The 56,876-nt window shown below is 44.1% G+C and carries 62 protein-coding genes (2 of these 62 running past the window's edge); 38 read left to right on the top strand and 24 right to left on the bottom strand.

Annotated features, from left to right (window positions below; genetic code table 11):
• A protein-coding gene (dprA, locus tag IE164_RS09245) for a DNA-processing protein DprA (protein ID WP_189629928.1) crosses the window boundary here: on the top strand, positions 1-776 show its 3' portion. The gene continues 331 nt to the left of window position 1, outside the view; 776 of the gene's 1,107 nt are visible here — the last part of the coding sequence; the start codon falls outside the window, past its left edge; the stop codon is at positions 774-776.
• Between the two features lie 195 nt (positions 777-971).
• Positions 972-1,364: a hypothetical protein gene (locus IE164_RS09240; protein ID WP_189629927.1), complete on the top strand. Its 393-nt coding sequence runs from the start codon at positions 972-974 to the stop codon at positions 1,362-1,364.
• A gap of 47 nt (positions 1,365-1,411) precedes the next feature.
• On the opposite strand, the gene IE164_RS09235 is transcribed toward IE164_RS09240, so the two are convergent.
• The 5 genes from IE164_RS09235 to IE164_RS09215 form a co-directional block, all read right to left on the bottom strand.
• Positions 1,412-2,734 carry a serine hydrolase domain-containing protein gene (locus tag IE164_RS09235; protein ID WP_189629926.1) on the bottom strand — a complete coding sequence of 441 codons (1,323 nt, stop codon included), beginning with the start codon at positions 2,732-2,734 and terminating at the stop codon, positions 1,412-1,414.
• A gap of 20 nt (positions 2,735-2,754) precedes the next feature.
• Complete coding sequence (locus tag IE164_RS09230) at positions 2,755-3,603, bottom strand: hydroxymethylglutaryl-CoA lyase (protein ID WP_189629925.1); 849 nt, start codon at positions 3,601-3,603, stop codon at positions 2,755-2,757.
• 165 nt (positions 3,604-3,768) lie between these two features.
• Positions 3,769-4,251: a fasciclin domain-containing protein gene (locus IE164_RS09225; protein WP_373298982.1), complete on the bottom strand. Its 483-nt coding sequence runs from the start codon at positions 4,249-4,251 to the stop codon at positions 3,769-3,771.
• 208 nt (positions 4,252-4,459) lie between these two features.
• Positions 4,460-5,269 carry an anti-sigma factor gene (locus IE164_RS09220; RefSeq protein ID WP_189629923.1) on the bottom strand — a complete coding sequence of 270 codons (810 nt, stop codon included), beginning with the start codon at positions 5,267-5,269 and terminating at the stop codon, positions 4,460-4,462.
• A 6-nt stretch (positions 5,270-5,275) separates the two neighbouring features.
• Positions 5,276-5,833: an RNA polymerase sigma factor gene (locus tag IE164_RS09215; protein ID WP_189629922.1), complete on the bottom strand. Its 558-nt coding sequence runs from the start codon at positions 5,831-5,833 to the stop codon at positions 5,276-5,278.
• 75 nt (positions 5,834-5,908) lie between these two features.
• Between IE164_RS09215 and IE164_RS09210 the strand changes: the two genes are divergently transcribed.
• Positions 5,909-6,325 (top strand): acyl-CoA thioesterase, encoded by a 417-nt coding sequence (locus IE164_RS09210; protein WP_189629921.1) that lies wholly within the window; start codon positions 5,909-5,911, stop codon positions 6,323-6,325.
• Here IE164_RS09210 and IE164_RS09205 read toward each other — a convergent pair.
• The 7 genes from IE164_RS09205 to IE164_RS09175 all read right to left on the bottom strand — a co-directional run bounded on the left by IE164_RS09205 (position 6,315) and on the right by IE164_RS09175 (position 12,447).
• Entirely contained in the window at positions 6,315-7,931 is a 1,617-nt protein-coding gene (locus IE164_RS09205; RefSeq protein WP_189629920.1) for an OmpA family protein, read from the bottom strand. The two genes, IE164_RS09210 and IE164_RS09205, sit on opposite strands and share 11 nt — an antisense overlap.
• Before the next feature lie 185 nt (positions 7,932-8,116).
• A complete protein-coding gene (locus IE164_RS09200; RefSeq protein WP_189629919.1) occupies positions 8,117-9,019 on the bottom strand; it encodes a histone deacetylase family protein in 903 nt (300 codons plus the stop codon).
• Positions 9,020-9,057: 38 nt separating this feature from the next.
• On the bottom strand, positions 9,058-10,197 hold the full coding sequence (locus IE164_RS09195) for a serine hydrolase domain-containing protein (RefSeq protein WP_189629918.1): 1,140 nt from the start codon (positions 10,195-10,197) through the stop codon (positions 9,058-9,060).
• A gap of 58 nt (positions 10,198-10,255) precedes the next feature.
• On the bottom strand, positions 10,256-10,807 hold the full coding sequence (locus IE164_RS09190; RefSeq protein WP_189629917.1) for a hypothetical protein: 552 nt from the start codon (positions 10,805-10,807) through the stop codon (positions 10,256-10,258).
• A 58-nt stretch (positions 10,808-10,865) separates the two neighbouring features.
• Positions 10,866-11,387 (bottom strand): acyl-CoA thioesterase, encoded by a 522-nt coding sequence (locus IE164_RS09185; protein WP_189629916.1) that lies wholly within the window; start codon positions 11,385-11,387, stop codon positions 10,866-10,868.
• Positions 11,387-11,899: a DinB family protein gene (locus tag IE164_RS09180; protein ID WP_189629915.1), complete on the bottom strand. Its 513-nt coding sequence runs from the start codon at positions 11,897-11,899 to the stop codon at positions 11,387-11,389. Before IE164_RS09180 ends, IE164_RS09185 begins: the two co-directional genes overlap by 1 nt.
• A gap of 35 nt (positions 11,900-11,934) precedes the next feature.
• Positions 11,935-12,447, bottom strand: coding sequence for a gamma carbonic anhydrase family protein (locus IE164_RS09175; RefSeq protein WP_189629914.1), 513 nt, complete (start codon positions 12,445-12,447; stop codon positions 11,935-11,937).
• A gap of 138 nt (positions 12,448-12,585) precedes the next feature.
• Between IE164_RS09175 and IE164_RS09170 the strand changes: the two genes are divergently transcribed.
• Both IE164_RS09170 and IE164_RS09165 read left to right on the top strand, forming a co-directional pair.
• Entirely contained in the window at positions 12,586-13,335 is a 750-nt protein-coding gene (locus tag IE164_RS09170; protein ID WP_189629913.1) for a YceI family protein, read from the top strand.
• Positions 13,336-13,472: 137 nt separating this feature from the next.
• Complete coding sequence (locus IE164_RS09165) at positions 13,473-14,735, top strand: anthranilate synthase component I family protein (RefSeq protein WP_229838600.1); 1,263 nt, start codon at positions 13,473-13,475, stop codon at positions 14,733-14,735.
• Positions 14,736-14,789: 54 nt separating this feature from the next.
• On the opposite strand, the gene IE164_RS09160 is transcribed toward IE164_RS09165, so the two are convergent.
• Positions 14,790-16,358, bottom strand: coding sequence for a hypothetical protein (locus tag IE164_RS09160; RefSeq protein WP_189629912.1), 1,569 nt, complete (start codon positions 16,356-16,358; stop codon positions 14,790-14,792).
• Between the two features lie 213 nt (positions 16,359-16,571).
• Between IE164_RS09160 and miaB the strand changes: the two genes are divergently transcribed.
• From miaB to secG, 5 genes are read left to right on the top strand one after another with little or no spacing between them, the layout of a single operon-like run.
• Positions 16,572-18,041 carry a tRNA (N6-isopentenyl adenosine(37)-C2)-methylthiotransferase MiaB gene (miaB, locus tag IE164_RS09155; RefSeq protein WP_189629911.1) on the top strand — a complete coding sequence of 490 codons (1,470 nt, stop codon included), beginning with the start codon at positions 16,572-16,574 and terminating at the stop codon, positions 18,039-18,041.
• Positions 18,042-18,053: 12 nt separating this feature from the next.
• Positions 18,054-19,322, top strand: a complete 1,269-nt coding sequence (locus IE164_RS09150) for a sigma-54 interaction domain-containing protein (RefSeq protein ID WP_189629910.1) — start codon at positions 18,054-18,056, stop codon at positions 19,320-19,322.
• Complete coding sequence (gene lptE, locus IE164_RS09145) at positions 19,309-19,833, top strand: LPS assembly lipoprotein LptE (protein WP_189629909.1); 525 nt, start codon at positions 19,309-19,311, stop codon at positions 19,831-19,833. Before IE164_RS09150 ends, lptE begins: the two co-directional genes overlap by 14 nt.
• Positions 19,834-19,869: 36 nt before the next feature.
• Positions 19,870-20,688, top strand: a complete 819-nt coding sequence (locus tag IE164_RS09140) for a DUF8458 domain-containing protein (protein WP_189629908.1) — start codon at positions 19,870-19,872, stop codon at positions 20,686-20,688.
• Position 20,689: 1 nt separating this feature from the next.
• Complete coding sequence (gene secG, locus IE164_RS09135) at positions 20,690-21,061, top strand: preprotein translocase subunit SecG (protein WP_189629907.1); 372 nt, start codon at positions 20,690-20,692, stop codon at positions 21,059-21,061.
• Positions 21,062-21,133: 72 nt separating this feature from the next.
• Here the strand turns inward: secG and IE164_RS09130 are convergent, their stop codons facing one another.
• The 4 genes from IE164_RS09130 to IE164_RS09115 all read right to left on the bottom strand — a co-directional run bounded on the left by IE164_RS09130 (position 21,134) and on the right by IE164_RS09115 (position 24,834).
• Complete coding sequence (locus tag IE164_RS09130; protein WP_189629906.1) at positions 21,134-22,462, bottom strand: Gfo/Idh/MocA family protein; 1,329 nt, start codon at positions 22,460-22,462, stop codon at positions 21,134-21,136.
• A gap of 105 nt (positions 22,463-22,567) precedes the next feature.
• Complete coding sequence (locus IE164_RS09125) at positions 22,568-23,314, bottom strand: 3-keto-disaccharide hydrolase (RefSeq protein WP_189629905.1); 747 nt, start codon at positions 23,312-23,314, stop codon at positions 22,568-22,570.
• Between the two features lie 90 nt (positions 23,315-23,404).
• Complete coding sequence (locus IE164_RS09120; RefSeq protein WP_189629904.1) at positions 23,405-24,016, bottom strand: 3-keto-disaccharide hydrolase; 612 nt, start codon at positions 24,014-24,016, stop codon at positions 23,405-23,407.
• Between the two features lie 104 nt (positions 24,017-24,120).
• Complete coding sequence (locus IE164_RS09115; protein ID WP_189629903.1) at positions 24,121-24,834, bottom strand: hypothetical protein; 714 nt, start codon at positions 24,832-24,834, stop codon at positions 24,121-24,123.
• Positions 24,835-25,242: 408 nt separating this feature from the next.
• On the opposite strand from IE164_RS09115, the gene IE164_RS09110 reads away from it, so the two are divergent.
• From IE164_RS09110 to IE164_RS09040, 15 genes are all read left to right on the top strand, one after another.
• Positions 25,243-25,527, top strand: coding sequence for a co-chaperone GroES (locus tag IE164_RS09110; protein ID WP_189629902.1), 285 nt, complete (start codon positions 25,243-25,245; stop codon positions 25,525-25,527).
• A gap of 33 nt (positions 25,528-25,560) precedes the next feature.
• On the top strand, positions 25,561-27,195 hold the full coding sequence (groL, locus tag IE164_RS09105) for a chaperonin GroEL (protein ID WP_189629901.1): 1,635 nt from the start codon (positions 25,561-25,563) through the stop codon (positions 27,193-27,195).
• Positions 27,196-27,559: 364 nt separating this feature from the next.
• Positions 27,560-28,144 (top strand): Crp/Fnr family transcriptional regulator, encoded by a 585-nt coding sequence (locus IE164_RS09100; protein ID WP_189629900.1) that lies wholly within the window; start codon positions 27,560-27,562, stop codon positions 28,142-28,144.
• A gap of 99 nt (positions 28,145-28,243) precedes the next feature.
• Positions 28,244-28,597 carry a nuclear transport factor 2 family protein gene (locus tag IE164_RS09095; protein WP_189629899.1) on the top strand — a complete coding sequence of 118 codons (354 nt, stop codon included), beginning with the start codon at positions 28,244-28,246 and terminating at the stop codon, positions 28,595-28,597.
• A gap of 11 nt (positions 28,598-28,608) precedes the next feature.
• Positions 28,609-29,205, top strand: coding sequence for a YceI family protein (locus IE164_RS09090; RefSeq protein WP_189629898.1), 597 nt, complete (start codon positions 28,609-28,611; stop codon positions 29,203-29,205).
• Between the two features lie 215 nt (positions 29,206-29,420).
• Positions 29,421-29,873, top strand: a complete 453-nt coding sequence (locus tag IE164_RS09085; RefSeq protein ID WP_189629897.1) for a MarR family winged helix-turn-helix transcriptional regulator — start codon at positions 29,421-29,423, stop codon at positions 29,871-29,873.
• Positions 29,874-29,903: 30 nt separating this feature from the next.
• The gene (locus IE164_RS09080; RefSeq protein WP_189629896.1) at positions 29,904-30,575 is read left to right on the top strand and encodes a DUF8737 domain-containing protein; all 672 of its coding nucleotides are present in this window, start codon (positions 29,904-29,906) and stop codon (positions 30,573-30,575) included.
• A 7-nt stretch (positions 30,576-30,582) separates the two neighbouring features.
• The gene (locus IE164_RS09075; protein WP_189629895.1) at positions 30,583-31,758 is read left to right on the top strand and encodes a thiolase family protein; all 1,176 of its coding nucleotides are present in this window, start codon (positions 30,583-30,585) and stop codon (positions 31,756-31,758) included.
• A 6-nt stretch (positions 31,759-31,764) separates the two neighbouring features.
• Positions 31,765-32,199, top strand: coding sequence for a PaaI family thioesterase (locus IE164_RS09070; RefSeq protein WP_189629894.1), 435 nt, complete (start codon positions 31,765-31,767; stop codon positions 32,197-32,199).
• Positions 32,200-32,290: 91 nt separating this feature from the next.
• The gene (locus IE164_RS09065; protein WP_189629893.1) at positions 32,291-33,013 is read left to right on the top strand and encodes a PIG-L deacetylase family protein; all 723 of its coding nucleotides are present in this window, start codon (positions 32,291-32,293) and stop codon (positions 33,011-33,013) included.
• Between the two features lie 276 nt (positions 33,014-33,289).
• Positions 33,290-33,847 (top strand): sigma-70 family RNA polymerase sigma factor, encoded by a 558-nt coding sequence (locus IE164_RS09060; RefSeq protein ID WP_189629892.1) that lies wholly within the window; start codon positions 33,290-33,292, stop codon positions 33,845-33,847.
• A gap of 16 nt (positions 33,848-33,863) precedes the next feature.
• On the top strand, positions 33,864-34,508 hold the full coding sequence (locus IE164_RS09055) for a DUF998 domain-containing protein (protein WP_189629891.1): 645 nt from the start codon (positions 33,864-33,866) through the stop codon (positions 34,506-34,508).
• The gene (locus IE164_RS09050; protein ID WP_189629890.1) at positions 34,498-34,956 is read left to right on the top strand and encodes a RidA family protein; all 459 of its coding nucleotides are present in this window, start codon (positions 34,498-34,500) and stop codon (positions 34,954-34,956) included. Before IE164_RS09055 ends, IE164_RS09050 begins: the two co-directional genes overlap by 11 nt.
• A gap of 6 nt (positions 34,957-34,962) precedes the next feature.
• Positions 34,963-35,418, top strand: coding sequence for a DoxX family protein (locus IE164_RS09045; protein WP_189629889.1), 456 nt, complete (start codon positions 34,963-34,965; stop codon positions 35,416-35,418).
• Positions 35,415-36,269 (top strand): sigma-70 family RNA polymerase sigma factor, encoded by an 855-nt coding sequence (locus IE164_RS09040; protein ID WP_229838598.1) that lies wholly within the window; start codon positions 35,415-35,417, stop codon positions 36,267-36,269. Before IE164_RS09045 ends, IE164_RS09040 begins: the two co-directional genes overlap by 4 nt.
• A 143-nt stretch (positions 36,270-36,412) precedes the next feature.
• Here IE164_RS09040 and IE164_RS09035 read toward each other — a convergent pair whose 3' ends face one another.
• The 4 genes from IE164_RS09035 to IE164_RS09020 form a co-directional block, all read right to left on the bottom strand.
• Positions 36,413-38,668 (bottom strand): xanthine dehydrogenase family protein molybdopterin-binding subunit, encoded by a 2,256-nt coding sequence (locus tag IE164_RS09035; protein ID WP_189629887.1) that lies wholly within the window; start codon positions 38,666-38,668, stop codon positions 36,413-36,415.
• 10 nt (positions 38,669-38,678) lie between these two features.
• Positions 38,679-39,134, bottom strand: coding sequence for a (2Fe-2S)-binding protein (locus IE164_RS09030; protein ID WP_189629886.1), 456 nt, complete (start codon positions 39,132-39,134; stop codon positions 38,679-38,681).
• A gap of 222 nt (positions 39,135-39,356) precedes the next feature.
• Complete coding sequence (locus IE164_RS09025) at positions 39,357-40,253, bottom strand: helix-turn-helix domain-containing protein (protein WP_189629885.1); 897 nt, start codon at positions 40,251-40,253, stop codon at positions 39,357-39,359.
• Positions 40,254-40,302: 49 nt separating this feature from the next.
• Positions 40,303-40,497: a hypothetical protein gene (locus tag IE164_RS09020; RefSeq protein WP_189629884.1), complete on the bottom strand. Its 195-nt coding sequence runs from the start codon at positions 40,495-40,497 to the stop codon at positions 40,303-40,305.
• A 212-nt stretch (positions 40,498-40,709) separates the two neighbouring features.
• Between IE164_RS09020 and IE164_RS09015 the strand changes: the two genes are divergently transcribed.
• From IE164_RS09015 to IE164_RS08980, 8 genes are all read left to right on the top strand, one after another.
• Positions 40,710-41,171, top strand: coding sequence for a carboxymuconolactone decarboxylase family protein (locus IE164_RS09015; RefSeq protein WP_189629883.1), 462 nt, complete (start codon positions 40,710-40,712; stop codon positions 41,169-41,171).
• Positions 41,172-41,386: 215 nt separating this feature from the next.
• A complete protein-coding gene (locus tag IE164_RS09010; RefSeq protein WP_189629882.1) occupies positions 41,387-41,965 on the top strand; it encodes a hypothetical protein in 579 nt (192 codons plus the stop codon).
• A gap of 10 nt (positions 41,966-41,975) precedes the next feature.
• A complete protein-coding gene (locus IE164_RS09005; protein WP_189629881.1) occupies positions 41,976-43,412 on the top strand; it encodes a flotillin family protein in 1,437 nt (478 codons plus the stop codon).
• A 244-nt stretch (positions 43,413-43,656) separates the two neighbouring features.
• Complete coding sequence (locus tag IE164_RS09000; protein ID WP_189629880.1) at positions 43,657-44,127, top strand: GNAT family N-acetyltransferase; 471 nt, start codon at positions 43,657-43,659, stop codon at positions 44,125-44,127.
• Positions 44,128-44,172: 45 nt separating this feature from the next.
• Entirely contained in the window at positions 44,173-45,183 is a 1,011-nt protein-coding gene (locus IE164_RS08995; RefSeq protein WP_189629879.1) for a hypothetical protein, read from the top strand.
• 59 nt (positions 45,184-45,242) lie between these two features.
• Positions 45,243-46,892 carry an AMP-binding protein gene (locus IE164_RS08990; RefSeq protein ID WP_189629878.1) on the top strand — a complete coding sequence of 550 codons (1,650 nt, stop codon included), beginning with the start codon at positions 45,243-45,245 and terminating at the stop codon, positions 46,890-46,892.
• Positions 46,882-47,577, top strand: a complete 696-nt coding sequence (locus IE164_RS08985) for a GDSL-type esterase/lipase family protein (RefSeq protein WP_189629877.1) — start codon at positions 46,882-46,884, stop codon at positions 47,575-47,577. Before IE164_RS08990 ends, IE164_RS08985 begins: the two co-directional genes overlap by 11 nt.
• 128 nt (positions 47,578-47,705) lie before the next feature.
• Positions 47,706-48,881 carry a hypothetical protein gene (locus IE164_RS08980; RefSeq protein WP_189629876.1) on the top strand — a complete coding sequence of 392 codons (1,176 nt, stop codon included), beginning with the start codon at positions 47,706-47,708 and terminating at the stop codon, positions 48,879-48,881.
• Positions 48,882-48,884: 3 nt separating this feature from the next.
• On the opposite strand, the gene IE164_RS08975 is transcribed toward IE164_RS08980, so the two are convergent.
• A complete protein-coding gene (locus IE164_RS08975; RefSeq protein WP_189629875.1) occupies positions 48,885-49,505 on the bottom strand; it encodes a trimeric intracellular cation channel family protein in 621 nt (206 codons plus the stop codon).
• A 79-nt stretch (positions 49,506-49,584) separates the two neighbouring features.
• On the opposite strand from IE164_RS08975, the gene IE164_RS08970 reads away from it, so the two are divergent.
• Together IE164_RS08970 and IE164_RS08965 are read left to right on the top strand one after the other, a co-directional pair.
• Positions 49,585-50,166, top strand: a complete 582-nt coding sequence (locus IE164_RS08970) for a GNAT family N-acetyltransferase (RefSeq protein ID WP_189629874.1) — start codon at positions 49,585-49,587, stop codon at positions 50,164-50,166.
• A gap of 38 nt (positions 50,167-50,204) precedes the next feature.
• The gene (locus tag IE164_RS08965) at positions 50,205-50,774 is read left to right on the top strand and encodes a uracil-DNA glycosylase family protein (RefSeq protein ID WP_189629873.1); all 570 of its coding nucleotides are present in this window, start codon (positions 50,205-50,207) and stop codon (positions 50,772-50,774) included.
• Positions 50,775-50,848: 74 nt separating this feature from the next.
• On the opposite strand, the gene IE164_RS08960 is transcribed toward IE164_RS08965, so the two are convergent.
• On the bottom strand, positions 50,849-52,375 hold the full coding sequence (locus IE164_RS08960; protein ID WP_189629872.1) for a peptide MFS transporter: 1,527 nt from the start codon (positions 52,373-52,375) through the stop codon (positions 50,849-50,851).
• Positions 52,376-52,596: 221 nt separating this feature from the next.
• Between IE164_RS08960 and pckA the strand changes: the two genes are divergently transcribed.
• Positions 52,597-54,216, top strand: a complete 1,620-nt coding sequence (pckA, locus tag IE164_RS08955; protein ID WP_189629871.1) for a phosphoenolpyruvate carboxykinase (ATP) — start codon at positions 52,597-52,599, stop codon at positions 54,214-54,216.
• Between the two features lie 106 nt (positions 54,217-54,322).
• Here the strand turns inward: pckA and IE164_RS08950 are convergent, their stop codons facing one another.
• A complete protein-coding gene (locus IE164_RS08950) occupies positions 54,323-54,922 on the bottom strand; it encodes a hypothetical protein (RefSeq protein WP_189629870.1) in 600 nt (199 codons plus the stop codon).
• A 295-nt stretch (positions 54,923-55,217) separates the two neighbouring features.
• Between IE164_RS08950 and IE164_RS08945 the strand changes: the two genes are divergently transcribed.
• Both IE164_RS08945 and IE164_RS08940 read left to right on the top strand, forming a co-directional pair.
• On the top strand, positions 55,218-55,673 hold the full coding sequence (locus tag IE164_RS08945; RefSeq protein WP_189629869.1) for a (2Fe-2S)-binding protein: 456 nt from the start codon (positions 55,218-55,220) through the stop codon (positions 55,671-55,673).
• 18 nt (positions 55,674-55,691) lie between these two features.
• Positions 55,692-56,876 carry the 5' portion of a xanthine dehydrogenase family protein molybdopterin-binding subunit gene (locus IE164_RS08940; RefSeq protein ID WP_189629868.1) on the top strand. The gene runs 939 nt beyond the window's last position, so the window shows 1,185 of its 2,124 coding nt (coding positions 1-1,185); the start codon lies at positions 55,692-55,694; its stop codon lies beyond the right edge, outside the window.

The following is a 56,876-nucleotide window of genomic DNA, read 5'->3' as shown; positions in this document are numbered from 1 at the left end:
TCAACACTGCGCGTATTCTCGGCATTGTTGGTACTCGCAAAGCCACCAAATACGGACTGGCTCAAACCGAGCGAATTGTCGAAAATGCGAAGAGCTCTGAATCTGTAATAATTTCCGGGTTGGCCTATGGAATCGATGTAAAAAGCCATGAAGCATCACTGAAGTACAACCTGGCTACCTTTGGCGTGTTAGCTTGCGGTCTCGATACCATATACCCTACCGCCCATCGCCACATTGCCGAAAAAATGCTGGACCGAGGAGGCCTCATTAGTGAGTATCCGGTTGGCACTAAAGCCGATGCCCGGTTGTTCCCTGCCCGAAACCGTATTATTGCAGGCCTTTCCGATGCACTTATAGTGGTTGAGGCTGCTGCCAAAGGAGGCGCTCTCATTTCGGCCAATATCGCCTATAGCTATGACAAACCGGTATTTGCCGTACCTGGCGAACTAGGCAAAAGCTATTCGGAGGGTTGCAACCTGCTGATCCGAAACTTCAAAGCCTGCATTTATACGAGTTTTAAAGACATAGAAGAGAGTCTAAACTGGGACCTTGAATCGGCTACAGACTCCAAGCCTAAGGCCAGAAGCTTTGACCATTTGCCTCCGCCTCAAAAAAAGGTGCTGGATATTCTTATGAGAAATGGCCAGCAAATGCACATTGATGAACTTAGCTGGCAAAGTGAAACTCAACTAAATCAGTTGGCTTCCATTCTGTTGCAATTGGAATTCGAAGGCCTTGTAAAACCGCTCCCCGGAAAAGAATATCGATTGGTTTAGCTAAAGATTATGGAAGTTAATACTGATTGTATCTAAAGGGCTTTGATAACAATTCTTCCCTAAGATAATACTGGTTTGACTCGTACTGATTGTTTCTAATACGTGCGGACATCCTTAATCATTCTTCTTCTGGTTTCTTTAAACTCAACCTCCCTTGCTTGCAGTTGTTCTAAAGCCAAGCCTTTAAAAAAAGCCATGCTCACCGACTCCACATCTGTTTTCATAGGTACTGTTGCTTCCGTAGAAAAAATACCGGACAACGAATGGAAGGTAATCATCACTTTTCGTGTCGATGAAGATCTTTTTAACGCAGACAAGGATCTCATTGAAATCAGAACCGACAGTCAAAACACGTCTTGCTCTCTTGGGTTTGAAATTGGTCAGACCTGGTATATTTTTAGCAATGTGTTTAAAGGACAACAGAGTGCGTCCATGTGTGGCAGAAGCTTAAATCTTGACGGTATAAATATCTTCCTGCAGTTAGATGAGCTTGAAGGGTATAGAGACTTCAGGAGCAACCTCAAATACACCAGAAAAACTGTAAAAAGATTCTTCAAAGACTACAAGAAACTTTACCGGTGGTACTAGATACTTTACACAAAAGAGATATTCTTATCTCCTACTACGCTGACTGATTAGTTCCAATGGGTACCGATGGTATAGGTACCATCAGCAATTCGCAACAGCTCGTACACCAAGTTGTGAATAGAAGGTCTCACATTTAAATTGTATATCTTACTGTTGTTTCGGGTTGGAAATACTCGGTTCGATAAAAAGATAAAGAGCAAGTCGTAGTCAGGGTCGGCCCAAACCAGTGTACCAGTATAGCCCGTATGCCCATAACTGGAAGGCATGGCCCCTCTCGCCACACTACTAATTCGTTCGTTGTATTCTAACAAGGGCTTGTCAAAACCTAGTCCTCTTCGATTGCCGTTTTCCGGAAATTGTACTCTTGTAAATTCCTCTATTGTAGCAGTGCTTAAATAGGTTTTCCCCTCGTATTCTCCGCCATTCAGCAACATTTGATACACCTTGGCCAAATCGTGGGCATTACTAAACAAGCCAGCATTTCCCGATACACCCAACATCATGGCCGCACCCTCATCGTGCACTACTCCATGCAGTTGTGTTTTTCGGAAAAAAGTATCCTTCTCGGTAGGCACAATGCGTTCAGAAGGAAAGCGGTTCAATGGATTAAAACCGAGTGTTTCCGCTCCAAGAGGCTCATAGAAGTGTTTTCTCAGGTATTCATCAAATGGCTCTCCCGTAAGCCTCTCCACCAAGTCAGGAAAAAGGTAAAATACCAATCCGGAATACAGGTACTTCTTCTCTTCGCTTACTTCTGATTTTCTAATGGCCTTATATATTTTCCTTTCTTTAAAATTCTTGTGCAACCATAGGTCTGTTCCCTCCAACCGATGAGGAAAACGCCTGGAAGAGTCGGTTTTAACGGTATTCCAGCGCCACTTGCCATTCTTTCGTTGCGACTCTGACCAGTAAGGAATCCATGCCTTAAGTCCTGCCTGATGGGCCAATATTTCGCGCATGGTTAAGTCTTTCTTAGCTCCGCGAGCAATTCTTGGAAAGTAATGGCTAAACGTTTTATCTAAGTCAAACAAACCGTCATCGTAGAGTTTCATGAGCGCAAGAGTTGCTGCCGTAACTTTAGTAACCGAAGCCAGATCGTACAGATCGGTGGGTTGCACAGGCTGTAAGCTGTCATAGGTATGATATCCGAAGGTTCCCTGATAAAATATAACGCCTCCTTTGGCCAGCAGTACCTGAGCTCCCGGAAATGCCATAGAGTCTATGGCTTGAGTAATTATTCGCTCAATTTCCCTACTGAGCACTTCTCCGTTTATACCTACCTGCTCCGGGCTGCCGTAGCTTAAACCTCCCATGCTTCTATTCAGACTCTTTTGTGCAAGGCCTACACTCGCACTACAGGCGAGTATCATTATAACAAGGCTTACTTTCTTCATGACGGAAATACCTCCAGGCTTTTTATTAATGAGCGGTCGAAAGCTTCTTGATTAAAGGCGGGAGCAACCCCTCTTTCTCCGAGTGTCTCTAACAACACCTCGGTAGCGATGTTTCCCGTAAGTTCATCTTTGGCCATAGGGCAACCTCCAAAACCCTTTATGGCCGAGTCGAAGCGCTGACACCCGGACTCTAATGCAGCTATTATTTTTTCCCTGGCCGTTTGCGGAGTGGAGTGAAAATGTGCTCCAAATTCTATAGTTGGGTAGGCGGTTATACTATTTTTAAAAATACGTTTAATTACCTGTGGTTCAGCAACTCCAATGGTATCAGATAAACTAATTATTCTAATATCAAGATTGGCAAGCTTCTCTACAAAGGCCGAAACAATTTCTTCATTGAACGGCTCATTATATGGGTTACCAAAGCCCATTGATATATAGGTAACGAGTACTCTATTATGCTTAACACACAGGTTCTGAATTTCGGCCAATTGGGTCAGGGCCTCCCCTATGCTTTTGTTGGTATTGCGTTGCTGAAAGGTTTCTGAAATTGACAACGGAAATCCCAGATAACTTATGGCTTCAAAGCTAACAGCATCGGTGGCTCCTCTAAGGTTGGCCACAATGGCCAACAACTTAGAGGTAGTGCTTGACAAGTGAAGCCCTTCTAACACTTGGGCAGTATCTCGCATCTGAGGAATCGCCTTAGGAGAAACAAAGCTTCCAAAATCTATAGTGTCGAACCCCACCTTCAGCAACTCATTGATGTAGTCAGTTTTCTTCTGAGTAGGAATAAACTCATTTATTCCCTGCATGGCATCTCTCGGACATTCGATTACCTTCATATGCCAATGTTAAGCATTGCTCCCTTAGCTTCAAAACCTAAAAGTGGTTGAGGGCATAAACAAAAAGAGGCAGGTTCTTTACGCACCTGCCGCTCAACTTGCTTTCATCTTGGCTATACCGTTGACAAATGCTTCGAACTCTGCCTCTACTAAGCCCGTGAGTCTTTATTTCATACTAGGTGGTAGTATTACTTTATTGATAACGTGTACTACCCCGTTAGAAGCTTTTACATCGGCCACTACTACCTGTGCTCCGCTAATCATCACTCGGCCATTATTAATCATAACCGATACTTGTTCGCCCTGAACCGTTTTTGCCTTCTGACCATTGGACAAATCGGTAGACATCACTTTTGCTGCTACCACATGGTAGGTGAGAATGGCTATCAGTTTGTCTTTGTTTTCAGGTTTCAGCAACATTTCCAATGTGCCGTCAGGTAACGCTGCAAAGGCTTCGTTGGTTGGAGCAAATACGGTAAAAGGGCCATCCCCTTTCAGGGTCTCAACCAGACCTGCAGCCTTTACTGCAGCCACCAACGTGGAAAGATTTTCGTTGCCTGCGGCCATATCTACGATGTCTTTGGTTTGAGCTTGGGTTTGGCCTGTCATGCAGGTAAGAAACAAAAATGCACCCAGTACTACTTTCATTAATCTCTGTGTTTTCATAATTCGGATAGTTATTTGTTGTTGTTTTCTATCCCAGTTACGACCTCACTTACCTGAATGGATTTTTGTGTTTAATATTTTTTCTAAAAAATTAAACAAGAAATTTTAAATATCTAATAATCAGTCACTTAGAATTTAAAAAAATTAGTTAGGTAGAAATAGACCAGATGAATTATTGGAGCCAAAAGATTTAGCCGGCCTGTAAAAAGCCTTTCACGTAGGTTTTGTCGACAGTAGCCACCGGGCTACCCCCCTCTTTTTCGAGCGTAACAGCAAAAGCCTGCACCTTGCCTTTTACTACCTTTAACTCCTGAACAAGTTGATTATGATCAAAGATTCCGGCATCTATAGGGGGTTGACCAGGCTTAATTGCCCAAAGCTGGTACTGATGACCATGCGGTGGTTCCGGTAAATTATCTACACTAATGAAGACGGCATTAGTTTTCTTGTTCCAGAATACATTGGCATAAGACTCGGGCGAAATATCCTCTCCCTCCATCCTCACATGAATATTATCTTCATTTAGAAAGTGAGCAATGCGCAATTGGGCATACTCCAGGTTTTCCCGGGTATCGGATATTTGTTGGGCTAGCTGCTGGCTTTCTACTTTGGCTTGAGCCAGTTCTTCTCTGGCTTGCTGAAACTGTCCAAAAAAGTAAAAATTAAAGCCTAGGCTAATCAATAAAAGTATAGTGGCCGCTACGGCCCAAAGAGAAAATTTAGCCCTTTTTACAAAGCTGCGATCGTCTTCAGACAAAACTTCCCAAAATCGGTTTTGCTCACTTTCTTCTACCTCTTTCATGGCTTCATTGAGTACATCTTCATCGGGCAACGCATCTTTCATTGCCGCAAATTCATTAAGTGCTTCTCTCAATTCTTCCAGCTCTTGCTTCACTTCGGGGTGCTGACTGGCCATAGCTTCTACCTCGCGCATTTCTTGCTCGTTCAACTCACCAGCCCAATAGGCCTCCAGCACACCAGACGCTATGTATTTTTGCACATCCATTTAGATAATAGCTCTCAGTTGTTTTAAAGCCATTCTAATTCTTGTCTTTACCGTACCTAGAGGAATATTGAGTGTGTCGGAAATCTCCTGATGCGAATATCCCTCAAAAAACGACATTTTTATCAATATTTGGTAGTGATCGGACAGTTGCTCTAACAACTGCTCGGTAACCATTTTATCTATACTGTTCGAAGCATCGGCCTTGTTCTCTAAAGCCATTACTTCCAGCGCATCGCGAGAGGCTTGGGTTAACTTAAAATCTTTGGTCTTTCGCTGATCCAGGGCAGCATTTCTACTAATAGCCACCAACCAAGAGTATAGCCCTGCTTTTTGAGCATTGTACGATTGGGCATTTTGCCAAACCTTCAGCAACACCTGCTGCAACACTTCTTCAGACATGGCTCTATTCCCTACTACTCGTTGAATTACATTGAGCAGAACCACCCCATAGTGTTTAAAAATGAGCCGGACAGACTGTTTATCGCCCTCATGCAAAAGGGCCACTATCTTTTGCTCTACCGATGTTTTGGTCGGAATATCCGTAAATACCTGTTGCAAGTTGAGATGGATTTATGAAGAAAACCAAGCCCTGATAGTTTTGTTCAGTCAAAAGCGAATTCTCTATCTTGTGCCATGCTCAAAGCCCAGTTATTTGAACTTAGAATAGTCGTCAGGAGTAGCCACCTGGACGAAATGGAACACGTGAACAATGTGCAATACCTGCAGTGGGTACAAGATGTGGCTAAAGCACACTGGGAGCACAATGCTCTGAATCAGTGGTTGACTGACCATGTGTGGGTGGCTTTGAGCCATCATATTGAATACAAACGTCCGGCCTTTTTGGGAGATAGACTTCTGGTTAAAACCCATGTACACTCTTTTGAAGGCGCCAAATCTATACGTCAGGTTCGCATTTTTAATGAAGAAACCAATGCACTCCTGGTTCAATCTTCTTCCGAATGGTGCCTCTTAAAGAAGGCCTCCATGAAACCTTGTCGTATTCCTCAGGAAATGATGCTTCCGTTTTTTGGCGAAGCTTTCAACGAATAATTACAAACTCTACCCTGCGGTTAATTTCCCGACCTGTGGCACTGTCATTATCAGTAAGCGGTTGTTCACCTCCGTAGCCTACGTACTCTACACGGCCGGCCTCTATCCCTTTGTCTATCAGGTAATCACGAACTCGCTTAACGCGTTCCACGGAGAGTTCTTTGAGCAGTTTGGCGTCTCCTCTGTTATCCGTATGACCTTCTAGCCGAATGGCCATTCCCGGGTTAGACTTCATCATTTGTACAATCTGATCCAGCTGCTTCATGGCAACTTCAGGATTGGCAAAAGAAGAAGATGCTCGGTTAAACAGTACATTTTCGATTTTAACTTTCGTACCCACTTCTTCAGGCGTTAGGTAAAAGGTTTCAACTGTAGAACCACCAAACTCATTACCTACTCCCTGCACACTGGCATTGGCCACAAATGTTTCCTGGTATTTGAGAAAGCCCTCCGCTTCGATAGCTACATACACATTGGCACCCTCCTCAAGTGAGAGAACAAAGTGTTTATTTTCCGAATCTATATCGGCCGTTTTTAAAGTTATCTCTTTATCGCCATAAGTAAACTTTACCTGAGCATCTACAGGTTGTTCGGTGCGCTTGTCTAATACCTGAAAGGTCATTACCACAATGGACTTTTCTTTTTCCGGAACAATCTCCGTTTCAACTTGAGGTTCATCAACCTCGGCCTCAATCTGCTGAAAGGCTTTTTCCTCCTGACTCAACGGAAAGTTGAAAATATCTCCGTAGCCTTCGCTATTTTGGGTGCTGGAGAAAAAAGCCATTGTACCTGAGGCAGGTATGAAATAGTCTCGCTCTGTGCCTTTTGTATTAATGGCTCCTCCCAGATTGGTGGGCTTAGACCAATCTTTCCATGAACCATTGAGTCTCTTACTCATAAAAATGTCTCTACCGCCAAAGCCACCATGAGCGTTGGAACTAAAGTATAGAGTTTCATTATCGGCTGCTAAAAATGGCGACCACTCTTCTCCATAGGTGTTGATGGTATTGCCTAAATTCTCCGGCTGGCTCCACTCGCCATCGGCTTGCTTAAAAGACACATACAAATCCTCGTTTCCTTCGGACTCATAGGAACGAATGGCCATAATCAACACCGTTTCTTCGGGGTTGATGGTGGCACTTATATGCGGTGAGTCGTTTGAGAAATAGCTAATTCTCAGCCTTTCGGGAGTAGACCATTCTCCATTCTCGAGCCGCGAAACAGCTATGCCGTTGCGCATATTGCCTCCGCCATTGCCATTCGGATCAAAATAATTAAGTAAATACATACGCTGCCCATCGGCACTAAAACCCACAACTCCATTTAAACCGGGATGATTAATGGTTTTACCGGCATGTTCGGGGCGCGACCAGCCCGACTTTGTCTTTCGACTTAACCAAATATCTCCTCGGTCCAGCACTCCACCAATATTGGCCGCGTGGCCCACACGGGTAAAGTAAAGTGTCTGCCCGTCAGGGCTAAGCACCGGGCTGTGCTCATCGTAAGAGGAATTGAGGCTGTCGATTTTTAAATGATTGGGCTCTTGCGCTTTGGCCAGGAGTGAGAGAAAAGCTAACAGAAGTATATAATAACAGCGGTTTCGCATGAATTTCGTTGAGTTTCGCACGTTCAATATGCTATTGTGCAAGGATTGTTAAAAGACAGATTGCTTTAAACTTTGTTAACGCAAAGTAAATGATTTGGTGTGAATTGGCTATTGAATTATTTAAGCGATACCTCGCACAGGGTGAAAAAATACCATCACACCGGGCTATAGCCTTCAACAAAACCTTAAAAGAAAATCTCTTGAGCCAACCTGTAGGTATTGGCATGAGCTTCGACAATATGGGCAATGCGTTCGGAATACCCTCCTCCCATACTGGCCACAAGTGGCACACGCTGTTGCTTGCAGGTTTCTAGTACCAAACGGTCTCGCTGTTTACAGCCTTCGATAGTCATGACCAACCTTCCGAGCTTATCGGTAGCTAATACATCTACTCCCGATTGAAAGAAAACAAAATTGGGCTGCACCCTATCCATTAGTTCTTTCAAGTGCCTGTCGAGCAGCCTTAAATAGCTGCTGTCGTCAGTGCCATCGGGCAAATCAACATCCAGGTCTGACTGCTCCTTATGCATCGGATAGTTACGTTCTCCATGCATGCTGAAAGTAAAAACCCGAGGTTCCTCTCTAAAAATCTGAGCTGTGCCATTGCCTTGGTGTACATCCAGATCTACTACTAAAACCTGCCGTGCCAGTTGCTCGTCTAAGAGGTAATGGGCTGCAATGGCTATATCATTGAGCAGACAGAACCCTTCGCCCCTATTGGTAAAGGCATGGTGAGTACCACCTGCAATATTCATGGCCACCCCATGTTGGAGGGCAAAAAGAGCCGCCTGTACCGTACCATTCATAATGGTTACTTCTCTTTTTACCAAGGCCTCAGAGAGAGGAAAGCCCGTTTTGCGCTCTTCTTTTCGGGAAAGGCTCAGGGTTTTGAGCTTTTTCCAATAGTCGGCTTCGTGGGTGCGAAGTACCTGGGCTTCCTGCAAAGGCTGAGGAGCAAAGAGATTCTCTTCTTTGATGGTGCCTTCATAGATCAGCTGCTCGGGCAACAGGTTGTACTTTTCCATCGGAAACCGATGGTTGGGAGGCAACGAATGGGCGTAAACTTCTGACCAGGCAATTTTAAGCATACACATCACTTAAAAATCAAAAGTACGCCCAGTTGTTTTTAGTTCTGAATACTTTCCTTAACAATTGCTGTTAATCGTGGTAAGTCGCGCATAATACTTCTGTATTTGGCAGCCGAACCATTAATTTGATAGCAAATGGCAAAACCGTCTTCCACAAAGTAGAACATGTTGGTTATATAGCCCGGCATAAAGCCACTATGCCCATAAATCTTTCCATAGGGGCTGTTTCTTATGTGCACACCAAGGCCCCATTGACCACCCAATTCCGCAGCATCTCTTCCATTGAAATACTCTGGTAGTAAGTCCGGATTGAACATTTTACCTTCGTATATCTGCTTTGCCAAAATGGCCAGGTCTTGAGAGGTAATTACCAAGCCACCTCCGGCCCATTCGAATTGCCAGTTATATCGGCTTCGGCCTTGTTCATCTAAGGCAAGGCCGGGAAAAAAGGGATCGTCTTCGTTGTATCCTTGTGCCAGTCCATTGTACGTTCGCTTGTCTTGCGGTTCAACAAATTTAAGCCCTGCCTTCTTCACCACTCGATCCATGGTTTCCTGGTAAAGGGTTCTACCGGTAACGGATTCTACCACCATGGCAGCAATGATGTAATTGGTATCGGAATACGCAAAACCTTCACCAACGGAAAATAAAGGCTCATCGTCAAACACATAGGCCAGCAGTTCTTTGGGTTCCCAAACCTTATCGGCATCTTTGAGCACATCGGCCTGAAACTGCTCCTTAAACACGTAGCGGGGAATTCCACTTTCATGCCTCAACAAACTTCTCATGGTAAGATTTTGGGCATTGGGCAAGCGTTTGAACCAATCGTACCCGGCCAAGTACTGCTGAATGGGAACATCGAGCTGTATTTTACCTTCGCTCACCAGCTGCATTACCACCACTGAATAGAATACTTTACCCGTACTGCCACCAAGCATTTTGTGGGTGGGGGTCATGGCAACACCATTTTCTCTATCGGCCCAGCCTGCTGCCAGCGAAATGAGCTCATTGTTGGGCAACACCACAGCATAAGTAACACCGGGTGTTTCGTGTTGAGCGATCAGGCTATCCAGCTCTTTCTGTAAATTATTTCGGAGTTCCTTTACATTAAAATTGCTCTGCGCGTACCCCAAGGTCACACAGAGCAATGCTATGATTACAATAGTAAGCTTTCTCATTTTCAATCTTTGGCGAAAAATACGAAGCTACTCTCCTGCCGTTTTTGCTAATTATTCATTAGGCTTCATCATCGAACTGAAAGGAGTAGTGAGTCGGATCGAGCTTGAGCGTATCATCATTAAATTCTTTGATGAATTTCTCTATTACCTGAGGGGTAATTTTATCTACATGTAGCCCCACATCCAGGCCAATGCCATAGTCAATGTTTGGGTCTACATCTACATGCTCCTGAACTTTAACAGCCTCGTCTTCTTCCAGCTCGTCCATTACTTCGGTCATGTATAAGCCAATCTCCTCCTCTTCATCATTCAATGGCTCAATGTCTCCATTCTCATCTTCTTCGTAAACTATGCTTTTATAGTTCGGGAATTTTTGAGCCACCTTGTGTTCTGCCAACTCGTATATTTCACTGCTGTGCTGAAGCTTGAGGGTGTAGATAACGGCATCGTAAATCACTTCTTTGCCTTCGTATTTACCCACAAAATAAAAGTTCATGAAGTCATCGGAATTGTCTTCGGAATCGATCACCACATAGGATTGCCCCAGTTCAGCCATTTCCTTCTTTAGCTCTTCAATTTCCTGAGGGTCAAAACCTTGATTGGAATGCATAAAATCTAAATTGTTTATTAATAGTTATAGAAATAATGTAAATGTTTTTTCTTGAAAATCAAAGATTACTTTGTAGGGCCGACTTGATGTTTTTCACGCGGTCATCGAAATGTGCCGGATGATAATCGATTTGCCCATAAAGCATGGCCCTAAGATAGGCTTTTACTTCATCGGAATGCACCGTTGTGCGGCTTGTATTCATTCCCACGTATTTAAAGGTGGTCCACATGAGTGTTTTCAGATGACTTTTGTAATCGTCTGTCATCAGATATTCTACTACAATGGTATTGTCATCGAAATGGATAAGACGCGTGATTATACGCACCCACTCGCCCAAATTGGCCGGCTTAAGGTAGGCAATATGATGATTGTACACCACCCAAAAAGCTTCGTATGATTTGATCAGATCCATTATTTCCACTCCGTAGAGTTTAGGTACCTGATCTTCGCGGGCGTTGAAAAAATAATCGAAATACTTTGCGTTGTTGAGATGCCGAAGCGGATCGCAATCTTGAAACCGAATAATCATTCTCGATTCGGTTTGTTTCTGATATTCTTTGTGAGGATCGACAATAAACATTAGAGGTATCTGTTTTGGATGATGCCCCGATGATGCTCGCAATGTCCGTAAATCATGGCTGCCAGTGCTCTTACACTAACAGGATGACCGGAGGCTGTTCCTACTTTCAGGGTATCGGACTCCGGCATATCTTCGAACAAATAGAGCGTGGCCGTGCGTATGGCTACGAACTCATCGGTAAGGCTTGAAAAAGTTCTAATCTTATAAGGGCTGGCGGCCTGATACTCGTTTTCATCCATACCCGGTAAGGGTGTCTTTTCTCCTCTGGCTATGCACAGAGCCCTGTATGCAAAAATTCGTTCTACATCATTGATATGCGCCAACACCCCTTTAATGCTCCACTTTCCCGGAGCATAGGCGTACTCCGAAGTTTCTTCGGAAATGGCACTTAAGAATGAAGAAAAACCCGTAAGCTGCTCTCTGAGCAACTTCATCATATTATCGCCTTCTATCTTACTGATGTAGGTAGCATAAAACTCATTATACTCACCCACCTGGGGTTTACGAATCATGTTTGAAGATAGAAGAATTTTCGAAGATACCCGCCCTAGTCTTCTATCCAGGTGGTATACATTTTATAATTCTCAGGAGTATTCTCTATTACCTTTCTCAATCGCTCGTCTACCTCTTTCACTTTTTTTGCCGGGGTACCCGCATAAACAGAATTAGCTTCTACCACCGTATTGGCCAATACCACTGCTCCGGCTGCTACCATAGCTCCAGACTTTATCACGGCATTGTCCATAACAATGGCTCCCATACCAATAAGCACATTGTCTTCAATGGTGCATCCGTGTACAATAGCGTTGTGGCCTATGGACACATTTTTACCCATTACAGTCTTCGAAAGATTTAGAGTTCCGTGAATAACGGCTCCATCCTGCACATTGCAATTCTCTCCCATTTCTACTGAGCACACGTCTCCCCTGATCACCGCATTGAACCAAACATTGCAATGGGCTGCCATTTTAACATCACCCACCACAGTGGCATTATCCGCCATCCAACAGCTATTATCTATTTCCGGTCGCTTGCCTTTAACTCCTTTTATTAGTGCCATAAAAAATTTATATGTATATACATTGAACTTTCAGAGACTCTTATCAGTTTTGCAATCAGATTCAAAACAAACCATGAGATTATCGGTTATGATAATCGCAAAACAGAAACAAAGTTAAACTGATAATTAAAGACTAAAATGAAGATTTTCAAATCAACACTTGCACTAGCTATTTTGGCTGCTTTTACTGTAGCCTGTGGCTCAAAAAGCAGCGACACGGTAGAAACCTCTGAAGCGAAGGAAGTAGCTTCATCTACTGATGCTACCGTGGTACCTGTAAATACCGAAAAAAGTGTGATTACGTGGATTGGCAGCAAGCCTGCCGGCAAACACAATGGCACCATTGCTGTTACCGAAGGTGAGGTTTTGCTGAAAGGTCAGGAAGTTGTTGGCGGTTCTTTTACCATAGACATTAATTCTTTAGAGGTATTGGACTTGCCGTCCGACTCTGAGTGGAATGCCAAGTTGAAGGGTCACCTAATGTCTGACGACTTCTTTGATGCCGCTAATCACCCCACGGCAACCTTTGAGATTACCGGAGCCAGAGCATACGATGCCAACGCTTTGCAGGCCGATCTTGATGAGCCCGAAACAGAATATACTCCGGCATCATTGAGCGAGATTATGGTTGAAAACCCAACGCATATCATTTCCGGAAACCTTACCATGAGAGGGACTACCAAAAACATTTCTTTCCCGGCCTCAGTAAAGATTGAAAATGGTGTTGTAAAAGCCGTTGCCAACTTTAACATTGACCGCACCGAATGGGGTCTCAAGTTTAAGGAAAGAGCTTCACTGGCCGAAAAGCTAAAAGACGATTTTATTTACAATACCGTAAACGTGGGCTTTGAACTAGAAGCCGGTTCAGGTAACAATACTATGGAATAAGGTATTACTACATTCATGACCGGAGACACTCTTGAAGAGGCCTTCTTCTACGACAAGTAGACTTACAGTAGGCTCACTTTTAAGAGTGTCTCTTTTTTTATACTCCCAGCTTTGCGCATTTTTGCCAAAACTTTGGCTTGACCTACTTTATTCCATATAGAGACAGAAACCGGCAGCAATGGACTGAAGATTGCCTGCGCTGGGCCAACCAATTTGCTTATTTCTCTTACCACCAAAACAATGGCATTGCCTATCCCCATGACGGATTCAGGCATGTACTTGCTGTGGGTAGCAAGTCGGTTTTCGGAACCAAAAACAATTACTTTGAGCAACTCAGGCATTTGGCTCCCGGCCGATGGCTTTTTGGTTTTCTTGGTTATGATTTAAAGAATGAGATCGAAGACCTGCAAAGCCACAATACCGACCGGCTGGCATTTGAACCATTAGCCTTCTTTGAGCCGGAGCACCTCATTTTTTTTGAAGATGACGGATTGCGCATTGTCTCCGAGAAGCCTTCTTTAACTGAAGAAATTGCACTAACCGACAAAATCGATTCGGCCAGCATTTTTACTTCACCACAAGCTTCCATTACCAGAGAGCAATACATAGACACAGTAGACCGACTGAGACAGCACATTGAAGAGGGCGATTGTTATGAAATTAATTTCTGCCAGGAGTTTCACGGAACGGTTCAAAACTGGAATCCGGTTGACACTTACCTTAGGCTAAACACCATATCGCCCAAGCCCTTTTCCTGCCTTCAAAAGTTCAATCATCAGTTTATAGTTTGTGCTTCTCCGGAGCGTTTCCTCAAAAAAGAAGGCACAAAGATAATTTCGCAACCCATCAAAGGCACCCGGCCGCGTTCGGCCAATACAACCGAAGATCAACTACTGAAAGAACAACTGCGCACAAGTGAAAAAGAAATTGCTGAAAACATGATGATTGTAGACCTGGTGCGGAATGATTTGGCCAGAACCTCCAAACCGGGTACGGTTAAGGTCGAAGAACTTTTTGGCCTCTACTCTTTTGAGCAGGTACATCAAATGATTAGCACGGTAGTCGCTGAACTGAGATCCGATGTCGATTCCATAGATGCCATTAAGCACGCCTTTCCCATGGGCAGTATGACGGGAGCTCCCAAGGTTAAAGTAATGCAACTCATAGAGCAATACGAAAACACCAAGAGGGGTGCATTTTCAGGAGCAGCAGGCTATATTGAGCCCAACGGAGACTTTGATTTTAATGTGCTTATCAGGAGTCTGTTTGTTAATGCACAAAGTGGGGTCTATTCTTTTCAGGTAGGTAGTGCCATTACTTATGATGCCGATTCGGCCAGCGAATATGAGGAATGCCTGTTGAAAGCCAGTGCCTTACACAGAATACTGAAAGGAGAATAAAAAAAGAGGCCGCCACACTGTTTTGTAGCAAGGCCTCTTTCCGTTTCACCCCTATTAATTATTGGATCTGGAAAGTGTCACTTTCCATATTTTATTAGAAGCAGAAGACTTACCCGGACCATAAGTACCGGGGCCACCTTCAAAAGCTTCAATGCCACCAAAAAGGTAACCTAATTCAATTTCATTATTCGAAAACTCCAGGGCACCGGCATTAATCACTTCTGTTTCTCCCTGCAGAGCTTCTACAGTAGGAATATTGATCCCATTCTTAAAGAAAAAGGCCGACTCAGCTCCATAAAAATTGGTGGTCCCAAATATATTGGTACTCAGTTGAGTCTTTGTACTAGAATTACCATTTACATCGTAACTAATGCTTAGCAAAGAGTTGGTAAACTCCGAGAGAGTTTCCGGCCCTTGATAGCTACCGTTCCCAATTCCCCCTACCAAGAAGGTAATTACAGTATTGGTGTTTGGATCGTATAGTTCTATATCTACACAGGAATACACATTAAGATTGGCCTGATAGTACTTTGAATCTACAGTATAATAAGCACTCGAAGTATCCGCATTATTGGCTTTTATACCCGGGTGCACATAAATGGCATCGTTCCAGGCCAATAAATAGCTCGTGGTATCCTTATCTTTTATGACTACACTATCCGGTTTAAAAACACCACCGTAAAAAGTGAGGCCGGCATTTAGTTCATTGCCATTCTTAAACAATGCAGGTACTATTGGGCCATCTCGTCTGCGAAAAGTGGACTTATTGTCTGCAAAACTCTTGCTTATAGACGCTGCGGGTAAGTCGGAGATTGGAGCACCCAAGGCTGCTTTTAAAGAGAAAGAGTCCGTTTTAGTGATTTTCATAGGAAAAACACCGTCCAGGTACTTCTGAAAATTAGAAGCCTTATTTCCAAAATTATGCCCTCCGGCTACGTAGAGCGAATCTCCAATCATTAGCATTTCTCCTCCGGTACTTCTCAGCGTATCCGGCACTCCAAAAGCAAATATGTTCTTCCAGTCAATGCCCTCTTGCGAATCGGTGGTTATCAGGTTAATGAGAGAAGGCACATGCACCCGAGCCAATTGGTTAAAGGTTTCATAGGCACCAGAACTCTGCGTATCGTTTATGGGCGTGCCATAGCCTCCTAACACATATACATATTCGCCTTGCTGTGTTACCAAAGGGTTAGAATTTCTAAAAATGGTTTCGTTTGCCTTTAAAGCCGCCAGTAAGCCGGTTTTGGCTTTGTATCCTTGAATTTTTGCTACCATATCATCGAAAGACATTCCCTGAAGCTTATCGGTGGCCACATTATAAACCAGAATGTTTTCATTGAAAGACCAAGGCACAAATGAGGTAGAAGTGTAATTGCCATTGAGATCGTGAAGACCTCCATCATCTAAGTCCTGATTGGTACGTCCGGCAAAAAGCAACCAATTGTCACCATCTACTCCATGTACAAATGATTGCAAAGCCGGAGCATTTTGCTGAGGTTTCAAAGCCAGGCTTAGCGAGTAAGTGTACTTTGGCAACTCCACTTTCTTTTCACAAGATGAATAGGCAAGACATACCAAGGCAAAGAACACCCACGAAATGCCGCCAAATAATTTGTTTTTCATGTTAAGGTTAATTTGTTCTATGCGAAATTAGAGAGAATAAATACCCCACACAGGATACAAAATACGCGTTATGCTGCCGCGTAGAAATACGTGGTCGGCCAAGCGGAGCTCTACCCTGCCCTACTTAAATGAGCCTCAGAGTTTCCTGCCAATCTGTCACAATTCCCACCGAAAAGGATTATATTTGCGCCTCAAAACTGAGCAGGGAAAGGTATGAGCAATATCATTCAAGACATTGATATAGTCGACAGAAACAGTCAGGAAGCCATGGAAACGGTAAAAACCTCTAAAGAGGAAAATACCGGCAAAGCAAAAAAGCTCTATATAGAGAGCTATGGCTGTCAGATGAATTTTGCAGATAGTGAAATCGTTACCTCCATTATGAAGGAGAATGGGTATGATACTACTTCTGACTTTGAGAATGCCGATGTGGTCTTTCTCAATACCTGTTCCATACGTGAGAAGGCCGAACAAACCGTTCGTAACAGGCTCAATCACTTCAATGCTGTAAAGAAAAGCAAGCCCAACATGACCATTGGAGTATTGGGTTGCATGGCCGAACGATTGAAAGACAAACTGCTTGAGGAAGAAAAAATAGTAGATGTAGTGGTGGGACCCGATGCCTATCGCGACTTGCCAAAGCTTGTAGAATCGGCCGAAGACGGCCTTAAGGCAGTGAATACTTTTCTTTCGAGAGAAGAAACCTATGCCGACATCTCCCCTGTTCGTCTCAATTCAAATGGAGTTACGGCCTTCATCTCTATTATGAGAGGTTGCGACAACATGTGTTCATTTTGCGTAGTTCCCTTCACCCGCGGAAGAGAAAGAAGTCGTGATCCTCATTCTATTGTGCAAGAAGCACAAGACCTCTTCAACCAAGGCTATCGCGAAGTAACTCTTTTGGGGCAAAATGTAGATAGCTACAAATGGTCGCCCAACGAAAACAACAAAGCCTGGTTAGAAAAGAAAGAGAAAAAAGGTGAGAAAGTAGAGGTTATTAACTTTGCCAACCTTTTGGAAATGGTAGCCAAGGTTTCTCCCGACCTGAGGGTTCGATTCTCAACCTCTCACCCCAAAGACATAACAGACGAAGTTCTCTACACCATGAAAAAGTACGAGAACATCTGTAAATATATTCACCTGCCCGCTCAAAGCGGCAATACAAGAGTTCTGGAACTGATGAACCGAACTTACACCCGAGAGTGGTACATCAATCGGGTGGATGCTATTCGAAGCATATTGGGGCGAGAATGTGGCATTTCATCCGATATGATTGCCGGGTTCTGCTCAGAAACTGAAGAAGAACATCAGGACACACTTTCGCTAATGGACTACGTGAAGTACGACTTCTCCTATATGTTCTTTTACTCAGAGCGGCCGGGCACTCTAGCCGCCAAAAAATATGCAGACGATATTCCGCTGGAAACTAAAAAAAGAAGGCTTCAGGAAATTATTGCCAAACAACAAGAGCACTCTTTGGAACGTAACCAATTGGATTTGGGCAAAGTACACAAAGTGTTGATCGAGGGAACTTCGAAGCGTTCTGAAGAGCAATTGCAAGGAAGAAACACCGCCAACAAAGTGGTAATCTTTCCTAAAGGAAACCACAAAAAAGGCGAATACGTGAACGTATTGGTGAACGACTGTACTGCTGCAACACTCTTTGGTGAAGTAGTAGCCTAAACACAACTAACATTGAGTAGCAACGAATACTTGAGTATAAAACAACGGTTTGGAATAATAGGTAACAGCCCCAAGCTCAACCATGCCATACAGGTGGCAGCACAGGTGGCACCTACCGACATGACCGTGCTCATTACTGGCGAAAGTGGTAGTGGTAAAGAATCCTTCTCCAAAATCATACATCAGCTCAGTGCCCGAAAACACGGAAAATTTATTGCCATAAACTGCGGAGCAATTCCGGAAGGCACCATAGACTCTGAACTCTTTGGCCATGAAAAAGGCTCTTTTACGGGAGCCTACGAATCGAGAAAAGGCTATTTTGAGGTAACCAATGGAGGAACCATTTTTCTCGATGAAATTGGCGAAATGCCTTTGCAAACCCAAGCAAGGCTTTTACGGGTGCTGGAAAACGGAGAGTTTATTAAGGTAGGGTCTTCCAAAACTCAAAAAACCGATGTGCGTGTGGTGGCTGCAACCAACGTGAATCTGTTAGAGGCTGTTGAAAAAGGAAAATTCAGAGAAGACCTCTACTATCGCCTAAGCACAGTACCCATTTACGTTCCGCCTTTGCGAGAAAGAGGCAACGATGTAGACCTGCTGTTTAGAAAATTTGCTTCAGATTTTGCAGAAAAATACCGGGTAGAGAGCATAAAGCTTACTGAAGATGCCAAGCAGGTATTACTAAGGTATCGCTTTCCCGGAAACATTCGTCAGCTCAAGAATCTGGTTGAACAAATGTCGGCTTTAGAAATGGACCGAATCATTTCGGCCGAAACATTGCTCAAATACATTCCCCAGCAAGGCTCTAGTCTTCCAGCCATTTACAAGGGAGGTTTTTCAGAAAAATCGGAAAATCTCAATGAGAGAGACCTGCTGTATAAAGTGCTGTTCGATATGAAAAAAGACATGAACGACCTGAAAAAGCTCGTTCATGATCTGATTGAAAACGGACATGTAGACACGAGTGTAATTAAAGAAAATCCCAATCTTTTTGGCAACCTGGAAAACACTCCCTCACTGCCTCAGGAAGTTGCCCAAAAGGACTTCAGTGAACCGATCTTCATTAAGTCTACCGACAATGACGATGACACCTATGACTATGAAAACGTACACGACATTACCCATGAAGAGGACGAATCGTTGAGCATTGAGGAAAAAGAAAAGGAACTGATTATTAAGGCTTTAAGAAAAAATAACAATAAGCGAAAATACGCGGCACAAGATTTGGGCATTTCTGAGCGTACTCTCTACCGAAAGATTAAGCAATATGAAATTGACTAAGTGGCTTCTCCTGCCCCTATGCCTGTTGTTTATAGGTTGCGGCATATACTCCTTCGATGGTGCCTCTATTGATTATAGCACTACCAAAACCGTAAGCATAGCCAACTTTATTAACGAAGTAGGACAAGGCCCTCCCAACATGGCGCAAACCTTTACAGAAGGCCTCAAAGACTACTTTCAGCGCAGAACCAAACTCGAAGTAGTCAATAGCCAGGGCGACCTGCAGTTCGAAGGCAGTATTTCTGACTATCGGGTGGCACCTCAGGCCATAAGCTCTTCCGGTAGTAATACGAGAGCCGATGGTACCGGCCTCATGCGATTGTCTATAGGTGTACAGGTAGTTTTCAACAACACCAAGAAAGAAGAAGAAAGCTTTCAGCGTCTCTTTACTTTTTATGCCGATTATGATCCGGCCTCTACTACCCTAAATGCTGTTGAAGACGACTTAGTTGAAGAAATATTTGAAGCTTTATATTTCGACATTTTCCAAGCCTCGGTTGCCCAATGGTAAATTTCCTTCTATTTTCGTCATTCAACTGCGTGTAAAGTGGATCGAGAGCGCTTCAATACCTTGCTAAAAGACCCCTCAAAGGTCACCAATGCCGACATTAAAGCACTGAATGAATACCGGAAGAAATACCCGTATTTTCAGAGTCTATATGTGGTAGTGGCCAAAGCACTCAGAGACAGGCAACACCCTAAAACCGAAGCTTTCATAAAAAAGGCTGCTATCTACTCTGCCAACAGAGCCCATTTAAAAGAAATTATTGAAGGCGACTATGCTTTTAAAGAAAAAGAGGTAGTTGAACAAGAGACCGCTGCCCAAACCACGCATGCTGCGCCCTCAGCTTCTGCTCCTGCAAAAGCGGAGAGCCATGCCACCGGCAAAGAACAAAAGGCAGCACCAGCTCCTGTGCCTGAAACCACAAAGAAGCAGCCCTCTCCTGTTGTGGCTCCCGAAACCATTGAGCGAGACATTAAAGAAATAGAAGAAGCCAAAAGGCGCATTGAAGCCTTGCTTTCGGGCCGCCCCATCGATGAAGAAAATGGCGCCACTGAGAAAGCGCCCAAACAATCGAAAAGCAAACGAAAAAACCAGATTGAGCTAATCGAAAAGTTCATTCAAAACGAACCTCAGATAGATCGGCAAAAACTTGCGGACTCTGAAGGTGCCAATGGTCTGGAAGATTTGGCCAGTAAGTCTATAAGGCACAATGAGGACTTTGAAACAGAAACTTTGGCAAAACTAATGGTGAAACAAGGCAAGCGAAAACGAGCAATTGACATTTATGAAAAGCTGCGTTTGAAGTTTCCTGAAAAAAGCACTTACTTTGCCACCCAAATTGAAAAATTAAAGTCGGAATAGAATGTTTAAGTTATTCATCATCTTGGCAATCATAGTAGCAGTATTGCTAATTCTCATCGTCCTGATGCAAAACTCAAAAGGCGGTGGATTGTCAAGCCAGTTTGGTGGCGGAGGAGCCCAACAGATCATCGGTGTTAAGAAAACCACCGACATTTTGGAGAAAGCAACCTGGGTGTTTATTGTTGCACTTATTGTTTTTAGCCTCTCATCGAGTTTAATGATCGACCGGGGAGCCAGTGGCTTTACCAGCCCTAACATTGATGCCGCCCAGCAGAGCCAGGGAGGTGGTAGTGTACAGTCTGAGACTATAGCTCCTGATACTGTTTCTTCTACCATTGGCACTATCCCTACCGATACCACTGAGCAGCAGTAACTTATAGCTTAAAATACAGCGAAGCCCGAGCAGTTATGTTCGGGCTTCTTTATTTTAACCAGAAAGGGCTTCTTAAAAATTGCGATACGGAGAGTCGAGAAAGGCATTGGCAGCAGTTTCTCTAAAACGCGCCTTCTTACTATCCCAATGCAGTTTTTTATTAGGGAATCTTCCGGCTATCACTCCTAAAAGTATGGTTTCTGTGAGTCGGGCAGCATACGAAAAAGGAGCCGTGGTTTGTCCTTTACCCAGGCAGGCATCTACAAACTGATGGTAATGCTTCTTACCTTCCTGCTCATAGTTTCTCACCGGTTCTCCCACATACTTAAACTTTTCAAGGTCCAGATCTACGTATTGTCCATCTACAATATGCCGTGGCAACTGCATAAAATGAGGTAATAGCAGCTTTCCTTTTTCGCCTACAAACATGGCTCCCTGATCGGGAAGCTGATCATTATTAGGAAGTCTCAGGTCTTTGTGCGCTTTTGGTGCCCCTTCACCATCGTACCAAACCCATTTAAATTTCTTGGTAGTATAGGCCGTTCCGGGAAACTCATAGGTTACTGTATTGTGCTCTGGAAAACCAAAGCCATTGGGCTTTCTACATTTCGTTTTAATGGTTTTAGGAATATCCAATGCCAGCGCATTGTATGGTGTATCGAATATATGAACGCCCATATCGCCCAATGTTCCACAACCATAGTCTACCAGTTTACGCCAGTTTCCGGGATGATAAAAGCCCTCCTTATAAGGTCTTTCGGCAGAGGTTCCCAGCCATAGGTTCCAATCGAGTGTTGAAGGAACAGGATCACTACCTTCAGGAACAGGACCATCATAGCCCCAGTTTTTGGGAGACCAGGCTCTTACAGTTTTAACTTTTCCTATTATTCCTGAGCGAATCAACTCCGTGGCCAGCTTGTAGTCGTAAAACGAGTGCACTTGAATGCCCATTTGCGTAACCAGCCCTTTTTCGGCAGCTAGTTTGTTCATTGCCCTGGCTTCAGTTACATGGTGGGTAAGTGGTTTCTGGCAATACACGGGCTTGTTCATATTCATAGCCATCATAGAGGCGGGTGCATGAGTGTGGTCAGGAGTTGAAACCACTACTGCATCAATTCCACTGCTCATTTCGTTAAGCATCGTTCTATAGTCGCTGAAAGTTCTGGCATTTGGATGAAGCGCCTTGGCCGCTGCCAGATTATTCGCGTCTACATCGCAAAGAGCTACCACTTCTACCGATGAGTGTGAAGAAACGGCTTTGAGGTCTTCCATGCCCATTCCTCCCACTCCAATATGGGCAGTCCTTAGTTTATCTGTTTGGCCCATAGCCCATACAGAAGTGGGTAAAACCGATGCAGTTGTAAACAACGCAGCACTCTTTAAAAAATCTCTTTTATTCATAATTCTTTCTTTGAGTTGTAGGCAACAATTCTTTTCCATTCTGAGCAGAGTCGAAGAATCTGACCTACCCTTTTGCCTTGGAATGAAAAGTCCTAAAGCAGTGTATTACAATTTTCTGATCTTAATATTCTTGAACCATAGGGGGCTATCGTGGTCCTGAAGGCCGATATAGCCTGACTTAAACGATCCGTATTTGGGAGAACTTTTCCATTTACCGGCTGCTTTACGCTCATACCAATCGTCTGACCAGGGCACAAACTCAACAATCTTCTTTCCGTTGAGCCAATGTTCTACTTTTTGGGGGGTAAACAGTATTCTGGATGTGTTCCACTCCCCTGCCGGCTTCACAATTTTTTGAGTAGTATCGGGTGGGTACATGGCATAGTCGGCACCGGTTTTCTGCCATTCTTCTAAGGTGGCATTATTAATTCTTTCCCAACCTAAATCGTCTAAAAGCTGGTACTCTGGAGATATTTCCGGAGGGCCTCCCGGTTCGTTTTCTTTGAGATGATAAAAGATACCGCTGTTGCCACCCTCGGGTAGCTTCCATTCCAGGTAAAGCTCAAAATTATCGAACTCCTCAGCAGCATAAATGATGTCTTTTCCTCCCTGCCAATCTTCTTCTAGTCGTTTTTCTGTATCAAAGGTTAGAGCACCCTCTTCATCAATTGTCCATTGTGGCGGAAGCTCCTCGCCATTATAAGCCCGCCAGCCCTCTGTGCTGGTACCATCAAAAAGGTAAATCCAGCCATCATCCTGTGTATTTGATGTTTCCGCAATTTCTGTTTTGGAGCCGGAACCACAGGAAAAGACACCTGCAGCTAGTAGTACGAATAGGTAATTTCGTTTCATGTTTGGGTTAGTTCAGTTAATCGTTAATGGTTATTTGTTAATCGTTTAATGGCCAGATGCCTCGGGTTGATGCTTGAGATTTGGAGTTTGTTATTTGATTTTTTTGAGCTTTATGTTCTTCCATCTAACCTTAATTCCTCCTCCATCATGAATTTGCAGGGCAATAGAGCCTTTACCAGCCCCGATTTTCTCGTCTTTCAGGTGAACCATTTCAGTACCATTGAGCCATGAGGTAACTTCATCGCCAACCACCCTTATTTTCATGGTATTCCACTCTCCCATTTTCAGGGCGCTATCTTTTTCGGGCTCCGGCTGAATGAGCCAGCCCCTACCATAAGACTCGTAAATTCCACCCGTATTATTGCCTGGAGGAGCCACTTCTACCTGCCATCCACTCACTTTAGTTCCTTCTACAGTAGAGCGAATAAAAACTCCACTGTTACCATTGGCTTCTTGTTTGAAGTCAAGCGTCAGTTCAAAATCATTGTAGTATTCGTTGGTGGTCAGGTAACCATACTGAGCTTGAGGGCCGCTCTCACAAACCAGCTCTCCATTTTCCACATACCATAACTCTTCGCCATTATTGGTCCAACCATCCAGGTTTTCTCCGTTAAAAAGCTCAATGGTAGTGTTATGGGTTTGGCAGCTAGCGGCCACAAGACACAACAAAAAAATAGTCAGGAGATGTCTGAGTGCGGGCATAGTGTTCGCAGGATTAGTTTTAGTTGAAAAAATTGATTCTTAATCTAAAAAATTACTCGTTATAAACCGAGAACTCTATGCCCGAACGGTTCTGACCGTGCAAATCAGAGCTGATGTATGGTTTTCAGTACCAATTTCTTACTCATGGGTATCAGCGTTTCTTCCAGCGGCAAAGGAAGCCCTCCATGAATAAGGAATGTAGCCGGATTGGGTAAGGTTTTGTAGGTTTTAATGAGTCTAAGTTTTATTTGTTCAAACGTATCTCCCACCCCTCTGGCAATATTGTCGATAAACTTAAAGTATACTCCTCTCATCTGTTCATTGAACATAATGAACTTCTTTACCTGATACTGAAACACACTGGTGAGTTTAGAGTCTCCTACTTCAAGCATTACATAGCCCTCATCTTTGTACATGGGTATTATACCAATTGGGTCTATTTTGAGCTCAGACTCCACCCACTCATGCAGCTCCTTACCCTTGCCAAGGGTACGCTCCATGGTAGGAATGGCATAATCCACAATCTCCTCAATGTCTTTCAGCAAATCTTTTTCTTCATCCAATTCCTTATAAATGATTTCCAGCTTGCTAAGGTCTAACCGTGAAATTTCTTTAGGCATTTCGGAGCGAATGGTTTTCTTTTTATCCTTTAGCATTTTGGCATCCTTATAATGCTCAATAAGCTCGGTTAGAAAAGGAAAGAGTCTGGTTTTGTCAAAATTTTGTTCCACATGCTTGAGATAGGCCAATAGCACATACTTCTTATACTCAAAATCTATTAGCCCATCGGTGATCCAGTCTTTTTTTAATTGTGTCATAGATGAAAAGTTTAATACCATTACTAATAAACATCCTGCACGTTATGCTCAGCTGGTCGGCCAACAGACAAGCCTGTTTAGGTAGCAGACCTGGCCACTTAATTCTCCCCCAGAAATAAACCCGGGGATGACGTGCCAATTGGAATGTTCGTAAACCATTAATCTGACAGATTAATACGATTTATTTGACACAGAAGATAACACCTTCTGAGCAGCCTTCAAAGAGAATAAACGAGCAAAGCGTGAAAATCTGTCATATAATAACTGACAACAGGCAATGAGCAGACACAGATACTGACAGGGCTGACGCTGCTTGTCTGCCAAAAGTTCACAATCTGCAATTGGCACACAAAGTGCAATAAGGGCGACTGTAAATTTTTGAATCAAACTCTTAAACCAATAAGAAAAATGTCTAAAGTTAACATTACTCCACTAGCAGATAGAGTTCTGGTTGAGCCTGCTGCTGCTGAAGAAAAAACTGCTTCAGGTATCATCATTCCTGACACTGCAAAAGAGAAGCCTCAAAGAGGTGTTATTGTAGCAGCCGGTAACGGCAAGAAGGATGAGCCTCTTACAGTGAAAACAGGTGACACCGTGCTTTATGGCAAGTATGCCGGTACTGAAATCACTGTTGAAGGAAAAGACTACTTGATCATGAAGGAGTCTGACATTTTTGCAATCATCAATTCTTAATCTTAAAACTGAAAACCCAAAAATTATAAAGACATGGCTAAAGATTTATTCTTTCGTAATGATGCCAGAGATCGTTTGAAAAAAGGTGTTGATACTTTGGCAGACGCTGTGAAAGTAACCTTAGGTCCTAAAGGTAGAAATGTAATAATCGACAAAAAATTCGGTGCCCCAACTGTAACTAAAGATGGTGTTTCTGTAGCTAAAGAAATTGAGCTTTCAGAGCCAATCGAAAACATGGGTGCACAATTGGTAAAAGAAGTAGCTTCAAAAACTGCCGACAGCGCAGGAGACGGTACTACCACTGCTACTGTATTGGCTCAGGCCATTTTTGGTGCAGGTATTAAAAACGTGGCTGCCGGTGCCAATCCAATGGATCTTAAAAGAGGTATCGACAAAGCCGTTGCTACTGTAGTATCTGAGCTAAAAGCCCAGTCTAAAGAAATAAAAGACTCTAAAGAGATCAAACAAGTAGGTACTATCTCTGCCAACAACGATGAGGAAATCGGTCAAATGATTGCCGATGCCATGGAAAAAGTTGGTAAAGATGGTGTAATCACTGTTGAAGAAGCAAGAGGTACTGAAACTGAAGTAAAAACAGTGGAAGGTATGCAATTCGACAGAGGTTATCTTTCTCCATACTTTGTGACTAACACAGAGAAAATGGAAGCTGAGTTGGAGAACCCATACATCTTGATCTACGACAAGAAGATTTCTTCAATGAAAGAATTGCTTCCTGTGCTTGAGCCCGTAGCCCAGTCAGGCAAGCCATTGTTGATCATTGCAGAAGATGTAGACGGTGAAGCTCTTGCTACCCTTGTTGTAAACAAAATCAGAGGTTCGCTGAAAATTGCTGCCGTGAAAGCTCCAGGCTTTGGCGACAGAAGAAAAGCGATGTTGGAAGACATTGCCGTTCTAACCGGTGGTACTGTAATTTCTGAAGAAAGAGGTTACAAGCTGGAAAACGCTACCATTGAGTACCTTGGTACTGCAGAAAAAGTGAACATCGACAAAGACAACACCACTATTGTAAATGGTGCTGGCGATCCTGCTCACATCGAAGCCAGAGTTAAAGAAATCCAGACTCAGATCGAAAACACTACTTCTGACTACGACAGAGAGAAATTGCAAGAAAGACTTGCTAAGCTTTCTGGTGGTGTGGCTATCCTTTACATTGGTGCCGCTACTGAGGTAGAAATGAAGGAGAAGAAAGACAGAGTAGACGATGCATTGCACGCTACCAGAGCTGCCGTACAAGAAGGTGTGGTTGCCGGTGGTGGTGTAGCTTTGATTAGAGCTGCTGCTGCTTTGGATAAAGTGAAAGTGGATAACGAAGATCAAGCTACTGGTGTAAACATCATCAGAATGGCTGTAGAAGCTCCGTTGAGAACTATTGTGGCCAACGCTGGTGGCGAAGGCTCTGTAGTAGTAAACGAAGTGAAAAATGGTAAGGCTGACTACGGTTACAACGCCAGAGAAGATAAATACGAAAACCTTATTGCTGCCGGTGTAATCGATCCTACAAAAGTTACCCGCCTGGCCCTTGAGAACGCTGCTTCTATTGCTTCTCTCCTATTGACTACCGAGTGTGTGGTAGCAGAGGAGCCAGAAAAAGAAGGAGCTGCTCCAATGCCTCCAATGGGTGGCGGAGGAATGGGCGGCATGATGTAATCGCCTGTTAGTACTTAGATATTAGTACATAGAATAAATAGATAAAAGCCTCGGTACAATTGCCGGGGCTTTTTCGTTTTATCTGTCCCATCCTGATAAGTTGACACAAAGTCGACAATTACTTTATATACATCTTTGAGGGATACATGTAACGAGAGTAAATAGCACAAGACAAGTTATAATTTTATAGGGTTACTCATTTAGACCGCATTTGTTAGATCCGGTATACAAGCCACAAGCTGTGTCCTCACAGTGTCTTTTAACAACCATTTGTGAAGACACAAATAGAAGCAAGGTTCAGAAATCCACTTCTTGAGACTTAAGTGGGTAACCCTATAATGAAAACAGAATAATCGACAAGCAAATGGATATTGTCCCATTGATAGATTACATGCAAAAGTTTGTAGAACTAGAGCCGCAAGAGGTAGAAATCATTCAAAAACACACCTCCTTAAGAAATTACCTCAAAGGACAGTTTGTAGTGCAACAAGGCGATGTATGCCGACACGAAAGTTTTGTGGTTGAAGGCTGTCTGCGCACATTCTATGTTGATGAAAAAGGCCAGGAGCATACCGTTATGTTTGCCATTGAAAACTGGTGGACAGCCGACCTCGGGAGCTTTCTCACACAAACTCCCGCACACTATAACGTGCAATGCCTTGAAAACACAAAGGTTATTCAATTTTCCCATACCAACCTCGAAAACCTATACTTGCAGGTTCCTAAAATGGAACGTTTCTTTCGAATCATCTTGCAGCGTGCCTATGTGGCCTCCGAAAGGCGCTTAGTAAGGAGCTATAGTCTCACGGCCAAAGAGCGTTACCTCAAATTCAGACAAGACTACCCCCTCATTGAGCAGCGTGTACCTCAATACATGATTGCCAGTTACCTGGGCATTACCAAAGAATTTTTGAGTAAAATCAGGAATCAGCTCATTCTGGAACAGTAAGACTTAGATTAAACTAGTTTAACCTTCTTTTCTAATCTAGTTTAATGCCTTGTCATGCCCCCGGGCAGAACTTTGTTGCCTAACAAAATCAATAAAATTATGGCAACATTACTAGATAAAATCAGCGATTTAAACGACCTGGTACTCCAAGGCAAAGCCATGGAAGCCTTTGAGAAATACTACCACGAAGACGTGGTAATGCAAGAAAACGACCTTCCTCCCACTGTGGGCAAAGCAGCCAACAGAACAAGAGAAGAAGAGTTCTTTGCCAACATTACTGAGTTTAGAGGGGCTAACCCCCTTAAGGTAACGGTGGGTGAAGGAGTGAGCATGGTAGAATGGCACTACGACTATACCCACAAAGAATGGGGCTTAAGAAACTATACCCAGGTTTCTGTTCAGGAGTGGAAAGATGGACTGATTATTAGAGAAAAATTCTATTACGCCAACTAAACCCGCTACTTATGAAAAGAAGAATAAAACTACTTTTGATTGCACAGTGCCTTGTAGCGATTCAATATACCCAGGCACAAACTACGGAATGGCAAATAGACCCTACCCATTCTTCCATTGGCTTTTCCATTGACCATCTGGTAATATCAGAAACTGTGGGCCAGTTCGATAGCTATACCGCATCGATAAGGGCCGACAAAGAAGATTTTACAGATGCCAAATTTGAGGTGGTCATTCAAACGAAGAGTATTAATACGGCCAACGAAGAGCGCGACAACCACCTGAGAAGCGAAGACTTCTTCAATGCCGCACAATTCCCTACCATAACCTTTAAAGGCGAAAAGTTTGAGAAAATAAATCAAAATAAATACAAGGTTAGTGGATGGCTTACTATGCATGGCATTACCAAAAAAGTAGTCTTTGAAGGACAGTTTGGTGGTATTGTGGCCGACCCATGGGGAGGCACACGTGCAGGACTTAAGCTATGGGGCGAAATTGACCGATACGATTACGGACTAAAATACAATTCATTTCTTGAGGCAGGAGGACTTTCGATTGGCAGAGAGGTGCGCATAGAATGTCGAATAGAGCTCATCAAGAAAACCTGAGCAGCCAAGGCACAAACAGGAAACTTGTTGTTGTCTAATCCAAAAGGGTACGGAAAACTCAAGAGCACGACTCGTGCTTTTGGTTTCTGCACCCTTGCTCTGCTCATAAGCCGGGCATAAACCTGGTGAAACACCCCCATCTATTCTGACTTAATAATCAGAGATTTCTATTACAATATACATGCATATACAACTATTTATTATAACTTTGCGCCATGAGCAATTCGGCATTACCAAATTTTGAAACCATACAGCCCCACCTTTGCCTGAATTCCAAAGTAAGGAGACTTCACAAGCTTATGGATGCTATCTATCAACAGGAGTTGGCGCAGTTTGGTCTTAAAGGCAGTATGCTCTCTATTCTGTTTGTCATTGGAAAAAAACCAGGCATCAGCCAGCGCCAAATTGCAGATTATCTGGTCTTAGACCAGTCAACCATAAGCAGAGACATTAAGAAACTCCTTGGTAACGGATGGATTAGCCTACAAAAAAGTGAGGACGATCCACGGGCCAGCGAGCTCTCTATCAGCGAATCGGGCCTGACTCTACTGGAAAAGATAGCACCGGTCTGGTCTAAAGTGCATGAAAAGATGGCAGCCCACTTGGGCAACTATCAAATTCAGGCACTAGACGGAATCATTGAATCTGTAAAGAAATTCAATTCTTAAATTTTTATATAAATACTTGTATATACATCTATGGAAACACCAACTTACCTCCAAATCGGATTTGTTCTAATTACCGTAGTAACGGTATTCCTATTTCTCAAATCCGTAGCTTTTAAGCGTCCTGCAATCCTTATAGTTTTAGTACTCCTTGCGGTGCAGTCAATTCTTTCACTATCCGGTTTCTTTCTGGCAACCGACTCTCTACCACCTCGGTTTCTGGCGGTGCTACTACCCAGCGTTATAGCCGTAATTCTGGCCTTTACTACCCAGCGGGGTAAAACCGTGTTAGACGCTGTAAATCCGGAAACCTATACCTACCTCTTTACCATACGGGTAGCCGTTGAGTTTGTAATTCTGGGCCTGGTCATACACAAGGCCATGCCGGAGTCTATGTCGTTCGAAGGTCGAAATTTTGATATACTGTCAGGTCTATCTGCGCCTTTCATTGCTTATTATGGTTTCCGCAAAAAACGGATAGGCACAAAAGCACTGATGGCATGGAATATTGTAGCCCTTTTGTTGGTCATACAGGTAGTAACTACCGGAATACTTTCTATCCCTTCCCCCATACAACAACTCTCGTTCGATCAACCCAACCTGGCAGTACTTTACTTTCCCTATGTGCTGCTTCCGGGCATTGTAGTTCCAATAGTAATTTTTGGTCATCTGGCCATTCTCAGAAAACTCACCAGGTCAAAATAAGTCATATATGCTACCGGAAGTATTCATCATAGAAGCCAAGCGAACACCCATTGGGGGTTTTCTGGGGGCTTTGTCGGCAATGACAGCTATAGATTTAGGGGCTGAAGTGACCAACTCGTTATTCCACTCACAGGCCGAACTCAAACAACAGGTACAAAGCCTTTTTATGGGCAATGTACTCTCTGCCAATCTGGGGCAGGCTCCTGCACGGCAAGTAGCATTGGCTTCCCGATTGCCACAAACCACCCGCACTACAACCATCAATAAGGTATGTGCTTCCGGCATGAAGGCCATACACCTGGCAGCTCAGGAAATTCAGTTGGGCATAAGTCAACTCGTGGTGGCAGTTGGGGCCGAAAGCATGAGCAATGTACCGTTCTATGCTCCCTTACGCTCCGGCCACAAGTTTGGCCACTTCTCTTTTACTGACGGTCTTTTAAAAGATGGGTTGACAGACGCCTACCATGGCTACCATATGGGGAATGCGGCAGAAACAACAGTAAGAAAGTATGGCATTAGCCGTTCTGCTCAGGATAGATACGCCATAGCATCATACCAAAAAGCTCTAAGTGCTACAAAGTCGGGAAAGTTCAACCGGGAAATTATAGCTATTGATCCAATTCCCGGCAAGGGTAAAGACCCTGTGACCAGCGATGAAGATATCTTTAAACTTAAAGAAGAAAAAGTAGCTCAATTGCGAGCTACGTTCGAAGAAAATGGCACCATTACCGCTGCCAATGCCAGTAACCTTAATGATGGTGCTGCAGCTTTGCTTCTGGCTTCTGCCCAATTGGTAGAGGAGTATGGACTAAAACCTATTGGTAAACTCGTGGCTTATGCCGATGCCGAGCAAGCACCTGAAGATTTTTCCACAAGCCCTGCCCTGGCCATTCAACAGATACTGACACAAAAACAACTCTCCATTGGCGATATCGACTTTTTTGAGATTAATGAAGCTTATGCTTCTGTTGTTTTGGCTAACGCCCAAATTCTAGACATCCCGGAGCGTAAAATTAACCGGTATGGAGGAGCGATAGCTCTAGGCCATCCATTGGGAGCCTCAGGGGCCCGAATAGCCACCACCCTCCTCTCGGTTTTAAAGCAAGAGGCCGGCCACCGGGGCATAGCCGCCATTTGCAACGGTGGAGGCGGTGCCTCAGCCATTTTAATAGAAACCCTATAGATAAATATGAACAAAGCACTTGAATTTTTGCGCCAGCAGGTGGGCCAGAAAGCCAAAAACTCACCATCACCGTTAATGCGGTGGTTCAATCCTACCCTATTGCATGTGGCAGAAGGAGAAGCCCATTTTCAGTACCTGATAAGAGCCGAAATGACCAACCCAATGGGCATATTGCACGGAGGCATGTCGGCCGCCATTATAGACGATGCAATCGGCTGTGCTGTATTCTCACTGGGCGAGCCGGAGTTTTACAATACACTCAGCAACACTATTGAATATATGAGTGCGGCCGCAGTGAATGACCACATTATTGCAGAAGCCATTATAGACAAGAAAGGTAATCAGCTTATTCACGCCCAATGTGTTCTCTGGAACGAGCAGCGAAGCAGAGCCATTGCCAAAGGACGTTCTATACTCTTAAAGACCTCACAAAAAAAATAGAAGAAAGACTCGGCAGGTATGCATCATTTTAAAACATGTTCGTCTGATACGGCAAAAGAAAGCATTAATGGTCACGACAAAACCAATTAAAATGAAAATACTCTATATTTTTCCTCACCCCGATGACGAATCTTTTGGTCCGGCTGGAGCCATACACCAACAGGTTTCCGGAGGCCATGAGGTGCACTTACTTACACTCACCAAGGGAGGCGCCACTCAGGTACGCCATAAACTAGGACTCAACGTAGACCAAATGGGCGAAGTGAGGTATAAAGAAATGCTCAAGGTTAAAGAGAGTCTAAAGCTAAGCTCCATGGAGGTACTCGATTATCCAGACAGCGGGCTTAAAGAACTTGACCCAAGGATTTTGGAGAAAGAAGTGAGCCGTTGCATAGAAAAAATTGAGCCTCATGTGGTAGTTACCTACCCGGTACATGGTGCCAGCGGCTTTCACGATCATATTGTGACTCATGCCGTGGTAAAACGAGTCTTCTTACAAATGCGTGATAGAGGGGCTCATTACTTAAAGCGTCTGGCCTTTTTCACCATGCCAGACTCCGGTGAACCCACCTTTATGAGTAATGGCTGGCCACGGCTTAAGCTAACTGAAGAGGCACTGATTGATGTGGTTGTACCACTAGCCAATGAAGACGTGGAGGCCATGAAAAAAGCCCTCCTTTGTTACGATACCTATCAGGAAATGGTAGAAAAAACCGGGGTAATAGAAAAAATTGGAAGGAAGGTAAATTTCGAATTGGCCTTTGAAGACTTTAGCCCTCCTCTTACAGACATTACTGCACAGGTTAAAAACTAAACTCATTCCAGATACCTAAGTATTTATATCAATTGTACATCAGCTACCTCAAAATAGGTGATGAAAAACATGAAACAAACGCCATCCCCATGAAACATAAAACCGTTAAAACCAGTCAAAACTCATGCTGCTCTTCGGCTTCTCCAAAGAGCAAGCAATCACCGTCCGAACCCTGCTGTGCTCCACCAAAAGACGGAAGCCCATGTTGCGATCCGGCTCAAAGTCGTTCTAAAAATCAGGCAGATTTTGCCTGCTGTTAGTTCAAAAAACCATACTATGGCAAAGAATCAAGACAATTTGCTTAATACCAGTGCTCTGGCACACTCGCTATATTCAGACATACTGCGCTTTGTAAAAAGCAAGGTGAATCAGACAGAAGACGCAGAAGACCTCACACAAGAGGTCTTCTGTAAAATTGCAGAAAGCAACCTGGAAGAGATTAGCCATGTGAAAGCCTGGATTTATACCGTTGCCCGAAACACTGTGATTGATTATTACAGAAGCAAGAAGCACATCACCAGTCCATTACCGGAAAACGAACTGCCAGATTTTCCGGTGGAAGCCGATGAGGCCTCTTTCGATCACCTGAACCGATGCATCAGACCATTTATGGAGCAGTTACCGACCGATCTTCGAAACATCATGGTCTGGTCAGAATTAGAGGGCAAGCCACAAAAAACAATTGCCGAACAACTGGGAATGAACTACGTGACACTCAGATCCAAGATACAACGCGGCAGAAAGAAGCTCGGAAAAATGATCAGCCAATGTTGTCAGGCGGGAGTCCCTCAAAAAATCACTGAAATTTCAACACCGTCCAGTTGCCAATGTTAAACCATGTGTACCTTCCATGAAAAAGTATGCGCTTGCAGGGCTTTTTGCTCCACTGCTCTTCTTAGTCACTTACCTAACTCTTTCGACCTTAAGGCCTGAATACAGCCACCTGACCAATGCCATTAGTGAATTGGGCGATGTAGACGCTCCCTATAAATGGTGGTGGAACATTTTTGGTTATGGCCTCACCGGCCTGCTTATAGCCCTGTTTGCCCTCGGACTTTACCGGCACATAAAAGGACAAAGTACCGCCAAAATAGTATTGGTGAGTCTAGCTCTTTCCGGTATACTGATGACCTTTTCCGGTATTTTTCCGGGCGATTTTGAAGAGCGTTCCTCAGCTACCATGCTACTGCACACTGTGGGTAGTATAGGTAGTTTTATTGCTTTTATGATTGCCGCCTTCACTCTGCCCATTGTTTTAAAAAAGCATTACTACTGGAAAAAAGCCACTGGTCCATCGCTGGCACTGGCCTGGCTCTCCATACTCAGCGGTTTTCTTAGAAGTGGCGATATGCCCGGCCTGGGACAGCGCCTAGGGTTTACATTTTATTTTTTATGGATAGCCTATCTGGCTATAAAAGCATTGAAAGCCCCTCTTCCGGGTGAACCAAATGCTATAGAAAATCATTCACAACAAAACTCTACTAATGAACTTTAACGAATTTGCTCTATCCAAAGGCTTTGAATTGCTTCAACCCTCTACCCCGGGAGGCGCCTATCAATCGGTGAATATCCGTGGAAACATAATCTACCTTGCCATTCAATTTCCTATTAAAGATGGGGAATACCTTTTTCAGGGAAGGCTGGGCAAAGAGCTTTCTACAGCAGATGGTTATAAAGCGATGCAACTGGCCGCCCTCAACGCTGTTTCGCAGCTTCATTATAAAGTGGGCATAGACAGACTGGAAGGTATCAACCACATAGACGCATACTTTCAGGCTTCTGAAACTTGGGATGATGGTCCTAAAGTTGTGGATGGTGCTTCTGAATTGTTACTAACTCTGCTGGGAACAAAAGGAACTCACTCAAGAGCCATTTTTGGAGTACATCACTTGCCCAGGAACTTCTCTGTGGGCCTAACACTAACCGCAACCCTAGATCGCTAGGCTCCTATGCTTCCACTTATCGTACTATTAGGGTCGTTTCTACTGCTCGCCCTCGGGTTAAAAAGGGTAAAGAATAATTGGAGACTCCGCACCTCCGGTCGGTGGGCCATGGCTGCCATGCTTGTCTTTTCGGCCATAGGCCATTTTCTTTTTCCCTCGGGAATGGCCCAAATGATTCCTGACTTTTTACCGGCCAGAAAGCTGTTGGTTTACCTCACCGGTGCACTTGAGGTTGTATTTGCTCTGGGCCTTTTAAGCCGAAAATATGCTAAAACTACCGGCTGGTTGCTTATTGCCTTTTTGCTTCTGGTACTGCCGGCCAACATAAACGCAGCCATGCAAGGGTTAAACTATCAAACCGGAGCATTGGATGGTCCCGGAATAAACTACCTATGGTTCAGAATTCCGCTTCAACTCTTTTTTATTGTTTGGATTTACCTTTCGGCCTGCAAAAGCAAATGAACAACTATCAGCAATTACTCTTTCCCTATGCATATAACATTTTGGGTTCTGTAGAAGATGCCAAAGATGCCATTCAAGATGTGGTTACTAAGCTCAGTAGTACCCGGGGGCAATATCCTGATAGTAAAAACTATCTTATAAAATCGGTGATTAACCGTTCCATCAACATCAAGGAACAAAAGCTTAAAAATGAACAGCTTAACAATCAGTTGCCCGAACCTTATGTGTTGGCTTCAGCCGAAGAAACAGTAAATAATCAACAGGTTTTGTCGTATGCCATGCTTACGCTACTCAACCACCTCACGGCTAAAGAAAGGGCTGTATTCATACTGAAAGAAGCTTTTGGCTATAAGCATGAAGAAACGGCTGAGCTTTTGGGGCAAAGTACTGAAAACACACGACAGCTCTTAAGCAGGGCTAAAAAGAAACTCTCCGGCCTGAGGCAAAAACATGCCGTTAAACCTGTGAAACTACCGGGAACGGAGGCCATTCTGGCCCATTACCTCACCGCCATTCGAAACAAAGACCTGAAAGCATTGGAGCAGGTACTCAAAGAAGACATAGGGTTCAGGGCCGATGGTGGTTCAGGACTTAAAGTTCTGGCCCGGGTGGCTCAAGGTGCGCAAGAGGTGGCGCAACTGCTGTTTACGGTCTATGAACGATTTCTCAAAGAGTGCACCATTACTCCAACCGTAGTCAATCACTTTCCTGCCCTTCTCTATTGGACCCCTTCTAACCTAAAACTTTGCCAGGTATTTGAAATCAATAGGTTTGGGCAGATTGAGCACCTTTACCATGTTCTCGACCCTGAAAAACTTAGCAACCTTCGTTTAGCTGTGCAAGAGCCTTAGGGTGAGGACAAAATAAGAGGGCATCTCAAAAGCATTAAAACTCGTCAATCTGAACTTGTTTACCGACAGACAGGCAAGTTTAGGGCAAGGCTGACCTGGCTTTTGAAACACCCTCTTTCGATTGCTGAACTATCAAGTAGAAATTAACCCAAGGAAATCTGCTGTTGTACCATGTAAGGTTGATTGTAATGTCTTTTACCTGTGGCCTTGTACAGGGCATTGGCAACTGCAGCAAATACAGGCGGAAAGGGAGGTTCTCCCAGGCCTGTAGGTGCAATATCATTTTTAACAAAATGCACATCAATAGTTTCAGGAGCTTCGCTATGCCGAATCATTCGGTACCTATTAAAGTTATTCTGTTCAGTTGCCCCGTTGTTGAAGGTTAAATAACTGTAAAGTGAATGACCTATGCCATCTACTACCGCTCCTTCAACCATATTAGCGGCCGCCAATGGGTTTATTACAATTCCGCAGTCTACCGCACAAGTTACCTTCTTAACTCTCGGTTCGCCTCCTTCCATTTCTACATCCAGCACATGAGCTACATAGCTATTATGACAGAAATAGGCAGAAACACCTCGCGATACTCCTTCTTCCGGCTGATCCCAATTAGACTTTTCCCTAACCAGCTCCAATACCCCTGCATACCGATCGGCCTCATAGTCGTTTCTATCGCCAACAGGGTTTTCTCTAGCCCTTTTTAATAATTCTAACCTAAACTCAATAGGGTCTTTACCTGCCGCCTCAGCTACTTCGTCTAAAAACGACTGCTCTGCACCGGCAATAAAATTAGACCGCGGAGCCCGGAAAGCTCCCACCGTTATGTTCGAATCGATTTGCCACGATTCCGCCAGATAGTTTTCCACTGCTCCGGCAGGAAACCTGTTGGCATGTAGTGGACTCTCAGGAATACCTCCGGCCTTGGCATGAAAGGCAATGAGGTTATTGTTTTCATCCAAGGCAGCTCTGTAGGTGGCATGGTAAGACGGACGATAAATTCCATTGGTCATATCGTCTTCCCGGGTATACACCAGTTTTACGGGGGCCTTCATGTGTCGGGAAATTAAAGCAGCTTCTACTACATAATGGTCATAGGCCCTTCTGCCAAAACCACCTCCCATTCGGGTCATCTTAATATCTACTTTTTCCAATGGTACGCCCAGGCGATTGGCCACAGCCTGTTCAGCAAATTCAGGAGCTTGCAACGGACCTGCCAGATGAACCATATCATCCGTAACACGGGCGAAAAAATTCATCGGTTCCATGGCATTGTGCGCCAAAAAAGGTGCAGTATAGGTACGCTCAATTACCTTCGCAGCTTTTTTGAATGCCGCCTCCGGATTACCATCTCTCCTTTCTATTCTGCCGGGCCTGGCAGCCATTTGCTGCATGAGTCTGTAATGATCTGTACTGTTTTCGAGACCCGCAGGAACGGTAACCTGTTGGGTTCCTCCAAACCCAGCGGTGGTAATCTGTGTAGCCGGACTCTGTTCCCACTCCACTCTCACTGCCTTTTTGGCCTGCATTACTTCCCATGTGGTATTTCCAACCACTACCACTGTTTCAGTAAAAGCATCGGTGCTAAAGTACCCTCTAGGCTCATCGTTGGGAAAAGAAGTAATGGTAAATACCTCTTTAATTCCGCTCATCTGTTTGGCAGTGGTGGCATCAAAAGATTTCAATCGCATACCAAAGGCTGGAGGGTGTATAATCATGGCTATGAGCATGCCCTCCTCTTCGTAGTCTATCCCAAACATGGGCTTACCGGTCACAATATCTTTTCCTCTTACATTTTTTCGAGCTGTACCCACCAGTGTAAGCTCAGATGGTTTTTTGAGTTCGAGCGTTTCGGGTATTTCTATACCCACCGCCAGAGAAGCCATTTCGCCATAGCCTGCAGAGTTTCCACTGGCCACATGAGAAAGCACTCCTTCTTTGGTTGTAATATCGCTTGCAGAAACGCCCCATTGTTTTGCAGCAGCCTCTTTTAACATATACTTAGCTGCGGCTCCGGCTTCTCTTAGCCCGTTTACCCATCCCTGCCTTACGGACTGGCTACCTCCGGCAAACTGTCTTGTAAATACATCGGTATTAAACTTGGCCTGTTCTACAATTACTTTGTTCCAATCTACATCCAGTTCTTCACCAATAATCATTGGTAGTGAGGTGGTTACATTTTGGCCGAACTCCGGATTAGGAGCCATAATAGTTACCAGTCCATTATCTCCAATTTTTAAAAACCCGTTCAGTTCAAACCACTCCTCGGGCAAGCCCAGGGCCTCCTCACGTTTAGAGTTGCAGCTAACCAACCAGCTAAAACTGATCATCAAGCCTCCTCCGGCCAATGCTGAAGATTTCAAAAAATTTCTGCGGCTTAGTTTCGATTCTGTTCTACTCATCTTTTTGGCATTAAAGGGTTGCTGCTTTTTTTACGGCCTGTTTTATTCTTAGGTAGGTACCACAACGGCACAGATTGCCATTGAGAGAAGAAGCAATTTGCTCATCGGTAGGGTTTGGGTTGGCCTTTAGCAGAGCTGCGGCACTCATCATTTGTCCCGGCTGACAATAACCACATTGGGCCACATCTAATTCAACCCAGGCTTTTTGTACCGAGTGATCCCCATTTTCAGAAAGTCCCTCAATGGTTGTAATTGGCTGATTACCAATTGCCGAGACGGGTATGGAACACGAACGAACGGCCGTTCCATTAAGGTGCACTGTGCAAGCTCCGCACTGAGCAATTCCACAGCCGTATTTGGTTCCTTTTAAACTGAGGTGGTCACGCAACACCCATAGTAATGGGGTATTTGGGTCTACGTTTACCGCTCGGTTTTCGCCATTAATTTGTAATTGAAAACTAGCCATATATAATTCTTATGATGGTTTTAAGATGCAGTATACCTTCATTAAGGTAATTAAACTTAAGCATTTCAAACAGGCACTTACGAAAATCAAACAGTATCGATGAAGGATTGATTTTTCAGGACAAACATCAACCTGAAGTCTACGAAAAATAGCCTGCAACTATTTATGGGTTCTAAGAAACGACAATCAATAAGCTGACAACCCAGCCAGACCATCAAAAACTTACGAGTTTCTAAACTTCAATGGGCTTAATTCCTGATGCTTTTTAAAGAAGTTATTGAAGTGAGTCACTTCCTTGAAGCCTAGTGAATAGGCAATTTCGGAAACCGACCATGAGGTTTGCTTTAGCAGCACCCTTGCCTCTTGCATAATGCGCTCGGTAATGAGCTGCGTGGTGGTTTTCTCTGTGGTTTCTTTAACGGCCCGGTTGAGATGATTTACATGCACATTCAGTTGCCTGGCAAACTCAGAGGCAGAGCGCATGGCCACATACTGATTGGGCTCATCGAGCGGAAACTGTCTCTCTAAAAGCTCCATAAAAAGCATGGCAATTCTTCGGGAAGCGTTTACAGGCCGCGCATCTAACTGTTCCGATGGCTGGAGTTTGAGCGCATAATGGAGTAGCTCAAAAATCTGATTTCGCACCAGATCGTATTTGTATTTATACTCCGAATTAAACTCCTCCTCCATTCTATTGAATACAGCCCGTACCTCAGCCGCCTGAGCCTCTGAGAGCTCGAACACATGTGTGCCATTGGGTTGGTACACCTCGTAGTCCTGAAAATGCCCGAATTGGTGAAAAAAATCGGCACTAAAGATGCAATAGGTGCATTCTTCCATGGGTTCAATATGCTCCCATTTGTAAGGAATCTTGGGGTTAGAGAAAGACAATGCATAGTTTTTCACCTCAAAAACCTTATCGGCATAGTGTACCCTACTATGCCCTTTCATGAGCAACACCTTATAGAAATCGCGCCTCCTGTAAGGCACGCTTTCAAAACCACAAAAGTCCGGTTTTAACCTAAAAAGATTGAAGTGCCCAATGTCTTTCCTAATTTGCTCAGGCACCCACTGAAACTTTCTTTTGTAAAACTCTTCTAACGATTCCGCACTTTTCATGACTAGAAATTTATAATATTCAAACCATTCTGACCAACTGCTGAGCATCTCATTTCTCTTTTTGGAGGATAGTTCTAAAACTGTAAATCAAGCTCAGGTTCCAACCGAAAGTCTTGTAGCCAATTGAGACATTCCCATTGAAATGAATTGGGCCAACACCTCCCTCTTTGGTTTGACTCATTGAGAGGCTAACAAAGCCCATGAGAAAAAACACCATGAGCAGCCGGTCTTTGACGAGTTTCATTTTAGCAGCCTTTGGTCTACAAAACTCTAGGTTCAGTTGCCCTCCTGTCTAACAAAGTACAAAGCAAAACTTACGAATTTCAAACAGCCCGCTTTGTAAAAGCAGAAAGAGGCATTCTGGCTAACAGGAAAGTCTTCCAATCAGCCCCTACAATTTTTATAAGTATTGTCACACTTTCTGCCCCTCAACTGTAGTAATGAAAAAACATAATCATGAAAGCAAGAATAGCACAAAACGAAATCGACAACTCCATTTTTGCCGGCCTTATTAAAACAGATGGCATTCTGTACAGGTCTGGTATTGATCACAAACTGCTGGAACTCATAAAGCTAAGAGTTGCCCAGATAAACAGTTGTGCATACTGCCTGGACATGCACTATAAAGAGGCCGAACATTTGGGAGAAACACCACAAAGGCTCTATTCGCTATCGGCCTGGAGGGAAACCCCATACTACTCCGAACTGGAACAAGCCGTGTTGGCCTACACCGAAGCTATCACCAACGTAAATCGGGCGCATTTTGAGCCTGAATTAATGGCTGCCCTGGAGAAGTACTTTAACAAAGATCAAATTGCCCTGATTACTCTGGCCATTTCCCAAATCAATACCTGGACACGCCTGAACATTGCTTTTGGTACTGTACCAGGAGGCTATGTAGTCGGTCAATATGCCTAAAATTTACATTCCGGAAGTTGCTCTGCTGCCAGGCTGCTCTATCCCTCTTCTAGCCTGCGGCACGAGCAGCTCCGGTTGGCTAAACCTCAGATAGCAATCCTACTATTTTTTAACCCGTTCATTCGCCACTCGGCAAAATTATACACCCATGACCTGATTTATTTGGATTGGAATACTAAAAAACCATATTTTAATTCTACCAAATTTTTCCTTGCATGTCGAACTTATCAGAATGGTGGAATGCATTAGATACAATCCACAAAATTTACTGGGGCCTGGCAATTCCCTTCACCCTCATTTTCCTTATCCAAATGGTACTCACTTTTATTGGCGGAGAAATCGAGGTAGACGGGGATGCCGACTTTGATGTTGAAAGCGACAGTGGAGCAGGCTTCCAATTTTTTACCCTAAAGAACTTTATAGGCTTCTTTACTATCTTTTCCTGGTCAGGCATTGCCTCGCTCGATTCCGGTTATAGCATTGCAACCACCCTCATCGTATCGACCATTGCAGGGCTTTTAATGATGACCCTAATGGCTAGCCTCTTCTATTTCTTTAGTAAACTAACAGATAGTGGCACCCTCAATATCAATAACGCCAAAGGGGCTGTGGCCGAAGTTTACATGCGCATACACGGCAGTCGTGGCAACATTGGCAAAGTACTTGTAAAAGTGCAGGGCTCTCTAAGAGAGTTAGAAGCCATAACCGATGACCCTGAAGACTTACCCACCGGAGCGGTGGTTAATGTAAAAGAGGTCATAAATGACAATATTCTTCTCGTCTCTAAACACTAATTCAACACATATGAATGAATCATTTATCATCATTATTGCCGTTGCGGTAATCTTCGTATTCGTAATGCTCATCGGCATCTTCAGGAGGTACAAAAGGTGCCCCTCCGATAGAGTATTGGTAGTCTATGGAAAAGTTGGCGGACAAAAAGGAAGCGAATCAGGTCGTTCCGCCAAGTGTATTCATGGAGGTGCCGCCTTTATCTGGCCAATTATTCAGGATTACTCCTTTTTAGACCTGACCCCTATCTCTATAGAAGTAAACCTGACCAACGCCTTGAGCCGTCAGAACATTCGGGTGGATGTACCCTCTCGGTTTACAGTGGGTATTTCTACCGAAGAAGGCATAATGAACAATGCTGCCGAAAGACTTTTGGGTCTTTCTCAACAAAATATTCATGACCTCGCCAAAGACATCATTTTTGGCCAGCTAAGGTTGGTAGTAGCCACAATGGATATTGAGGAAATTAACAGCAACAGAGATAAATTTCTGGCCAATGTAGCCTCTAATGTTGAGGCCGAATTGAAAAAAATCGGCCTTAAACTTATCAACGTAAACGTGACCGACATTAAAGATGAGTCGGGCTATATTGAAGCACTTGGTAAAGAGGCTGCTGCCAAAGCCATTAACGATGCCATTAAAAGTGTAGCCGAAAAAGACAGAGACGGGCAAATTGGGCAGGCCAATGCCTTACAAGACCAACGCACCCAAGTAGCCGCAGCCAATGCCAAAGCCGTAGAAGGTGAAAACCTGGCTAAAATTAAAGTAGCTCAATCCGATGCCTCCCGTATTGAAAAAGAAGCAGAAGCAAAGAGGATTTCTACCGCAGCTGAGAAAGTACAGGCTGCAAAAGCCCTTGAAGAGGCCTATGCGGCAGAAAAAGAAGCCGAAATTGCTCGTGCCCAACGCGACAAGTCTACTCAAACAGCCGATGTGGTGGTACCTGCCGAAATAGACAAGCAACGGGTAGAAATTGCGGCTGAAGCAGAGGCAGAAATGATTAGAAGAAAAGCCAAAGGTGAAGCTGACGCTATATTGTACATGAAGCAAGCCGAAGCAAAAGGTATTTACGAAGTACTCACCAAACAGGCTCAAGGTCTTGAGCAGATAGTGAAAGCAGCCGGAAATGACTCCAAAAATGCTGTTCTACTGTTGGTGGCCGATAAATTACCGGAGCTTGTTCGCTTGCAAACTGAAGCCATTAAAAACATTAAGATTGATAAAATCACTGTGTGGGACAATGGCAGCGGCAATGGCCCTGAAAACAAAACGTCTACCGCTAATTTTATCTCAGGCCTGTATAAATCCGTACCTCCACTACAAGAAATGTTCAATATGGCGGGTATGGAACTCCCTGAATACCTGAAAGGTAAGTCGGCCGATGAGATTCAGGAAATGGCCGAAAAAGTAAAGGGTGAGACCAAACCAGATAAAAGCAAAGGGCAATAGCCTTTTGACAAGATAAACGCCTTAGCCCCCTTCGGTGACTGATGGTTACCGAAGGGTTATTTGTTTTATAGGATTACTTATGTAAGAAGCATGACGCATATTTCAACACCTCACCTCCATTTATCTCTTTATAAATGGCTTCTATAAGGTGCTGTAAAGACACCGCTTGTAGTTCAAGTGGTCTATACGGCTTTGTGCTCTAAATGAGTAACCCTTTTTTTATACCAATTACCAAAACAAGCTCATGGCTCCTTCTCTTACCCAAACGGACTCTTCTCACCCTCACTTTGTAGCGTTGGTTAAACTGCTCGATCAGGAGTTGGCCCAACGCGATGGCGATGAACATGCTTTTTATGCCCGGTTCAACAGCATAGATTCCTTAAAGCACTGTCTGGTGGCCTACCTTAATCATCAACCCGTAGCATGTGGAGCCTTTAAGGCCCATAGTTCCCCATGCACAGTTGAAATAAAACGGATGTATGTAGCCGAAGAACACCGTGGTAAAGGAATTGCCGGGCTTGTATTAAAAGGTCTGGAAGACTGGGCGCACAACCTGGGCTTTACTTCAGCAATACTAGAAACGGGCAAAAGGCAACATGAAGCGGTTGCACTCTATACTAAAAATGGGTATGGCCGAATACCCAACTACGGACAATACGAAGGAGTGACCAACAGCCTGTGCTTCCGCAAAGAACTATCCTCCTCTTTAAAATAATTTTACCTTAACAGCAGTATGTAAAGCCTTTGCTACATTGCAACCATGTTGCATAAGAATGCCAAAATTATTCCGGCCATTGCTACCATTATCATGTGCTTGTTCATGCAGTCTTGTGCATCTTTATTCAACAGCCGCTACAGTACCGTAACCATTGAGACTTCAGAACCCGCCAATTTTATTATAGATGAAGACACACTCATTAACAAAATGCCGGGGCCATTTACAACCGTATTCGAAAACACCACACAACCACTTTCCATTGGCTTCTTCAATGAGCAGCACCAAACCAGAATCTCTATTCTACCGGTAAGGTCTAAACTGTACTACCTGAATCTGTTTTCGCCATACGCTCTAGGCTTTCTGGTAGATGAACTAAACACTAAAAAATGGGAGTACCCAAGGCGTGTATATGTCGATTTGGCCGGAGGGTTCTACACTCCCTACCTACCAGCCGACAGTGCCCTGCTCATCAGTCGGCCTAATCGCATCGCGCTAACCCCACTATCGCCAGTTGGAGGGCAGCATCCGGGCCTGGAAATTTCCTACCAGCACATGCTTTCTATAAAGCACTCTTTGCAGTTTACCTACAAGCACTTTATTCCCTTTAATAGCGAACTTGCCAAAGAAGCCCGCGGTTTTGCGGCTACAACAGAAGTAAAACGCTTTTACAGAAACACGCGAAACAGTCGGTTTTACCTTAGCCTGGGTTATGAATACCTGAACAAAACGAGCGAAGCCAGCCTTTCATTCACCGAACCTGATGGTCAGGGCGATATTGTGGTGTGGCAGCTCACACAAATTAAAAAGCAGTTTCACTCCCTTACACCCCGCTGGGGTATAGAGTATAGCCTCGGCAAACGGCTGATACTCGATGGGTTTGCTGGCTTTGGAGCCCGTATTAGAAATGTAGAGCACATAAACCCTCCTGAAAATCTGGAGCACTTTAATGCCCAATGGGAATGGATCAACTACAACTTTGCTTCGAACAGACAGGTAAAAAACCAGTGGGCGCTGAATCTTGATCTGAACCTGAAAATTGCCTGGCTTTTCTAAAGCTGGCATCCTCACATTATCATATTTTCATTATATTCCATTTGCCAAACTCTTGACTTATGACGCGCAGATTTTCCTCGCCACTGGAGGCTTTTAACCATTGGGTTGAGAGCATTCCCAATGAAGTATTCCTGAGACAACCCGTTAACAGGAAGTTTGTTGAATTCACATTTGCCGAAAGTAATGACCAGATTCTCCGTATGGTCTCTGCCCTACACAATCTGGGCATTCAGCCCGGTGACCACGTGGCTTTGCTTTCCAAAAACTGCGCTCATTGGATTATGGCCGACCTCGCCATAATGGCGGCAGGCTGTATTTCAATACCCATTTACCCCACGCTTGGTGCAGAATCCATTCATGAAATTCTCGATCACAGTGAGTCGAAAGCAATCATTGTTGGTAAACTGGACGATTATGCCAGTCAAAAAGCCGGAATCCCCGACATATTGACTATTGGCATTGAAATGTACGGCACTATGGAGCATCATACCTGGGAGCGGCTTATTGCTCAGCACGAACCAAGTGCCACTGTACATGAACAAACTAGCGATGAACTAATGACCATTATGTATACCTCAGGAACCACCGGCCAGCCTAAAGGAGTTATGCATACGGTTGGAGCTTTTGCACAGCTCATCAACACGGCCATCGATGTCATTCACTTACCGGAGCGTCCCAGGCACTTTTCGTACCTGCCCATGACTCATATAGCCGAGAGAGCCGGCATAGAGCTGTCGTCTGTTTTTCGTGGGGCCATTGTAAGCTTCCCCGAATCGCTCGAAACATTCGCTGAAGATTTATCTTCCGTTCAGCCACATATATTCTTTGGTGTACCTCGTATTTGGCAAAAATTCCAGGAAAAGATTTTGGAGAAAATGCCACAGAAAAAGCTCGATCACCTGCTTTCCCTTCCGCTAATTGGTGGCTTGGTAAAGAAGAAAATCAAGAAAAAACTGGGGCTTTCGGCATCAATGGCCAATTTTTCGGGAGCTGCTCCCATAGCCGTAAGCCTCAAGCAATGGTACGCCCGTCTGGACATAATCATTAACCAGGCCTACGGAATGACCGAAGACTGTATTCTCTCCCACTTTAATCTTCCCGGTCAAAACAAGTTTGGAACTGTTGGCAAACCACTTCCCGGGGTAGAATCCAAACTATCGGCTGAGGGTGAAATACTAATAAAGAGTAATTGCCTGATGAAAGGTTATTACAAAGAGCCTGAAAAGACTGCCGAAATGTTTACCGAAGATGGCTTCCTGAAAACCGGAGATATTGGCGAGTTCGATCACGATGGTTTTCTGAGCATTACCGGCCGGGTAAAAGACCAGTTCAAAACAGATAAAGGAAAATACATTTCGCCTGCCCCCATAGAGCTTCAATTGCTTAAAAATTACGATGTAGACCAGGTATGCGTGGTAGGTACGGGTATTCCTCAGCCCATAGCTCTGATTGTACCTTCTGAAAGTGGGAAAAAGAAAAGCAAAGAAGAACTTAGCCAATCCGTTTGGCAGACTATAGAAGAGCTTAACCCCAGCCTTGAGGCATATGAAAAAATTGCCAAGGCGGTAATCATGAAAGAAATCTGGTCTGTAGAAAACGGCCTCATGACCCCTTCGCTCAAGGTAAAACGTAACCGGGTAGAAGCCCTCCATATGCCCATGTACCCTCAATGGTTCGATCATGAAGAGTCGGTGGTTTATGAAGCCTAAGCAATGGTTGGCAGGCAGTCTGTTTTTCTTCTGTTTATCGCAAAGTTTAGCACAGATTACCCACCAAAGGGTTTTCGACACGGTGCCCTACATTATGCATCACCACCAAAACAGACTAAAACAGTTTGAAAAAGACCCTATGACCACCGGACAAATCATTTTTCTGGGCAATAGTATTACAGAAGGTGGCCAGTGGCAGGCTTATTTCCCTGACAGTAAAGTGCTCAATCGTGGCATAGGAGGCGACATCTCCTTTGGCATTATCAATCGACTCAGTGAAATCACAGAGCGCAAACCAAACAAGCTGTTCCTCTTAATTGGCATTAACGACATCGGCATGGATATTCCAGAGGCAGTCATTGCCAACAACATAGCAAAGATCATTCAACGAATACAAAGCGAAAGCCCTCGCACAAGAATAATCGTACAAAGCATACTCCCTGTAAATCCAGAGTTCGATGGGTTTCCTCAGCACTACGACAAACAATACAGAGTACTTATGACCAACCAGCTCCTATTTAAGGTTTGTGCTGAACATGAAGTAGAATTCCTTAATCTCTTTCCCTTCTTTCTGGACAATCGTCAGCGACTCAAATCCGAATTGACCTACGATGGTCTTCATTTAAATGAGGCTGGCTATGCCCTATGGGTGAAAATTCTCAAAAGTGAAGGGCTTATGGAATAGGCAGGGGCTGGTTCAAATCTGCCCCAGGCTGAGCAATTGTGGCCATCAAAGGCTTATGCATAAATAATTGAGACGCGGGCATAACAATCAATACGCAACATACTTAACTTTGCATTTTATAATAAACTATGCGCAACAACCTCCTTATTGGCTGCCTTCTTCTAAGCACCACCTTCAGCCTCTTAGCACAACAACCAACCTTTGAAGACCGAATGGTAAAACGAACGATAAACTGTTTCGACATTGCCCTTAATTCGGTTGAAATGCTGGAGTCTTATTTTGTAACTAGCGAGTTAGACTCTGCACAATTGCTGCTCAACTTTTGGCAAGGCAAGTGTGGCCTTACCGAACCTGTATTCAGAGCAAAAACCATTCTATCGCTCCATAATCAATCCTTTTCAGGAGAGCTTACACCGGCCATTATGGACTACCTTTCCAGTTATCAAACGAAAGTATATCTGGCAGCTGATGGGGTGGAATTTAACAATTGGACAGCCTCTTATTTCGATTTTGTACCCATCAATGGAAGCTTCAACACGCTATTGGCGCGAATGGCCAAAAATGCAATAGGCCACTATGAACCCGGAAGCACCGAACATTTTCTAGCCTCCTTTTATGGTTCCGATGAACCCTCTTTGCATGAAATGATGCGTTTGCCCACTTATCACCAATCGCCTATTAAGGGCGCTTATGATACCAAGGTTAGACAAATTGATGAAATGCTCAAGTTGCACTCTGGAATTTTGGGCGGATGGTGGATGCCTACCGGTGAAATGCAGGCCGTAGGCTCACACCCTAACATTGGTTTTTTTATTGGTGGCAAAAAAGGCAAGTCTACCCTAGACCTATCGGTTAGTTTTAAATTCCTCAATGCACCAAACGAATACACCGCCTATCGTAAAGAAGATTTTGGCCTTGAGGTAAGTACGAGGCATTTTTTTGGAGGCTACTTTGGCATAGACTACAGCCGGGAGTTAATAGAGTGGAACAGAAATGAAGTGCTTATTCTTACCGGTGCCGGCATCGATGGATTTGACGCCATTAAAGAGGATGAAGACAACGGCATTTCAGGGGAGAGTGTTTTCACCTACAATTTCAATGCAGGTTTGGGCTATAAATATAACCTGAGTCACAAGCAGTACCTCTCCCTGCAAGCCAAATATAACTTAACGGACTACGCGCTGAATGGTGTTGTAAACTATTCGGGCAATGCAATTACACTTTCCTTGATATGGGGCTTCTATACCAGTCCGCAAGCTGATAGTTTTTACTTTAAGAGAAAAAAGAACAAGCGCAAAAAGTAACCCTTACTTTACAGCCCTGAACGACCAGTTGTATACCACAGCCAGAATTCTGATAGTAATAATGATTGAAATGGTCACTATAATTCTGAAGTCATCATTAATGGCCGTTTGACCTAGCATAAGATATATTATCCCGCCCACCAGGCACACCGTAGCATAAACTTCCCGCCTGAATATTAGTGGAATTTCATTGACCAGAGTATCGCGCAAAACACCACCAAAAACTGCGGAAATAGTACCCATCATAACCGCTACTATAGGAGACAGTCCAAGATCGAGTGTTTTTTGCAGGCCCAGAATGGTAAACAATCCAATACCAACGGAATCAAACAGAAACATGGTTTTGCGGAGCTTTTCAAAAATCCTTCTGAAAAATGCCGCTGCAAACATGCCGGAGGCAATTATAATAAGATAGTTAACATCTTGCATCCAGCCTACAGGCGTTGAACCAATGAGAACATCGCGCAGTGTGCCCCCTCCCACTGCCGTAACAAAAGCAATAACAGAGGCCCCAAAAAAATCCAGCTCTTTTTTAGCGGCCAACAGCCAACCACTGACGGCAAAGACAAACGTACCGGCCAGGTCAACATAATAAATTAGCTCCGCGCTGGAAAAGTCGTTCATGCCACGAAAGTACGCTGATTGTAATCATTTTAAAACTACCGCATTTTATCTTTACCTTAACCAGCCCTTTTTCTCTATAATGAAATCCGCAATATCTATCCGAATAGTTAAACTTAGCGATGCCGCTCCCATGCTAAGTATCTACAGCCCAATTGTTCAGGAAACCGCTACCTCCTTTGAACTGACTCCCCCACCTTTGGAGGAGTTTGAACAACGCATACTCACCTATGGGACAAAAGCCCCCTGGCTGGTGGCCGAAGAAAACGGAGTGGTAACAGGCTATGCCTATGCCACAGATCATCGGAGCCGCAAAGCCTACCAGTGGAACCAGGAAGTAACCGTATACGTGCATCCCAACCATCGGAACAAGGGCATAGCCCGCAAGCTGTACCTCCAGCTGCTACACATGTTGCAGGCCATGAACTATTGTAAGGCCATAGCAGTGATTACCGTTCCCAACCAGGCCAGTATCGGGTTTCATCAGGCATTAGGCTTTAGACACATTGGTGAAATGAAAAACGTTGGATACAAATTGGGCCGCTGGCATACTACCAGTTGGTGGGATTTGGATCTTCATCAGAGCGATGCCTCTCCTCAACCACTCAAATCGTTACAAGATATTTTATCGCAGTTTGGCTTTCAGGACTGGTCTATCAAATAGACGACCTATCGTTCCATAGCTTTTTACGATATTTCGTTATGCAAGACCTACTGGAACAAATAAGGAATTGTACACTTTGTGCAGAACATCTGCCTCTGGGCCCCAGGCCTGTGATTCGGGTCCATCGTTCTTCAAGAATACTTGTTATTGGGCAGGCTCCGGGAACAAGAGTACACGAAACCGGGATTCCCTGGAATGACCCTTCCGGTAAAAACCTGAGAAAATGGATGGGTGTAACCGATGAACAGTTTTATGACTCCGGTCTTTTTGCTATCGTCCCTATGGGTTTTTGCTATCCGGGAAAAGGCAAGTCGGGCGACCTTCCGCCCAGACCGGAGTGTGCCGCTGAATGGCATGAAAGGTTACTGGCAAAAATGCCAAACATAGAACTTACCCTGTTGATTGGCCAATATGCTCAAAGCTATTATCTGGAAGGAAGAAAGGAGAACCTCACTGAGACGGTGAGATCATTTAAAGAATACTTACCCAAGTACTTTCCGCTGGTTCATCCTTCTCCCAGAAATGGCATCTGGATGAGAAAGAATTTATGGTTTGAAGAAGAGGTATTACCAGTACTTCAGCATAGGGTTCAGCAGATTATAGAATAAAAAAAGCTGTTTCAATAGCCACTAACCTCATACGAGTTGCTATTAAAACAGCCTCTTTAGTAAAGACTCTATCCTTAATGCACGTTCTGCATCCAGCGATTCAACAATGGAGAAAGAATAAATACAATAAGTCCTGCACCAATGGCATATTGAGCAATCATCTCAAAACCTCCAATGTATACATCAAGCGAATCGAAACCTCTGATATCGGCATTATCGCTCTCTATGGCTAGTTTTTTACCAATAAACCCAACTACCTGAAAGGCAAAGGCACTAGAAAGGAACCAAACCCCCATCATAAAGGCCACTATTCGCTTGGGTGAAAGATCAGTAATTTTAGAAAGCCCCACGGGCGACATAAACAACTCACCCACCGAAAGTAAGAAGTACATTAAGAGCAAATAAACAAATGGCACCATGCCGTTTTCATCGGCCGCACCACGACTTAAAGCCAACACATAGAAACTCACTCCGGCCAAGAGCAATCCCATTCCAAACTTATATGGAGTTCTGGGGTTCTTCTTCTTTTTGGCCAATGAGGTCCATAGCAAAGAAATAGGAATGGAAAGGAAAATAATGAACATGGAGTTCAGCGAGTTGGTCTGGGCGGCATCAATAATAGACAAGTTCACGTTCCTGTCGGCAAACAAGGTAATTACGCTCCCTGAAAGCTCATGAAAACCCCAGAAAACCGTCATAAAAAGGGTAATAAATAGCGCCACAGCCAGTTTCTTTCTTTCAGAAGGTGTGGCCTGATAAATAATGAAGGCCATGTATAACAAAATGGCTATACCTATTCCTTTGAAGAGGATGTTTACAAAGTTTTGGTCGCCAAAGAATGACTCTCCTCCCAAAACAGGCTCATAAGAAGCCAGCATAAGTGCAATAAACGGTGCCGCCAAAAAGGATAGTACAGGAACAAGTACCTTTTTCTTAAGTCCCAGCACCGGCTTATTGAGCCCCTCCTCACTTGGGGGCAATCCCTTATCTCCAAAAATTCCACTTTTCAATCCAGACCAGAAAAAGGCCAAGCCGGTTAACATTCCAATACCGGCCAAGCCAAAGCCATAGTGCCAGCCGTATTCTCTACCGAGCCATCCGCAAAGAATGGGAGCTATAAAGCCACCAATGTTGATTCCCATATAGAAAATGGTGAACCCAGAGTCTTTTCGCACATCTCCATCTTTGTAGAGTGCTCCCACAAAGGTGGAAATATTGGGTTTAAAGAACCCGTTGCCCACTACAATGAAAGCCAGTGCTAAAAAGAAAGCCATGTCATTTTCAATGGCCAAAACAAAATGTCCTAAAGCCATGAGAATACCTCCAAGCATAATGGAACGCCTAAAGCCTAAAAGCTTATCAGAAATTCTACCTCCTACCACGGTAGAGGCATATACCAACGAACCATAAGAAGAATAAACGGCTGCAGCAGCCAAATCTCGGGTGGCAAGCGCTTCAAAAATTTCGTTCACCATATATAAGGTGAGCAAGGCGCGCATTCCATAAAAACTGAATCGTTCCCACAGCTCAGCAAAGAACAGATAGAATAACCCTTTCGGGTGGCCGAGCATCTCCGGCTCTTGACTTCTCAATTCTGACATAGTTGTTTTAGTTAGTTTTACAGCAAAGTTTCCAATCTACGACCGTCCATAAGATATTACAAGCCATTTCACACAAATGAGGCCACATTTTAGCCTAAAGGGAGCTTACTTCGGCTCCTTGTGATGTTAAAATGTAATTGTCGGCAAATAATGCATTAATTTCGAGCGCGATACTTACTTTTGCAAACGATTTCATAAACAAGGAAATTAAGCCTAAAATCATGTTAGAAACTGGAATAAAATCCAACAAAGCAGGCCTGGAAGCGGCAGGCATTAAAAAAGTTAAAGAAGCACACTGGAACCTCAGCCAAACCGAACTGATTGAGGAGTCTATCAAAAACGGTGAAGGCCACTTAACCGACACCGGTGCTTTAATGTGTGACACAGGAAAATTTACCGGAAGATCTCCAAAAGACCGGTTCATTGTAAGAGATGAACTAACAGAAGACAAAGTGTGGTGGGGCGATATCAACATTGGTATTTCACCTGAATCGTTCGACCGCATTTACAACAAAATGATCAGCCATCTGGAAGACAAAAAAGTCTATGTGCGCGATGCTTACGCGGGAGCTGACAAAACCCACCGTCTAAAACTCAGGGTAATCAACACCCTTGCCTGGCACAACCTATTCTGCTATAACATGTTCATTAGGCCGGAAGGATATAAACTTGCCGACTTTGAGCCCAACTTCACCATTATTTGCTGCCCCGAATTTGAGGCAGACCCTGAAACTGATGGCACCAGACAAAGCAACTTTGCCATTGTAAACTTTACCAAACGAATGATCCTGATTGGGGGCACCCAGTATTCGGGAGAAATGAAAAAAGGTATTTTCTCAGTACTCAACTTCTTGTTGCCAACAGTAGATGGTGTGCTACCAATGCACTGTTCGGCCAATATGGGAATTGACAAAAGAGATACGGCCATCTTCTTCGGGCTGTCGGGCACAGGTAAAACCACCCTTTCGGCAGACCCTAACCGACTGTTGATTGGTGACGATGAGCACGGCTGGACCGAAAAGAACGTGTTTAACTTTGAAGGTGGTTGCTATGCCAAAGCCATAGACCTTACCGAAGAAAATGAACCCGATATTTTCAGGGCTATTAAATATGGTGCTATTGTAGAAAACACCCGTTTCCATAAAGGCACTCGCACGGTAGACTACAGCAACACCTCAGTAACCGAAAATACCAGGGTATCGTATCCTATCGACCACATTAACAATATTGCAGTTCCTTCTATTGGTGGCATTCCAAAAAACATCTTCTTCCTTACTTGCGATGCCTTTGGTGTAATGCCTCCTATTTTGCGTTTGAACAAAGGGCAAGCCATGTACCACTTTATCTCGGGCTATACTTCTAAAGTAGCCGGTACAGAAGCAGGAGTTACCGAACCTACCCCGGTATTCTCGGCCTGCTTTGGAGCTCCGTTTATGCCACTTCACCCAACCGCCTATGCAGAAATGCTCGGAAAGAAAATGGATGAGCACGGAGTAAATGTTTGGCTCATTAATACCGGTTGGACCGGAGGCCCTTACGGAGTTGGTTCAAGAATTAAACTGAGATATACCCGTGCCATGATATCGGCCGCACTTTCGGGCGTATTGGACAACGTGGGTTACAGAAAACACTCCATTTTTGGAGCCGAAATTCCAATGACCTGTCCTGATGTACCAAGCGAACTGCTTAGTGCCAGAGAAACATGGAAAAACGATAAAGGCTTCTACGAAACTTCTAACAAGCTGGCGCGCATGTTCCAGAACAACTTTAAGAAGTTTGAGTCTTTTGCCAACGAAGAGATCATGGCAGGAGGCCCACAGCCTAGAACAGATTATGCTTAACAGCACTCACCTTCAACCTCAATACAAAAAAACCCAGCCGTCCGCTGGGTTTTTTTCTTGGCCTCACAGCCAATCCGACACTACTATTGATTATTAAGTATTAATCCTACGCTTCAGCGCTCTTAACCAATTCCAATTGATTCAGAGCAGTTTGTAATTCCCTTTTCAGTTTAATCTGCTTTTCAGTAGCCTGAAACCGCTGGTTGCGATAATCTTCCACAATCTTTGAATAGGCGCTCTTAACACGCTTCACTACTCCACACACATGACGAATACGACCATACATTATGACCAGACACAGGCACAACAAAACCACCAGCGACCAAACAAATATGCTGTAAGTAGCTTTCTTCATATCCATCCCTAAAAATCCGATCATATCGGCACGAGACTCTGCTGTAGCCAAAGTGTTGGCCAATTGCTCGCTTTCTGCTCTCAGTTGCAACACCGTAGCTTGCATAGATTGGGTTTGTTCGGTCAGATCTGCCAGGCTTTGCCTATAGTGGCTTAGACTATCTTGCATGGCATGTTTAAACCGTCTGAGGTCGCTCGTTCTGATTACCTTATAGTCCTGATAAGTTTCTGCCCCATCGAGTAAAGACTCAAGGGTTTCGTTCAATGATTTATCGATTTGTGCGTGTCCACCTATTGGGAAAATGATGGCCAATACAGCCACACAAAGGGTGAGTAGTTTCAATCGTTTCATCGTACAATGTTTAGGTGTAACAGCTTCCAAATTAATGAATGAAAAAACAACCTGTAACATTCTGGGGTACAAAGCATTTTTCTACCCTTATCATTCAAAAAACCTTGTTAAAACTGCGCTACCGGAAAACTACTGCCAGTATTTAATAAGCTCTTCTGTCTATTTGCTTTGGTAGGCAAAAGTCGGCCATTCGTCTTTTTAAAATCAGCATATGTCCAATTACCAGCCGAAGCTGTGAGTTTGAATGGGAAAAGCTTATATTCAATGACTCATTTAACTCCAAAAAATCATTGATATGGCAAGTTATACGCTCAAAATAAACGGTAAGCAGCGAACTGTTGAAGCAGACGCAGATATGCCCATGTTATGGGTGCTTCGCGATCTGGTGGATTTAAGAGGCACCAAGTACGGATGTGGCATTGGCCAATGCGGTGCCTGCACCATTCATTTGAATGGTAATGCTGTGCGTTCTTGCCAATTACCGGTATCGGCTATTGGCGAAGCAGAAATAACCACCATAGAGGGTTTATCTGAAAAAGGAGATCATCCGCTTCAGAAAGCATGGAAGGAGCACGATGTGCCTCAGTGTGGCTATTGCCAGGCTGGGCAAATAATGACAGCTGCAGCTTTGCTGAACCGTAATTCACGACCATCGGCTTCTGAAATTGCCGATGCCTCCCATGGCAATATTTGCCGATGCGGAACCTACAATAAAATAAAAGCCGCCATTGCCACGGCCGCAGAAATGTAATCCAAAACCAGAAACAACATGACACTTATAAAGACTAAAATAGACAGAAGGTCATTCTTAAAAAGTTCTGCCCTTGCCGGTGGTGGTCTAATGATTGGATTTGCATGGGGGTGCAACCCGGCAGAGGCCACCAAAGAAGCACCAACCGCCTGGTTCGATATCAATTCATTCATTACCATTGCCGACAATGGTGATGTCACCATTTTGTCACCCAATCCGGAAATTGGCCAAAATGTGAAGACATCAATGCCAATGATTGTGGCCGAAGAGTTAGATGTAAACTGGGCCGATGTGATTGTTAAGCAAGCCCCTTTAAGTACAGCCTTTCAGCGACAAGTTGCCGGTGGTAGCCAGTCTATCCGTTCTAGTTGGAATATCCTACGTACGGCTGGTGCTAGTGCCCGTCATTTACTATTAGAGGCAGCCGCTCAGGAATGGGGGGTTTCAGCTTCTTCGTTAAGAACAGAAAATGGTTATGTATATAATGGCTCAAAGAAACTGTCTTATGGTCATTTGGCGTCTAAAGCAGCACAATTTGAGATTCCTGAAGAAGTTCCTCTCAAAGACCCCAAAGACTTTAAAATAATAGGCCAAAGCAAAACCAATGTAGACTTGGACCAAATAGTTACAGGCAAACCTCTATTTGGAATTGATACCCGAAAAGAAGGAATGGTTTATGCTGCCGCGGTGAGACCACCTGCCTTTGGTACTGAGCTTGAGTCGTTCGATGATTCTGAAGCGCGAAAGGTAAATGGTGTATTGGATGTGGTACAGTTCGGAGATAAAATTGCCGTAGTAGCCACCAATACCTGGGCCGCCATTAAAGGTAAAAAGGCCATTAAAGCCAACTGGAAAAAAGCGGGAAATCTGGAAAGCACTACCGATCACGATAAGGAGTTATCGCGGTTGTTGGATGTGGCCAGCAAGGAAAGCTTAAAACGAGAAGATGGTAACATTTCCCAAGCCTTTAAATCGGCCGATGGTGTACTGGAACGAGTTTATGAAGCCCCTTTCCTTCCTCACAACACCATGGAGCCAATGAACTTCTTTGCTAATGTTACAGACAGCAAAGTGGAAATGGAAGGCCCTATTCAAACCCCACAATGGACACAAAGCAATGTGGCCAATGCGCTGGGTCGTAAAACCGAAGAAATTTCTATAGCCATGACTCGCATGGGTGGTGGCTTTGGCCGAAGGCTTTAT

The organism is Roseivirga thermotolerans (assembly GCF_014653175.1).
Lineage (GTDB): Bacteria > Bacteroidota > Bacteroidia > Cytophagales > Cyclobacteriaceae > Roseivirga > Roseivirga thermotolerans.
This window is presented reverse-complemented; position numbering and strand designations above follow the sequence as displayed.

Bases quoted from the DNA above. Each gene is read 5' to 3' on its own strand.
- IE164_RS09240 (WP_189629927.1), top strand. From the start codon at position 972: ATGCTCACCGACTCCACATCTGTTTTCATAGGTACTGTTGCTTCCGTA.
- IE164_RS09235 (WP_189629926.1), bottom strand. From the start codon at position 2,734: ATGATACTCGCCTGTAGTGCGAGTGTAGGCCTTGCACAAAAGAGTCTG.
- IE164_RS09230 (WP_189629925.1), bottom strand. From the start codon at position 3,603: ATGAAGGTAATCGAATGTCCGAGAGATGCCATGCAGGGAATAAATGAG.
- IE164_RS09225 (WP_373298982.1), bottom strand. From the start codon at position 4,251: ATGAAAGTAGTACTGGGTGCATTTTTGTTTCTTACCTGCATGACAGGC.
- IE164_RS09210 (WP_189629921.1), top strand. From the start codon at position 5,909: ATGCTCAAAGCCCAGTTATTTGAACTTAGAATAGTCGTCAGGAGTAGC.
- IE164_RS09205 (WP_189629920.1), bottom strand. From the start codon at position 7,931: ATGCGAAACCGCTGTTATTATATACTTCTGTTAGCTTTTCTCTCACTC.
- IE164_RS09200 (WP_189629919.1), bottom strand. From the start codon at position 9,019: ATGCTTAAAATTGCCTGGTCAGAAGTTTACGCCCATTCGTTGCCTCCC.
- IE164_RS09195 (WP_189629918.1), bottom strand. From the start codon at position 10,197: ATGAGAAAGCTTACTATTGTAATCATAGCATTGCTCTGTGTGACCTTG.
- IE164_RS09190 (WP_189629917.1), bottom strand. From the start codon at position 10,807: ATGCATTCCAATCAAGGTTTTGACCCTCAGGAAATTGAAGAGCTAAAG.
- IE164_RS09185 (WP_189629916.1), bottom strand. From the start codon at position 11,387: ATGTTTATTGTCGATCCTCACAAAGAATATCAGAAACAAACCGAATCG.
- IE164_RS09180 (WP_189629915.1), bottom strand. From the start codon at position 11,899: ATGATTCGTAAACCCCAGGTGGGTGAGTATAATGAGTTTTATGCTACC.
- IE164_RS09175 (WP_189629914.1), bottom strand. From the start codon at position 12,447: ATGGCACTAATAAAAGGAGTTAAAGGCAAGCGACCGGAAATAGATAAT.
- IE164_RS09170 (WP_189629913.1), top strand. From the start codon at position 12,586: ATGAAGATTTTCAAATCAACACTTGCACTAGCTATTTTGGCTGCTTTT.
- IE164_RS09160 (WP_189629912.1), bottom strand. From the start codon at position 16,358: ATGAAAAACAAATTATTTGGCGGCATTTCGTGGGTGTTCTTTGCCTTG.
- miaB (WP_189629911.1), top strand. From the start codon at position 16,572: ATGAGCAATATCATTCAAGACATTGATATAGTCGACAGAAACAGTCAG.
- lptE (WP_189629909.1), top strand. From the start codon at position 19,309: ATGAAATTGACTAAGTGGCTTCTCCTGCCCCTATGCCTGTTGTTTATA.
- secG (WP_189629907.1), top strand. From the start codon at position 20,690: ATGTTTAAGTTATTCATCATCTTGGCAATCATAGTAGCAGTATTGCTA.
- IE164_RS09130 (WP_189629906.1), bottom strand. From the start codon at position 22,462: ATGAATAAAAGAGATTTTTTAAAGAGTGCTGCGTTGTTTACAACTGCA.
- IE164_RS09125 (WP_189629905.1), bottom strand. From the start codon at position 23,314: ATGAAACGAAATTACCTATTCGTACTACTAGCTGCAGGTGTCTTTTCC.
- IE164_RS09120 (WP_189629904.1), bottom strand. From the start codon at position 24,016: ATGCCCGCACTCAGACATCTCCTGACTATTTTTTTGTTGTGTCTTGTG.
- IE164_RS09115 (WP_189629903.1), bottom strand. From the start codon at position 24,834: ATGACACAATTAAAAAAAGACTGGATCACCGATGGGCTAATAGATTTT.
- IE164_RS09110 (WP_189629902.1), top strand. From the start codon at position 25,243: ATGTCTAAAGTTAACATTACTCCACTAGCAGATAGAGTTCTGGTTGAG.
- groL (WP_189629901.1), top strand. From the start codon at position 25,561: ATGGCTAAAGATTTATTCTTTCGTAATGATGCCAGAGATCGTTTGAAA.
- IE164_RS09100 (WP_189629900.1), top strand. From the start codon at position 27,560: ATGGATATTGTCCCATTGATAGATTACATGCAAAAGTTTGTAGAACTA.
- IE164_RS09095 (WP_189629899.1), top strand. From the start codon at position 28,244: ATGGCAACATTACTAGATAAAATCAGCGATTTAAACGACCTGGTACTC.
- IE164_RS09090 (WP_189629898.1), top strand. From the start codon at position 28,609: ATGAAAAGAAGAATAAAACTACTTTTGATTGCACAGTGCCTTGTAGCG.
- IE164_RS09085 (WP_189629897.1), top strand. From the start codon at position 29,421: ATGAGCAATTCGGCATTACCAAATTTTGAAACCATACAGCCCCACCTT.
- IE164_RS09080 (WP_189629896.1), top strand. From the start codon at position 29,904: ATGGAAACACCAACTTACCTCCAAATCGGATTTGTTCTAATTACCGTA.
- IE164_RS09075 (WP_189629895.1), top strand. From the start codon at position 30,583: ATGCTACCGGAAGTATTCATCATAGAAGCCAAGCGAACACCCATTGGG.
- IE164_RS09070 (WP_189629894.1), top strand. From the start codon at position 31,765: ATGAACAAAGCACTTGAATTTTTGCGCCAGCAGGTGGGCCAGAAAGCC.
- IE164_RS09065 (WP_189629893.1), top strand. From the start codon at position 32,291: ATGAAAATACTCTATATTTTTCCTCACCCCGATGACGAATCTTTTGGT.
- IE164_RS09060 (WP_189629892.1), top strand. From the start codon at position 33,290: ATGGCAAAGAATCAAGACAATTTGCTTAATACCAGTGCTCTGGCACAC.
- IE164_RS09055 (WP_189629891.1), top strand. From the start codon at position 33,864: ATGAAAAAGTATGCGCTTGCAGGGCTTTTTGCTCCACTGCTCTTCTTA.
- IE164_RS09050 (WP_189629890.1), top strand. From the start codon at position 34,498: ATGAACTTTAACGAATTTGCTCTATCCAAAGGCTTTGAATTGCTTCAA.
- IE164_RS09045 (WP_189629889.1), top strand. From the start codon at position 34,963: ATGCTTCCACTTATCGTACTATTAGGGTCGTTTCTACTGCTCGCCCTC.
- IE164_RS09040 (WP_229838598.1), top strand. From the start codon at position 35,415: ATGAACAACTATCAGCAATTACTCTTTCCCTATGCATATAACATTTTG.
- IE164_RS09035 (WP_189629887.1), bottom strand. From the start codon at position 38,668: ATGAGTAGAACAGAATCGAAACTAAGCCGCAGAAATTTTTTGAAATCT.
- IE164_RS09030 (WP_189629886.1), bottom strand. From the start codon at position 39,134: ATGGCTAGTTTTCAATTACAAATTAATGGCGAAAACCGAGCGGTAAAC.
- IE164_RS09025 (WP_189629885.1), bottom strand. From the start codon at position 40,253: ATGAAAAGTGCGGAATCGTTAGAAGAGTTTTACAAAAGAAAGTTTCAG.
- IE164_RS09020 (WP_189629884.1), bottom strand. From the start codon at position 40,497: ATGAAACTCGTCAAAGACCGGCTGCTCATGGTGTTTTTTCTCATGGGC.
- IE164_RS09015 (WP_189629883.1), top strand. From the start codon at position 40,710: ATGAAAGCAAGAATAGCACAAAACGAAATCGACAACTCCATTTTTGCC.
- IE164_RS09010 (WP_189629882.1), top strand. From the start codon at position 41,387: ATGTCGAACTTATCAGAATGGTGGAATGCATTAGATACAATCCACAAA.
- IE164_RS09005 (WP_189629881.1), top strand. From the start codon at position 41,976: ATGAATGAATCATTTATCATCATTATTGCCGTTGCGGTAATCTTCGTA.
- IE164_RS09000 (WP_189629880.1), top strand. From the start codon at position 43,657: ATGGCTCCTTCTCTTACCCAAACGGACTCTTCTCACCCTCACTTTGTA.
- IE164_RS08995 (WP_189629879.1), top strand. From the start codon at position 44,173: ATGTTGCATAAGAATGCCAAAATTATTCCGGCCATTGCTACCATTATC.
- IE164_RS08990 (WP_189629878.1), top strand. From the start codon at position 45,243: ATGACGCGCAGATTTTCCTCGCCACTGGAGGCTTTTAACCATTGGGTT.
- IE164_RS08985 (WP_189629877.1), top strand. From the start codon at position 46,882: ATGAAGCCTAAGCAATGGTTGGCAGGCAGTCTGTTTTTCTTCTGTTTA.
- IE164_RS08980 (WP_189629876.1), top strand. From the start codon at position 47,706: ATGCGCAACAACCTCCTTATTGGCTGCCTTCTTCTAAGCACCACCTTC.
- IE164_RS08975 (WP_189629875.1), bottom strand. From the start codon at position 49,505: ATGAACGACTTTTCCAGCGCGGAGCTAATTTATTATGTTGACCTGGCC.
- IE164_RS08970 (WP_189629874.1), top strand. From the start codon at position 49,585: ATGAAATCCGCAATATCTATCCGAATAGTTAAACTTAGCGATGCCGCT.
- IE164_RS08965 (WP_189629873.1), top strand. From the start codon at position 50,205: ATGCAAGACCTACTGGAACAAATAAGGAATTGTACACTTTGTGCAGAA.
- IE164_RS08960 (WP_189629872.1), bottom strand. From the start codon at position 52,375: ATGTCAGAATTGAGAAGTCAAGAGCCGGAGATGCTCGGCCACCCGAAA.
- pckA (WP_189629871.1), top strand. From the start codon at position 52,597: ATGTTAGAAACTGGAATAAAATCCAACAAAGCAGGCCTGGAAGCGGCA.
- IE164_RS08950 (WP_189629870.1), bottom strand. From the start codon at position 54,922: ATGAAACGATTGAAACTACTCACCCTTTGTGTGGCTGTATTGGCCATC.
- IE164_RS08945 (WP_189629869.1), top strand. From the start codon at position 55,218: ATGGCAAGTTATACGCTCAAAATAAACGGTAAGCAGCGAACTGTTGAA.